The organism is Paenibacillus terreus (assembly GCF_042138595.1).
GTDB lineage: Bacteria > Bacillota > Bacilli > Paenibacillales > Paenibacillaceae > Paenibacillus > Paenibacillus terreus.
This window is the reverse complement of sequence record NZ_JBHIRX010000009.1, coordinates 1-57671: the sequence shown is the minus strand read 5'-3', so window position 1 is coordinate 57671 and position 57671 is coordinate 1. Positions and strand designations below refer to the sequence as shown.

Annotated in this window: 56 protein-coding genes and 1 pseudogene; 13 read left to right on the top strand and 44 right to left on the bottom strand. The window is 52.3% G+C overall.

All coding sequences use genetic code 11. The features are described 5' to 3' along the window. Positions 1-80 precede the first annotated feature (80 nt). The 10 genes and pseudogenes from ACE5KN_RS16830 to ACE5KN_RS16785 form a co-directional block, all read right to left on the bottom strand. Positions 81-699: pseudogene (locus tag ACE5KN_RS16830) on the bottom strand (LysE family translocator). A gap of 22 nt (positions 700-721) precedes the next feature. Continuing rightward, entirely contained in the window at positions 722-1324 is a 603-nt protein-coding gene (locus ACE5KN_RS16825; RefSeq protein ID WP_375526158.1) for a hypothetical protein, read from the bottom strand. Positions 1325-1583: 259 nt separating this feature from the next. Further along, entirely contained in the window at positions 1584-2111 is a 528-nt protein-coding gene (locus ACE5KN_RS16820; RefSeq protein WP_375526157.1) for an IS630 family transposase, read from the bottom strand. Next, positions 2108-2623: a helix-turn-helix domain-containing protein gene (locus tag ACE5KN_RS16815; RefSeq protein ID WP_375526156.1), complete on the bottom strand. Its 516-nt coding sequence runs from the start codon at positions 2621-2623 to the stop codon at positions 2108-2110. The genes ACE5KN_RS16820 and ACE5KN_RS16815 overlap by 4 nt, the downstream gene beginning before the upstream one ends. A 551-nt stretch (positions 2624-3174) precedes the next feature. Further along, positions 3175-4482, bottom strand: a complete 1308-nt coding sequence (locus ACE5KN_RS16810) for an ABC transporter permease (protein ID WP_375526155.1) — start codon at positions 4480-4482, stop codon at positions 3175-3177. After that, positions 4475-5377, bottom strand: a complete 903-nt coding sequence (locus tag ACE5KN_RS16805) for an ABC transporter ATP-binding protein (protein ID WP_375526154.1) — start codon at positions 5375-5377, stop codon at positions 4475-4477. Before ACE5KN_RS16805 ends, ACE5KN_RS16810 begins: the two co-directional genes overlap by 8 nt. After that, a complete protein-coding gene (locus tag ACE5KN_RS16800; RefSeq protein WP_375526153.1) occupies positions 5374-6303 on the bottom strand; it encodes an ABC transporter ATP-binding protein in 930 nt (309 codons plus the stop codon). Before ACE5KN_RS16800 ends, ACE5KN_RS16805 begins: the two co-directional genes overlap by 4 nt. A 3-nt stretch (positions 6304-6306) precedes the next feature. After that, positions 6307-6711 (bottom strand): GntR family transcriptional regulator, encoded by a 405-nt coding sequence (locus tag ACE5KN_RS16795; protein WP_375526152.1) that lies wholly within the window; start codon positions 6709-6711, stop codon positions 6307-6309. Positions 6712-6764: 53 nt separating this feature from the next. Continuing rightward, complete coding sequence (locus tag ACE5KN_RS16790) at positions 6765-7484, bottom strand: hypothetical protein (RefSeq protein ID WP_375526151.1); 720 nt, start codon at positions 7482-7484, stop codon at positions 6765-6767. A 217-nt stretch (positions 7485-7701) separates the two neighbouring features. After that, positions 7702-7890 (bottom strand): hypothetical protein, encoded by a 189-nt coding sequence (locus ACE5KN_RS16785; RefSeq protein ID WP_355319050.1) that lies wholly within the window; start codon positions 7888-7890, stop codon positions 7702-7704. 741 nt (positions 7891-8631) lie between these two features. Here ACE5KN_RS16785 and ACE5KN_RS16780 point away from each other — a divergent pair. Then, positions 8632-9771 (top strand): MGDG synthase family glycosyltransferase, encoded by a 1140-nt coding sequence (locus ACE5KN_RS16780; RefSeq protein WP_375526238.1) that lies wholly within the window; start codon positions 8632-8634, stop codon positions 9769-9771. A 66-nt stretch (positions 9772-9837) separates the two neighbouring features. Next, positions 9838-10128, top strand: coding sequence for a transposase (locus ACE5KN_RS16775; protein ID WP_375526150.1), 291 nt, complete (start codon positions 9838-9840; stop codon positions 10126-10128). A 206-nt stretch (positions 10129-10334) separates the two neighbouring features. On the opposite strand, the gene ACE5KN_RS16770 is transcribed toward ACE5KN_RS16775, so the two are convergent. From ACE5KN_RS16770 to ACE5KN_RS16760, 3 genes are all read right to left on the bottom strand, one after another. Next, positions 10335-10430 (bottom strand): putative holin-like toxin, encoded by a 96-nt coding sequence (locus ACE5KN_RS16770; protein ID WP_375526149.1) that lies wholly within the window; start codon positions 10428-10430, stop codon positions 10335-10337. Positions 10431-10588: 158 nt separating this feature from the next. Then, the gene (locus ACE5KN_RS16765; RefSeq protein WP_375526148.1) at positions 10589-11845 is read right to left on the bottom strand and encodes a hypothetical protein; all 1257 of its coding nucleotides are present in this window, start codon (positions 11843-11845) and stop codon (positions 10589-10591) included. Positions 11846-11965: 120 nt separating this feature from the next. Then, positions 11966-12091: a hypothetical protein gene (locus ACE5KN_RS16760; protein WP_375533118.1), complete on the bottom strand. Its 126-nt coding sequence runs from the start codon at positions 12089-12091 to the stop codon at positions 11966-11968. Positions 12092-12234: 143 nt separating this feature from the next. Between ACE5KN_RS16760 and mscL the strand changes: the two genes are divergently transcribed. Beyond that, complete coding sequence (gene mscL / locus ACE5KN_RS16755; protein ID WP_375526147.1) at positions 12235-12735, top strand: large conductance mechanosensitive channel protein MscL; 501 nt, start codon at positions 12235-12237, stop codon at positions 12733-12735. A 93-nt stretch (positions 12736-12828) separates the two neighbouring features. On the opposite strand, the gene ACE5KN_RS16750 is transcribed toward mscL, so the two are convergent. The 3 genes from ACE5KN_RS16750 to ACE5KN_RS16740 form a co-directional block, all read right to left on the bottom strand. Then, on the bottom strand, positions 12829-13122 hold the full coding sequence (locus ACE5KN_RS16750; protein ID WP_375526146.1) for a hypothetical protein: 294 nt from the start codon (positions 13120-13122) through the stop codon (positions 12829-12831). Between the two features lie 82 nt (positions 13123-13204). Further along, positions 13205-14002, bottom strand: a complete 798-nt coding sequence (locus ACE5KN_RS16745) for a TrmB family transcriptional regulator (RefSeq protein ID WP_375526145.1) — start codon at positions 14000-14002, stop codon at positions 13205-13207. 65 nt (positions 14003-14067) lie between these two features. Further along, positions 14068-14823 carry a zinc-ribbon domain-containing protein gene (locus tag ACE5KN_RS16740; RefSeq protein WP_375526144.1) on the bottom strand — a complete coding sequence of 252 codons (756 nt, stop codon included), beginning with the start codon at positions 14821-14823 and terminating at the stop codon, positions 14068-14070. Between the two features lie 332 nt (positions 14824-15155). On the opposite strand from ACE5KN_RS16740, the gene ACE5KN_RS16735 reads away from it, so the two are divergent. Together ACE5KN_RS16735 and ACE5KN_RS16730 are read left to right on the top strand one after the other, a co-directional pair. Next, the gene (locus tag ACE5KN_RS16735) at positions 15156-17513 is read left to right on the top strand and encodes a UvrD-helicase domain-containing protein (RefSeq protein WP_375526143.1); all 2358 of its coding nucleotides are present in this window, start codon (positions 15156-15158) and stop codon (positions 17511-17513) included. A 141-nt stretch (positions 17514-17654) separates the two neighbouring features. Continuing rightward, on the top strand, positions 17655-18452 hold the full coding sequence (locus ACE5KN_RS16730) for a GTP pyrophosphokinase (protein WP_375526237.1): 798 nt from the start codon (positions 17655-17657) through the stop codon (positions 18450-18452). A 235-nt stretch (positions 18453-18687) separates the two neighbouring features. Here the strand turns inward: ACE5KN_RS16730 and ACE5KN_RS16725 are convergent, their stop codons facing one another. From ACE5KN_RS16725 to ACE5KN_RS16680, 10 genes are all read right to left on the bottom strand, one after another. Beyond that, the gene (locus tag ACE5KN_RS16725; RefSeq protein WP_375526236.1) at positions 18688-19071 is read right to left on the bottom strand and encodes a DUF350 domain-containing protein; all 384 of its coding nucleotides are present in this window, start codon (positions 19069-19071) and stop codon (positions 18688-18690) included. A 119-nt stretch (positions 19072-19190) separates the two neighbouring features. Next, positions 19191-20546 (bottom strand): glutathionylspermidine synthase family protein, encoded by a 1356-nt coding sequence (locus ACE5KN_RS16720; protein WP_375526142.1) that lies wholly within the window; start codon positions 20544-20546, stop codon positions 19191-19193. A 3-nt stretch (positions 20547-20549) separates the two neighbouring features. After that, positions 20550-20933 carry a hypothetical protein gene (locus ACE5KN_RS16715; protein ID WP_375526141.1) on the bottom strand — a complete coding sequence of 128 codons (384 nt, stop codon included), beginning with the start codon at positions 20931-20933 and terminating at the stop codon, positions 20550-20552. After that, positions 20930-21457, bottom strand: coding sequence for a hypothetical protein (locus tag ACE5KN_RS16710; RefSeq protein ID WP_375526140.1), 528 nt, complete (start codon positions 21455-21457; stop codon positions 20930-20932). The genes ACE5KN_RS16715 and ACE5KN_RS16710 overlap by 4 nt, the downstream gene beginning before the upstream one ends. Before the next feature lie 169 nt (positions 21458-21626). Beyond that, on the bottom strand, positions 21627-22745 hold the full coding sequence (locus ACE5KN_RS16705; RefSeq protein WP_375526139.1) for a M15 family metallopeptidase: 1119 nt from the start codon (positions 22743-22745) through the stop codon (positions 21627-21629). Positions 22746-22884: 139 nt separating this feature from the next. Beyond that, the gene (locus tag ACE5KN_RS16700) at positions 22885-23589 is read right to left on the bottom strand and encodes a phosphoribosylglycinamide synthetase (RefSeq protein WP_375526138.1); all 705 of its coding nucleotides are present in this window, start codon (positions 23587-23589) and stop codon (positions 22885-22887) included. An 11-nt stretch (positions 23590-23600) separates the two neighbouring features. Continuing rightward, positions 23601-26702 (bottom strand): DEAD/DEAH box helicase, encoded by a 3102-nt coding sequence (locus ACE5KN_RS16695; RefSeq protein WP_375526137.1) that lies wholly within the window; start codon positions 26700-26702, stop codon positions 23601-23603. 888 nt (positions 26703-27590) lie between these two features. Continuing rightward, positions 27591-28886, bottom strand: a complete 1296-nt coding sequence (locus ACE5KN_RS16690) for an ABC transporter substrate-binding protein (protein WP_375526136.1) — start codon at positions 28884-28886, stop codon at positions 27591-27593. A gap of 408 nt (positions 28887-29294) precedes the next feature. Next, complete coding sequence (locus ACE5KN_RS16685) at positions 29295-30131, bottom strand: carbohydrate ABC transporter permease (RefSeq protein ID WP_375526135.1); 837 nt, start codon at positions 30129-30131, stop codon at positions 29295-29297. Next, on the bottom strand, positions 30131-31012 hold the full coding sequence (locus ACE5KN_RS16680) for a carbohydrate ABC transporter permease (RefSeq protein ID WP_375526134.1): 882 nt from the start codon (positions 31010-31012) through the stop codon (positions 30131-30133). Before ACE5KN_RS16680 ends, ACE5KN_RS16685 begins: the two co-directional genes overlap by 1 nt. Before the next feature lie 163 nt (positions 31013-31175). Between ACE5KN_RS16680 and ACE5KN_RS16675 the strand changes: the two genes are divergently transcribed. Next, positions 31176-32966: a cache domain-containing sensor histidine kinase gene (locus ACE5KN_RS16675; protein WP_375526133.1), complete on the top strand. Its 1791-nt coding sequence runs from the start codon at positions 31176-31178 to the stop codon at positions 32964-32966. Between the two features lies 1 nt (position 32967). Then, a complete protein-coding gene (locus ACE5KN_RS16670; RefSeq protein ID WP_375526132.1) occupies positions 32968-34644 on the top strand; it encodes a response regulator in 1677 nt (558 codons plus the stop codon). Between the two features lie 196 nt (positions 34645-34840). On the opposite strand, the gene ACE5KN_RS16665 is transcribed toward ACE5KN_RS16670, so the two are convergent. The 6 genes from ACE5KN_RS16665 to ACE5KN_RS16640 all read right to left on the bottom strand — a co-directional run bounded on the left by ACE5KN_RS16665 (position 34841) and on the right by ACE5KN_RS16640 (position 40229). Beyond that, complete coding sequence (locus tag ACE5KN_RS16665; protein WP_375526131.1) at positions 34841-35782, bottom strand: bile acid:sodium symporter family protein; 942 nt, start codon at positions 35780-35782, stop codon at positions 34841-34843. A gap of 253 nt (positions 35783-36035) precedes the next feature. After that, positions 36036-36818, bottom strand: coding sequence for a Cof-type HAD-IIB family hydrolase (locus ACE5KN_RS16660; protein ID WP_375526130.1), 783 nt, complete (start codon positions 36816-36818; stop codon positions 36036-36038). A 540-nt stretch (positions 36819-37358) separates the two neighbouring features. Beyond that, positions 37359-37538 (bottom strand): hypothetical protein, encoded by a 180-nt coding sequence (locus ACE5KN_RS16655; RefSeq protein ID WP_375526129.1) that lies wholly within the window; start codon positions 37536-37538, stop codon positions 37359-37361. Beyond that, the gene (locus ACE5KN_RS16650; RefSeq protein ID WP_375533117.1) at positions 37535-38572 is read right to left on the bottom strand and encodes a hypothetical protein; all 1038 of its coding nucleotides are present in this window, start codon (positions 38570-38572) and stop codon (positions 37535-37537) included. Before ACE5KN_RS16650 ends, ACE5KN_RS16655 begins: the two co-directional genes overlap by 4 nt. Positions 38573-38818: 246 nt before the next feature. Then, positions 38819-39484, bottom strand: a complete 666-nt coding sequence (gene rnhA / locus ACE5KN_RS16645) for a ribonuclease H (RefSeq protein ID WP_375526127.1) — start codon at positions 39482-39484, stop codon at positions 38819-38821. A 157-nt stretch (positions 39485-39641) separates the two neighbouring features. Then, entirely contained in the window at positions 39642-40229 is a 588-nt protein-coding gene (locus tag ACE5KN_RS16640; RefSeq protein WP_375526126.1) for a TetR/AcrR family transcriptional regulator, read from the bottom strand. A gap of 259 nt (positions 40230-40488) precedes the next feature. On the opposite strand from ACE5KN_RS16640, the gene ACE5KN_RS16635 reads away from it, so the two are divergent. The 5 genes from ACE5KN_RS16635 (at position 40489) to ACE5KN_RS16615 (ending at position 44917) form a co-directional block, all read left to right on the top strand. Beyond that, entirely contained in the window at positions 40489-41247 is a 759-nt protein-coding gene (locus tag ACE5KN_RS16635; RefSeq protein ID WP_375526125.1) for an SDR family oxidoreductase, read from the top strand. Between the two features lie 159 nt (positions 41248-41406). Then, positions 41407-42318: an oxidoreductase gene (locus tag ACE5KN_RS16630; protein ID WP_375526124.1), complete on the top strand. Its 912-nt coding sequence runs from the start codon at positions 41407-41409 to the stop codon at positions 42316-42318. Positions 42319-42366: 48 nt separating this feature from the next. Next, positions 42367-43359, top strand: a complete 993-nt coding sequence (locus ACE5KN_RS16625; RefSeq protein ID WP_375526123.1) for an NADP-dependent oxidoreductase — start codon at positions 42367-42369, stop codon at positions 43357-43359. Positions 43360-43460: 101 nt separating this feature from the next. Next, on the top strand, positions 43461-43913 hold the full coding sequence (locus ACE5KN_RS16620; RefSeq protein ID WP_375526122.1) for a carboxymuconolactone decarboxylase family protein: 453 nt from the start codon (positions 43461-43463) through the stop codon (positions 43911-43913). A gap of 89 nt (positions 43914-44002) precedes the next feature. Continuing rightward, entirely contained in the window at positions 44003-44917 is a 915-nt protein-coding gene (locus ACE5KN_RS16615; protein ID WP_375526235.1) for a sigma-70 family RNA polymerase sigma factor, read from the top strand. 21 nt (positions 44918-44938) lie between these two features. Here ACE5KN_RS16615 and ACE5KN_RS16610 read toward each other — a convergent pair whose 3' ends face one another. The 5 genes from ACE5KN_RS16610 to ACE5KN_RS16590 form a co-directional block, all read right to left on the bottom strand. Beyond that, positions 44939-45745 carry a hypothetical protein gene (locus ACE5KN_RS16610; RefSeq protein ID WP_375526121.1) on the bottom strand — a complete coding sequence of 269 codons (807 nt, stop codon included), beginning with the start codon at positions 45743-45745 and terminating at the stop codon, positions 44939-44941. Positions 45746-45957: 212 nt separating this feature from the next. Then, on the bottom strand, positions 45958-46335 hold the full coding sequence (locus ACE5KN_RS16605) for a RidA family protein (protein ID WP_375526120.1): 378 nt from the start codon (positions 46333-46335) through the stop codon (positions 45958-45960). A gap of 208 nt (positions 46336-46543) precedes the next feature. Further along, complete coding sequence (locus ACE5KN_RS16600; RefSeq protein WP_375526119.1) at positions 46544-47950, bottom strand: helix-turn-helix domain-containing protein; 1407 nt, start codon at positions 47948-47950, stop codon at positions 46544-46546. Positions 47951-48212: 262 nt separating this feature from the next. Beyond that, a complete protein-coding gene (locus tag ACE5KN_RS16595; RefSeq protein ID WP_375526118.1) occupies positions 48213-48383 on the bottom strand; it encodes a Spo0E family sporulation regulatory protein-aspartic acid phosphatase in 171 nt (56 codons plus the stop codon). A 545-nt stretch (positions 48384-48928) separates the two neighbouring features. Then, a complete protein-coding gene (locus tag ACE5KN_RS16590) occupies positions 48929-49495 on the bottom strand; it encodes a CGNR zinc finger domain-containing protein (RefSeq protein ID WP_375526117.1) in 567 nt (188 codons plus the stop codon). A gap of 188 nt (positions 49496-49683) precedes the next feature. On the opposite strand from ACE5KN_RS16590, the gene ACE5KN_RS16585 reads away from it, so the two are divergent. After that, positions 49684-50166 (top strand): DinB family protein, encoded by a 483-nt coding sequence (locus tag ACE5KN_RS16585; RefSeq protein WP_375526116.1) that lies wholly within the window; start codon positions 49684-49686, stop codon positions 50164-50166. A 151-nt stretch (positions 50167-50317) separates the two neighbouring features. On the opposite strand, the gene ACE5KN_RS16580 is transcribed toward ACE5KN_RS16585, so the two are convergent. The 7 genes from ACE5KN_RS16580 to ACE5KN_RS16550 form a co-directional block, all read right to left on the bottom strand. After that, positions 50318-51712 carry an MFS transporter gene (locus ACE5KN_RS16580; RefSeq protein WP_375526115.1) on the bottom strand — a complete coding sequence of 465 codons (1395 nt, stop codon included), beginning with the start codon at positions 51710-51712 and terminating at the stop codon, positions 50318-50320. Between the two features lie 56 nt (positions 51713-51768). After that, positions 51769-52212, bottom strand: coding sequence for a MarR family winged helix-turn-helix transcriptional regulator (locus ACE5KN_RS16575; protein ID WP_375526114.1), 444 nt, complete (start codon positions 52210-52212; stop codon positions 51769-51771). Positions 52213-52288: 76 nt separating this feature from the next. Beyond that, positions 52289-53719 carry an ATP-binding protein gene (locus ACE5KN_RS16570; RefSeq protein ID WP_375526113.1) on the bottom strand — a complete coding sequence of 477 codons (1431 nt, stop codon included), beginning with the start codon at positions 53717-53719 and terminating at the stop codon, positions 52289-52291. 669 nt (positions 53720-54388) lie between these two features. Then, on the bottom strand, positions 54389-54700 hold the full coding sequence (locus ACE5KN_RS16565) for a hypothetical protein (RefSeq protein ID WP_375526112.1): 312 nt from the start codon (positions 54698-54700) through the stop codon (positions 54389-54391). A gap of 144 nt (positions 54701-54844) precedes the next feature. Then, positions 54845-54967 carry a hypothetical protein gene (locus ACE5KN_RS16560; RefSeq protein ID WP_375526111.1) on the bottom strand — a complete coding sequence of 41 codons (123 nt, stop codon included), beginning with the start codon at positions 54965-54967 and terminating at the stop codon, positions 54845-54847. 166 nt (positions 54968-55133) lie between these two features. After that, on the bottom strand, positions 55134-55409 hold the full coding sequence (locus ACE5KN_RS16555) for a hypothetical protein (RefSeq protein ID WP_375526110.1): 276 nt from the start codon (positions 55407-55409) through the stop codon (positions 55134-55136). Between the two features lie 842 nt (positions 55410-56251). Continuing rightward, complete coding sequence (locus ACE5KN_RS16550) at positions 56252-57154, bottom strand: transposase (RefSeq protein WP_375533116.1); 903 nt, start codon at positions 57152-57154, stop codon at positions 56252-56254. Positions 57155-57671: the final 517 nt, after the last annotated feature.

The window sequence follows — 57671 nt, the reverse complement described above, 5'->3', positions numbered from 1 at the left end:
ATTCCACCGTCTACTTGACGATATCACTAAAGGGCGGCCATCAATCTTGATGTTACCAAAAGTCATACCCCAAACCATCATTACTGTCTTTGGAATGCAACCTTTAGGCCTAGTCCGATATAAATTGCTCCGACGAATTTGCCACTTAGGCAGCTTAACCGGCTTATCCATGTCCTCCCTTTAACCAGTTTTCCAAGCGCAGAGATACCTATTACAATTGAGGTTGTATACAATGCACTTAAAATCACAAAGATGATACCAAGGATCAAAAACTGCGTGGTGACTTGACCTCGTTCGTGATGAACAAATTGAGGCAAAAACGCCAGAAAAAACAATGCTGTCTTTGGATTAAGAACTTCTGCAACAGTTGCCGAAAAGACCCGATTTAACCTTTGGAAGTTGTGGTTCTGATGACTTACTCATCATTTCACGAATTCCTAAATATAGTAAGTATACCGCTCCTGCATATTTAACAATATTGAAAGCTTGAGCAGAGGTCATCAGTATAGTGGAAAGCCCGACAGTAGTAAATATCGTGTGAAGAAAATCTCCGATTGCGATGCCAAGCCCTGCCATAATGCCTCCTTTTCGCCCGTTTTGAACGGTACGAGTAATGGTAAGAAGAACGGCCGGTCCTGGAATTAAAAATAGAAGAATGACAACGATAACATACGCCAGTAAAGTTGAAAAATCCGGCATCAGGCTTCCCCCTTCAAAAGACTCAAGGTGATATATTGTTGTTGCGGTTTTGCAGCCATTGTTCAAATTCAGCGGGTGTGCTCACTTTATGATCTAATACAGCCGTATAGATATCAAAGCTTTTCACCTGTTTACCATACTCGGCTCTCGATGCCCAGACGGTTTTGATCCGTAGGATAGAGAGAACCGCCTCTTCATGAAGACGACCGGGCAACGTACGAATATGCCGCAGATCAGGTTGTTTCTCAGGATCATCAACAAACCAAATATCCAGTGACCATTGGTTCTCGCTTTTGGATATGTAATCCAATCCAATAAAATACCCGTCCGGGTAAGCCGGATCAGTGTTCCAGCTACCGGTATCGTTCATAAATTTCATCTGCCGAATCTTGGGATTCAATATCAATTGCGAAGCAATTCCGGAAATTACAGTAACGTCCAACTTGGAACAAATGACCGTCAAATCAAGGTCTCTCCAAGTCATTAAACCAAGTGCCGCACTTCCAACTTTAACGGGCACACCGGCCGCTTTTAGCATTTGAATAAGGTTCAATTCTTCCACCACTACAGCGGCCTCAGCTTGCAGCTGATTTTGACGAGCAAGTAAATCTTCAAACTCTTGCATTTGTTCGCTCCCCTCCTGACGCTCTTATGTCAATTCGCCATTGTTTCTATAGTTTTTTGTTATAGTGGTCGACCAAAAATCCGAATATTACCTTCGGCATAAATAAAAGACAAGTGATCAAAATATAAGGTGGGATATGAGGCAGCAAGGGAGTACAGCCTTGGCCGATCGACAGAAGTAAGCCTGCAACAAACAGCTGCAACTGCTTTCCTTTAAGCGAGTTCACGATATAAGCCGCTATATAGACTGAACTTTTGACTTATATCCTTATACAAAGCCGATCAATTACATTCATGGGTTCAGCGTTTACGCGTTTCATGAAAGCAGCTACGTTGATTCGGATGTGATAGAACTTTTTGTAGAACACATTATGAACCACATCACTCTTCAGCCATTTCCAAAGTCCTTCTATCGGATTTAAATCCGGAGAGTACTTAGGAAGAAAGACAAATTGCAACCGGGGGTGCTTCTGTAAAAAGGTCTGTATCTGCGCTGCATTGTGGATTCTACCGTTATCCAACATCATCACGATGTTGCCGGTTGGATATTCCTGCAAAATAAACTCAAGAAACCGGATAAACGCAGGAGCATCATACGCTTCACCATCCCGGTAGTGCACCTGTCCCGTTCGTAGTTTAATGCTCCGAACAGTTTGGCGCCCTGATGCTGCCCGTACGTAGGGATTTTGCGTTGATGAGCGACCGGAAACCAGTTGTATTGCAAAGATTGGTAGGCTCGAATCATACCACTCATCTTCGAAGAGGATATGGTCGATTTCTCCGTTCAAAAGCTTTTTTTTAACGCGGGAAAAGTTTCTTGCTTGAAGGCAGCCTGTTCTTCAGGATCTGCCAATTCTAAGGTATACGTTGCCTTCGTGCGGCTGAAGCCCAGACGGTGAAGAAGCTTGGACATTCCTCGTTCAGTGAAAGTTTTTCCAAACTCGCGCTCGACAAAGAGAATGGCGAGCTTCAGGGTCCAGGTGTATTTGGCTTCGATTCCGACGTCAACAGGCCGTTTCGTAGCGATGGTATCGGCGAGTTGTTTCTCTTGTTCATCGCTGAGCCGATGCGGTTTTCCGGGTGAGTGGCCAAGCGCCAGCGCCTCTAAACCGCCTTCGTGATAACTGTGAATATAGCCGCCAGCCGTCTTTTCTGTTCGTTTGATGATTTTAGCAATCTCTCGAATGGTACGCCCCTCCAAATGTTGAAGGACGGCGAGGTAACGCTCATACATCCGTTTGTCAGAGGTTTCACGCAAAGCCATCTCTAATTTATGTTTTTCATCTATTGTGGTTTGCATCGGGATCACATCCTCATTGGGTTTGTTTCCCTTTATTACCCGTTTTAGGAGCAACCGATTTTAAGAAAGGCATTTCTAATGTTCAGTCTATATAATTATAGTGAATGCATTAAGGTTTTGAATAGAACTGTCTTTACGATTTTGTTTAGCTTTCCTTACCTGGAATAGCTTAGTCGCTCCTTGAAAATCTAATAACCCATTAATAGTCCTATTTTAAGAATGTGTCTTTTTAATAAAGCATATTAAATCCACACAATGTATTCAGCTCATTTATATTTGAGAGCCAAAATTCCTCCTCTAAGTCGATAAATTCCCCATAAAATTAAAATAACCTTGATTCACCAATGTTCCCGACAAATCAAGGTATATCGTGCTAACATGTACTGCCAAAAACTCATTTTTTATCTACATATGTCTCGATTAAAATAGATTACTTACAAATAGCATAAATATACGTAATAATGTATACTATTTCGTTTTCTCATTAACATTTATTTTGAATATTTTCTCAACAATTATGACACCACACATCACTTATCTAAATATCCAACTTATATCTTATAAGCCTTCATCGCCTTGCGCAGCTCCTTGATTGTCGGACGCTTGCCGTACATCAGCACGCCGGTCCGGTAAATCTTCGCCGCGACCCAGCCGAAGACAAGGATCGCCACGACCAGCAGCGCGAGCGAAATCCAGATTTCCCAGGCGGCGGCGCGGTCAAGCCCGATGCGCAGCAGCATGACGGTCGGTGACGTGAACGGGATGTAGCTCGCCACTTTCACCAGCATGTTATCTGATGCGCTGATATTGAAGATGCCGATATAAAACGCGACCAGCGACAGCATCGTGATCGGCATGACCGCCTGGCCCAGGTCTTCCGTACGGCTAACAATCGAGCCCACTGCGGCAAACAGCACACCATATAAGAAGTAGCCCAAAATGTAGAAAATCAGTCCGTAAATCAGCACTTCATAATTCAGCTCGTTAAGTCTCATATTAAATCCGCTCAGTACAGCCTCGTTATGCGGCAGCATGAGATTCCCACCTACCACTAGGGCAAACACGAAGATCTGCAGCAGACCGACAAAAAAGATACCGATGATTTTGCCGAACATCTGTGTCAGAGGTGCTACGCTCGTAATGAGAATTTCCATTACACGGGAGCTCTTCTCGGCCGTGACTTCGGCAGCGATCATATTGCCGGTCATCATCGCCGACGTGAAAAACAGAATCATCAGCACATAGATCACGGCATAGTTGATGCCCCCGACTTCCGCTTCCGCCGCCGCGCCATCCGTACCGCCTGCTTCGGCGCTGCTGATTTCCTTGCTGTCGATAGCCACCGGCTCGGTGATCTGCGCAAGCTGCTCCGCTGACAGCGTATCTCCTGCCACAGCTTTGGCCTTGGCTTTCTGCAGTCCCGACTGCAGGAGGGAAATCACATCCTGTGACGGTTCATCGTCCACGGAAGTATAACGGACCAGAGGGAACATTCCTCCGCCTTCAGGCTTTACCAATTCCACATACCCTTTTACCTTCTCATCCGCAATAGCGGTTTTTAATCCATGGTCATCGGTGCCTGGATATAGGGTCCATTTAACAGGAGTGACAGACTGGGTCGAACTGTACTGCTCCAGCTCCTCAGCAGCTGTCGTGTACTCATTTGCAATCAGTCCGATTTGCACCGGTTCCTTTCCGTCCGTTGTTCCCGACTCATCCCCTTTGAAGATAGAAATCAGATAAGGAATATTCATGGCAATCGTAAGCAGCAGCGCCAATATAATAGTGGTCCATATAAAAGATTTGGTCCGGGCCTTTTGCCGGAATGTAAAGCCGATCACTGTTCCCATTTTATTCATGAGCTTCTCCAACCTCCTTGATGAAAATTTCATTCAATGTAGGCTCCATAATCTCGAAGCGGAGAACATCCCCCTGGGCCATGGCCGTTTGTAAAATACGCTGTGCTGCCGTTTCTTTATCGATATACAGCATCCAGCCGCTCTCAAGCTTCTCCACCCTGCGCACGCCGGGAATCGAGTCAAGCCCCCTGATCTCCCCGGAGGTGACAAGACGGACTTTCTCGCGTGGATAACGGTTCTTGATTTCCTTGATATCGCCTTGCACCACCGTATTGGATCGATGCAGGATGGTAATGTTGCGGCACAGTTCCTCCACATGCTCCATCCGGTGGGTGGAGAACAGAATGGCCGTGCCCTGATCGCGCAGCTCTTTGACCGTATCCTTCAGCAGCTCGACATTGACAGGGTCCAGGCCGCTGAATGCCTCATCCAGCACAAGGATCGGCGGACGGTGAACGGCCGCGGCGATAAAGCCCATTTTTTGCTGGTTGCCTTTGGATAGCTCCTCGATCCTCTTGTCGTAATATTCCGGCACACCGAAGCGGTCCAGCCAGTAACGCAGGCTTTGGTCCGCTTCCTTGGCAGACATGCCGCGCAGCCTGGCAAGGTACATGATCTGCTCGCTCACCTTCACCTTCGGATACAGCCCCCGCTCTTCCGGCAGATACCCCATTCTGTGCTGAAGCTCTGCGTTGTACGGCTTGCCGTCATACAGAATACGCCCGCCGTCCGGGTAGATCAGGCCCAGCACCATGCGCATCGTGGTCGTCTTGCCCGCGCCGTTGCCCCCCAATAGACCATAGATTTCACCGCTGTTTACCTCAAGGGACACCCCATTCACTGCTGTCTTGTCCCCATACTGCTTCACAACCTGTTCCAGATGCAGCATACTCATGCCTCATTCCCCTTTCTCTCAGATGTCATCTCCTGCGGCAGCCGTCCAGCTGCCCAGTGCATCATGATTTCATCCAGCTCCAGCGCCCGGGTGCGCAGAATGCGGATGCCTGCCTCCTCCAGCGCTTCCACCGCCGCGGCCGCTTCCATCGTCACAACCCGCTGCAGCAGCCCTTCCCGGCTTCGCTCCAGAACACACGGCAGGTCTGACGCATCCTCCTCTGTGCCCTCAAACCATAGCTCCTTGCCGCTTTCCAGCAGCCGGTCCTTCTCGGCACAACCCAGATGTCTGCCCTCATGCAGGAGCACGATATAATCAGCCAGCCTCTTGATCTCGTCTATGATATGAGTAGCCATAATAATCGTGGTCTTCTCGTTCCTCATGCAGTCCCGCAGTTCCTCAAGCATCATTTTCCAGGCGAACGGGTCCAGCCCGGATGATGGCTCATCCAGCAGCAGGAGACGGGGATGGGGGGCCAGCGCTGCGGCCAGCTCGAACCTCCTCCGCTCGCCCTTCGACAGCTTGGAGAGCTTAGTATGCTCCGGCACCTCAAATTTCTCCATCAATTCCCGAAACCGGATCTCATCCCAGCCGGAATACCAATGTGCCCGGAAAGCAGCCGCCTGCTCTGCGGTCATCCTGTTTTCTTCACTGTAGAAATGCTCGGGCATGTACCCGATCCACTGCCGGATTTCGGAGGGCAGCTCCCCGTCATATTCGCGGCCAAACCAGCGAATATGCCCCGCATCCGGAAGCGAAAGCCTGGTCAGCATGTTCAGCAGCGTGCTTTTCCCCGAGCCGTTATGGCCGACCAGCGCAACCACATAACCGGCCGGCACCGTCAGTGTAATCGGACCGATTTGGCGCCTTCCTCTTGTCTTGGTCACATCCTGCATCTCGATCACGTTATTCTCCGCGTTCCCCATGCCTTATCCCTTCTCCTTCGCCGTCCCGTATTTTTGGGCAACCGCCTTTTCAAACAGAGCCCTCAGCTCCTCCTCGCTGCACTGCACCGCCGCACCCGTGTTGACCGCCTGTTCTATCGCCTCTTTAACCGCCTTTAGGCGGAAGTTCTCCTTCAGATCCGAACCAATGCTCGCCACAAAGGTGCCTGTTCCCTGCCGGGTACGAAGCAGTTCCTCATTCTCCAGGTCATGATACACCCGGCGGACGGTGATGACGCTGCAGTTCAGCGATCCCGCAAACTCCCTGATGGAAGGCAGCAGCGTACCTTCAGGAATCTGGCCTGAGATGATCAGTGACCTCAGCTGCTTCTTGATCTGTGCGTACAGCGGTTCGGCGCTGTTTTCATCTATTTGCACCGGTATGTTCATCCTTTTCCTTTCACCCCCGCCCTTCTGGACCAACGCCCACCCGGCCTTGCCTTTTAAGCCAGATCACGCACAATAAGCTTGCGCAGCATCAGCCGCGAAGACAGCAGCATCATTGCCGCTCCCGCCGCCAGTGACAGCCACATGGCCGGGGAAGCCGCACCCCATGCAAGACTCATATCTCTTGTCCATAAAATCATATTTCCTCCGCATATTCTGATGATCGCTGCAATGATGATGGATGAGCCCATAATTGCGAGCGACAGCCAAAAATACGTTTTCCCTTTAACCAGAAACTCCACATACATGTACAAGCTGCTCATAATCATTCCGTAACCAATCCAGGTGAGTGCAAAAGCTACATAAAAACCAGGGGATCGAATCATGCGAAAAGGCTCTACAAACAGAAACATCAGCACAAAGTAAATGGCGCCGTTCATCAAAAACGCAATGATGGCCTGCTGAATCCGGCTCGCGACCACGGTTTTGGCACCTACCGGCAAAAGCCTGAGGTATGCCAGCATCTGCGTGTATGAATCCTCCTGCAGATACTTGAAAGACCGGCGGTTAAACACAAATCCGAGAAATGGAATCAGGGCAAGAAGCATACAATCAGCAACCGGATTTTTAAAGCTCTCCCTATCCAGCTGCGCATCTACTAAAAAAGAAGTCGTTATTGCAAGATAAGCCAAAAATATTAACGTCCACACCGCCATTAACCGGTCTGCACAAAGCTCGCGCGAGGTGATTTTCCATGCCTGTTTAAAAGCTGTCATCCCGTCAACCCCTTCATCCGTATCTATTCTATTAGTGTGATCACTGTGTATATCTTTATGCACAGTATACAAACTTCAATTTTCTCCGTCAACCTCCCCCTCCAATTTCCACTCCATATCCAATCCGCAGAAAGCACAAAAAAGCCGTCCCTTATCACGCTAACGTGAAAAGGACGGCGTTGCCGATACGCTGAAATATTTATCAGTGAATTAAGGCTTAAGAGACAGAAGAATTCAACTTGCCGAGTTCATTCTCCACCACTAGGGTAAGTTCCTCCTCATACCCTCCGGTAATACGGTACTTGCGCACGTATTCTTTCACAAATTTTTTGGGATCCTTTGGCCGAAAAATTCGAGTCATCTCCCGCAGGCTTTCTTTTACTTCATTATGACCTTTCGTTGCCATGTTAACTCCCTCCCAAAACGTTGGAAATAAATGCTTCGTTGAAGAGAATGCTGCAAAGTCATTACGTCATATACATTGAAGTAGCAAGTAGAACACAGCTTAGGTCGGGAACGATCCAAATGGCCGTATACCTGACACTGGACTTACCCGAATCGCTTCTGCCTGAATCACAACCACATTATATCATATTCAGGAGTCAGATTCACTTTCCGGGTAAAGTCACATTTTTTCTGTCTATTTTTTCTTAGTACTGTACTACAGGTGAATATAATATACATCGGACTTACGGCGGTAAATTGTTTGGGTAAATTGTTTCGGTAAACTTATTGCAGTATACCTTACAAACATCAGCAGAATATTAAAGAAAGCGGCTGTTTCACAAACGTTACAGAAATAATACTTTTATCCTGGTTCAACAGGCTATACTACATCCATCCGCAAAACTGGCGGAAAAAGGGGAACCGCGCTGTGGACAAGCAAATTCCCACGCCCAATGTACCAACCGCCGTATTGTCGCGTGTGCCCTCGGCACTGCATGACAAACCATGCGCAGAAGAGCAGCAGCTTGTTCGCGCAGACGAAACCATCCTGGCCAAGTATCCCGGAATGCGGAGCTTCCACTTCGGACATGTTGGCTTGTACCTGACTTCCCGTGATATGCTTAACTTCGGAATCTGCTGCCGGGACCTGAACCGTAAGAATATAATGAAAAGACAGATGGCTGATAATGGGGGCATCAACATGGGGAAAGCAAAGCCTAAAATTCTGATTTTATACGCCAGCTATGGCAACGGGCATTATCAGGCCTCACGCGCAATTGAAGCTGCACTCCGCAAGCGGGGCAGCTGCGAGGTTGTTCTGCTGGACCTGATGGCCGAGGCCCATCCGATGCTGAATGAGTTGACCAAATTCGTATATATGCAGAGCTTTAAGACGATTCCGCAAATTTACGGCTGGGTGTATAACCTGACGAAGGATATGCAGGCCAGGTCCGCGTTCGGCAGCGTGCTGCATTCCTTCGGCATGCGCAAGCTGCAGGAGACGCTGGCGCATGTGCAGCCGGATCTGGTCATTCATACCTTCCCGCAGCTGGCCCTGCCCGCACTTCGGCGCCGGACCGGCATGAATCTGCCGATCGTCAATGTGCTTACAGACTTTGATCTGCACGGACGCTGGCTGCATCCCGATATCGACCGCTACTATGTCCCGACCGAAGATATGAAACGCGAAGCAGAAGCGCGGGGCGTGCATCCGGACCGGGTCGTTGCCAGCGGCATACCCATTCATCCTGCATTTTGCGGGGCTGCGGATGGGCTGCTGCCGCCGGACAATGACGAATGGGCGGCACCGGACAAGCGGACCGTGCTTCTGATGGCCGGAGCCTTCGGTGTATTGTCGGGCATTCGCGACATCTGCCGCGGTCTCATCCGCCTGCCGGATGTGCGCGTGCTGATCGTGTGCGGCCGCAACGAAGCGCTGAAGTCCGAGCTGGACCAGGAATTTGCCGGCCAGCCGGACATCCAGACCTTCGGGTATGTGGATCATATTCCGTCTCTGATGAAGGCAAGCGATATGGTCATCACCAAACCCGGCGGTATCACTCTGGCCGAAAGCATTGCCTCCGGACTGCCCATCCTGATCTACCGCCCCGTTCCGGGCCAGGAGCTGAATAACGCCCTCTATCTGCAAGGAAAAGGTGCAGCCCTGCTGTCCCGCCATGCGGAGGAGCTGATCAGACAGGCCAGTGAACTGCTAACAGATCCAGTGCAGGCAGAACGGATGAAGCAGGCGGTCAGCCGTCTCCGCAAGCCCTTTGCTGCCGAAACCATCGCCGATGATATCATGAGCAAATGGTTTGCTCCCGCCACCGCCTCCGTCTGAGTTTTGCATAATTTATTTTTCCGGCGGGTATTTTAACCAGGAGAACGCGTGACGGAAGGAGACCTTATGAGTTCTGATGATAAAGATATGCTCCCGCTTTCGGGAGAAAATGTGGAAATTGACGGCGTGTATGAGGATGAAGACGGCCACGAACAGCATCTGAAGCGGGGACAGCATTTTCCTGCGGATCTGGTGCTCGGAAAAAGCGAATGGAAGCTGACCGAGTATTCCTTCGACAACCACCATGAAGGGAAAACGGATGAGCGGCTCGTTCCCAAAGAAGACGACACGGATAAGCTGGGGAAAATTACGCACCCGCGGAAAGAAAAAAAGAGCGGGCATCCTGGACACCCTTGATTTCTCCCCATATCATCGCGTCCGAATTTTATTCTTATCCCTGAAATTCGGAAGGCTCATTTATTGCTTAGACTAAATTCGATGTGGTAACATAAGAATAGAAAAAGGACCGGTTGCAGCCGGTCCCCGTACAACACCGCTAAAAGAGCGGTCGGCTTTAGGGTTTTTTGATCAAGAAATAGACCGTTTTCCCTTGCCAGGGCGGTCTATTTCTTATTGCTTTGGTTCAGAGCAATCACGATTGTTACGATCACACCGATCAGCGTTATAATGAACGCTCCAAATGCAATCATCAATGACATTGCTTAGTAAACCTCCACAGGCATCCCTCCCTTCCGGGAGAATTAGCCGACCGCCCTTGTTAGCCGTTAAGTTATACTAGCTGATTATACCAAAAAAGCCCCGATGCCGGGGCTTTTTTTTCTTGAAAATGTAGTGCTAATTTACTACAACCTGCCGCTTAACGGACCAAACCTTTCACAAGCTGGTTGTTCACGACCGAGAATACAGCTTTACCTGTCGTATCATAAGTGCTGTTCTGATAATCCAGCTTATATAATTTGCCGGTTTTCAGAGTCTGCGGGTCCAATACATATACATCAGAGCCAAGAACCAGCCGAAGCTTGCCTTCTTCAGTCTGCTCCATGCTCACTGCATTAGAAGGATCATAGGTAAACGTGCGTTCCGCCATCTTGTTGAATGCATTGTAAAGTTCGATTTTACCATCAGCATAGACTGCATAGCTTCCAGCACCAACCTGTTCAATCAAGGCGCCTTCAGGAATAAGGCGTTCCCACTTTTTCTCCCCATCCTTATTGAATCCGAGCAGGATGTTTCCTTGTGAGTCGCTTACAGCCCGAATGAGCAGCGTATCGTCACCCAGCATAATCACCGGATTTCCGGCTCCGTAAATTTTGGTGGTGGTGGGGAAAGTATAAGAATCCAATAAGTTCAGGGAATCATCCAATATTTTAATATCCGGATGAGGGTCATCCTGCCACTGTTCATCAACCTTAATCTTACGGTCCGCATTCATCACGACCCTGCCGTCCCCGGCGAAAATCACTGTACCGCCAAGCATACTCTGGGTAATAAACTTGCCTGTATCAGAATATTGGGTAAATTTGGTGGATACCGATCCGTCCCAGGAAGGCTCGCTTTCCTTATAAACAAGCAGCTTGCTGCTGTTCAGAAAACTTACTTTACTGCCGCTTTCGACGTCCTGACCCCACAGATCTTTCCCTTTCGACGATACGGCGTGGATGCGGGCCGTTCCATCCGTGTATTGAGCGTAAATATAGATTTCCCCGGACTCTGTATACATCAGTTGGGTACTTGCAGCGTAGGGCTTGCCTTCCTTGTGCAGCTCATACTGCCATTTCAGTTCACCCGTCTGATCATTATAAGCCTGCAAAATGTCCAAATAACCAGTCTTGTCCTGCCCCGCATTCACAGCCTGGCGGGTATGGACATAGACGAGCCCCTGATCAGGCACGGCGTGTACGCTCCGTTCCACTCCCTGCTCGGTGCCATTCTGTTCGGTGTTATTCTGTTCGCCGGCTGCCGGAAGAGTAGGAGCAGCCCAAAAGGCCGGCTGTGTCAGCTTCACAGCCGTTTCTTCCGCTTGCGCCGCGGAGCTTACTCCAGGCTGAGCACCCGTCAGCAACGCCGCTGTCAATGCGGCACTGGTCCATAGTTTCCAATTTTTTATAATCATCGTACTCTTACCCCCTGCTTTCATTAAACCTGCCCAACACACAGAACCGCCAGAATTCATATCCAGGCGGTACGTGCGCAACATAGTTATGATTCTATATCTATTTTAACAGCTGGGATATTATTCTGCAAAAGTCACCTCCCCATTTTCCAGATATTCGACAATAATGGGCAATCGGCCACCAGGCTGGATAAATTTACGCGCAACCATGAGCTGCTGAACGAGAATGCTTTTCCACTTTCCCAAATTCAATTTCACGAATATCGCGGAGGCTCAGCGGAAAATAAAGACTGAGACCTGACGCATATTTTGCAAACGCCGTGATTTTTGTACAATAAGTGCAGTACGCTGATGAGAATCAGCTGCAGGAGAGGAGACAACTGTATATTATGAGTGGCAAAGGTTTTATACAGGAATTCAAAGAGTTTGCAATGCGCGGCAATGTGATTGATTTGGCGGTCGGCGTTATCATCGGGGCCGCGTTCAATAAAATTGTAACCTCTGTCGTTAATGACATCATTATGCCGCCAGTCGGAAAAATCCTCGGAGGCGCGGATTTCTCCGATCTTTACTTTTCGCTGGACCCGGACAAGACCGCCGATGCGGCGGGCAACCGGCTCCCCCTTGCTCAAGCCCAGGAGGCGGGCGCGGCCGTCATAGCCTACGGACAGTTCATTAATGTGCTGCTTGACTTCTTGATTGTGACGTTCTGCGTATTTTTGCTGGTGAAAGGGATCAACATGCTGAGACGCAAGCAGGAAAAGGCAGAGAAAGCGGAAGAAGCGAGAACGACAAAGGAATGCCCTTTCTGCCTGTCAGAGGTGCCTTTGAAGGCTGTCCGCTGCTCACACTGCACCTCCATGCTGGAGGAAGCGGGCCAGAAAGCTTGATGGACTGTTACAAAACGGACTCTTACCCAAAAAAGGAAACATCCGCCGGAGATTGCACCGGCGGATGTTTTATTTAGTGAATAATTAAGGTTATTAATGCCGTGGCAGCAGATTTTCCAGCAGCATGCGTAAATGGCGGTCCTCTCGGTATACCTCTTCCCCCGTATCCAGCTCCGTAATCCGGATATACCGATAGTCGGCTCCGGCATCCACCGGCCTGAACACAAGCTCATCCGCGGAGTCCTGGCGAACCTCAAAGCCCATATTGCCGAGCATGGCAATAATCTGCTCTATGCTTGGTCTGCCTCCCTGCTCCACCAGAATCAAACCGCGCAGCTCCTTGGTCTCCTGCTCATGCACGACACGAAAATGAACGATACACTCCATTTCTGCCCAGCCCCTTTATCCACGTTATTACCCTATTGTACCAGCCTTCCCTAATCCGTCTCATCTCATAGCAGCCGGAATTTCAGACACTGCGCGGCCCGCCGGAAACATATTTGCCGATGATGGCCTCGTACCGCCACCCGTAACGGGCAGACAGTTCAGCGCCTATGTCGTTTTCCATCTCGTAGAGAACGACATCCTGGGCAAATTGATTCAGCAGCAGCTCTGTCATGACCGGATGCTCCGTGACAACAGCCTGCGCAGCCCCGCTGTCTTCCCTCATGCCAAGCATGCACCAGCGGCGGTCAACGACAAACGAAAATTTGCGTCCAGCCGGTACCGGATCAGCTTCGAAAGCGCCGCGCGGCAGCCACTGACCGAGCGCCGCTTCGCCGTTGTCGCAGGCCCAGAGCACCCTGACTCCCCGCTGCTCCGCCTGCTCCAGCTGATCGAGCACCAGCGCCACTTCTTCGCGCCTTACATCCACGACAATTTCATGCTTCGCCCGGCTGAGCTCGCGCGCAAGAGTCTCCATCACATCCCTGTCTCCTTCCACGTTGTGGAAGGGAGCCTGCTCCTGTCCCTGCCGCGGCATCTTTCGTTCCACGGTCTCCAGCGATTCCTGCAGCCGGCTGGAAATGATACGCGTCAGCTCTTCCACCGGCAGCACACTGTAACGTACAGGCTCCCCTTCGCCTGTACGCAGGAAGCCCTGGCCCGCCAGTCTCTGCAGCGCCGCGTATACATTGGAGCGGGAGGCTCCTGTCCGTTTGGACACCTCGTAGCCTGAAGCCGCTCCGCCCTGCGCCAGCTCAACCATTACCTTGGCTTCCAGATCCGTAAAACCGAGATTTTTCAAATGATGCAGCAATTGTTCCATACTTTCCGTCCTTCCATGCTGTCGAAAACCGGCCAGCTAGCATAGGACTGCCGGCGCGGCTTGCTTCAAATCTGTTCCGCCCCGCATCGCGGACACCATTTGGAGCCTTTGGGCAGCTCGGCTGTACAGATTTGGCATTTCACCAGTCCCCTGGCCGAGTGGGTCTCCACTGGCTCCGCCTCCTCATTCTGATTATTGGATTTCCAGTAGCGGACACGCTCATCCAGTTCCTGCTGACGTTCACGCTCCAGCTCCTCGCTGCGGCGGCGCTCCCATTCCGCATCAAATTCCGCCTTTTCCTCAGGGATAAAGTCCGACGGTGTTAAAACATCCTCATCCAGTTCAGGCGTATCGAACGGCTTTTTCTCCAATGGATGCTCCGCCTCATGATCCGCATAACCGAAAAGAGCGCTGTCCTTGAACTGCGGAGCCTGCTCACGCGCGGCCGCCGCTTGATGCGACGCGGTCTCGTCCACAAGCTTGCGCCCGCATTTCGGACAGAAATTGGCATCCCGCGGCACAGAAGCGCCGCACTCGCACAGGCGTTCATTTTTAAGCTCAGCAATGCGGCTGCGAATGCTGTCGATTTCCTCCTGCAGCTCGTCACAGGCCTTCGAAAGCCGGGTCATTTCGGTTTCAGCAACCGACATATCCCGAAGGCGGTAGCCTTCGTAGAAGACCTGCCCCATTTTCAAAAAATGTACATCCATTTCCTGCTGTATCGTGGCGATCTGCGAATTCATTTTTTGGATTTCCACAGCATGCTGGGCTTTCTCAGTGGCTTTGTTGGCGCCGTCTTTAATCTTTTGCAACAGATTCATACAAATCCTCCTGTCAGCTCATGGGTAGTCGAAAGGCAGCTTCCGCAGCCTGATCTTAATTCCCATAAACAGCTAAATTTCCTTAATTAAGATTACAGATTTTATAAATTTCTCTAATCTACTATAATAGATAACTTTGCTGCTGGAAACTTCTTTGTGTCCAACATTGTCTCCCCCATGTCGGAAAAGAATGGAGAAACCTGTCGGGACAAGACGATCTCCGGTATAATAGAATTCTAAAAATATTGCTTCAAGGTAGTCAGATCTATCATACCAAAAACTACCCCTTCTTGGGAAAATGGAAGATATTAGGACGAGTGAGGTTTCACCGTATGGATTCAAACATCAGTTTTTACCCCCGCCCTCTCGGGGTTTCATATCAACTGCCCCTCCCGGTGGCGGGGCTTGCTTCGACGGATACAAGCGTTCAGCTTGTCGGGGAGAATGAGCCGGACGCCTTCTATTTCCGCGCCCTTGAACAGGCCGGCATTCTGCTGAACAAGCCGCAGCTTGAAGCGGTACGTTACGGCCCTGGCCCGCTGCTGACCCTGGCCGGGGCCGGCTGCGGAAAGACGACGGTGCTGGCCGCACGCGCCGGTTATCTGATGGCGGTGCGCAGCGTATCCCCTTCGTCCATTCTGCTGGTGACCTTCACCAGCAAGGCTGCTGCCGAGATGAAGGAACGAATCGCGCTTCTTCCCGGCATACGGCCGGCTGCGGCACGGGCTGTGCAGGCGCGCACCTTCCATTCCTTTGCCCTCGCCCTGCTCCGTCATCAGGGAGTGACGGAGGATATCTTCGGGGATACCCAGGCCCAGCACACGGTTATGAAAATGCTGCTGCGCCAGCTTCGCCTTAGCGAAGCTTATCAGCCGGAAACGCTGCTGTCCGCATTATCGGCGTGGAAAGCGGAAGGGCGCTCCGCACACGAGCTGCCGGAGACAAGCCAGGAGGAAAGAGACGCAAAACAGGCTCTGCTCGCTTACGAGGACTGGAAGAAGGAACGTCAGAAGATGGATTTTGACGACATTTTGCTGCGGGCAGCAAGGCTGCTGCACGATCCTGCAGTGCTTCTTCCGCTGCAGAAGCGTTTTGCCTATATTATGGTCGATGAGTTTCAGGACACCAATACGCTGCAATATGAGATGGTGCGCAGGCTGGCCGCCAAGCACCGCAATCTGATGGTGGTGGGCGACGACGACCAGACCATCTACACGTTTAACGGGGCCCGTCAGGAATCCATACTGCAGTTCGACAAGGTCTATAAGGACGCCAAAGTCATTACACTGAACATCAACTACCGCAGTGATTCGAGAATTCTGGGTCTCGGCTCCAGCATCGTGGCCAAAAACCGCAAGCGCCGCGCCAAGAGACTTGTCTCCGCCGGCAGGGAAGGACTGGAGCCGCAGTTTCTCACTCCGTCCAATCCGGAGGAGGAAGCCATCCATGTCGTGACCCATTTGCTCCGCCAGGTGGAGGAAGGAGCATTGCGCTACAGCGACATTGCCATTCTGCACCGCACAGCCAGCGGCAGCCGCTCCATCTTCGAGCAGCTGGTGATGCGGGATGTTCCGTTCATCCAATACGGGGCGGGCACTGTTTTCTATGATCAGTCCCTGATCCGGCCTCTGATGGATCATCTGCGGCTGGCGCTTAACCCCCGCCGCATGGAATGCATCCCGAGCGCGCTTGGACCGCTGTATGTTCCGCGCGAGGCCGGCATGGAGCATATCCAGAAGGAAGAGAAGAAGCAGGCCAAGAAATACCCGCTGATTCATCTCACCCGCTGGGAACGGCTGCGCGACTTCCAGCAGGAGCAGGTCAAGGAACGCATCCGGCTGATCAAAAGCCTGGCAGCAATGAAGCCGCTGCTGGCCGTTCAGGAGATGCGCAGGGTATTTTATGATAAATATTTGGAAAGCGGGGACCCCGGGACCTGGACACACTATAAAGAAACGCTGCAGGAAAGTCTGGAGGAATTGGAGACGGCCGCACGCCGCTTTGACACGGTGGAGGAATTTGTGGCCTTTGCGGATGAGCTGTCCGAGCGGCATCGGGAAATGGAATCGCTGCGCAACGCGGCCGATGGCGACGCTGTCAGCCTGATGACCATTCACCGGGCCAAAGGGCTGGAGTTCCCCTGCGTCTACCTGATTGGCGCCAGCGAGGGGATTCTTCCCCACAGCACCTCACTCGGCAAGGAGTCTCCGGAGGATCTGCTGACCTCTGTGACGTCCGGCGCTCAGGCTGATCCGGAACAGCTTCTGGAAGAAGAGCGGCGGCTGGCGTATGTGGCAGTTACAAGAGCGAAGCAAATGCTGTATATCACATCGCCTGCAGCCAATCACGGCAAGCCTGCCGCGGTGTCGCGCTTTTTGCTCGAAGCTTATGGCGTCAAACCGTCCGTTCCCTCAGGGCGTCCGAACCCGCATGCCCAGCACCCCGGTGCTCAAGCCAGACCCGGCACCCAAGCCAAACCCGGTGCCCAGACCCGGGACAGCAAAGCGCGAATGATCACCGTTCCCGTGTGGAACTGCTCCTCTTCCGCCTGCAGCGCGTGGATCAGAAAGGACATCAAGCACAGCGGTTATGCACGGAATGAAATAGCGGCTGCCGCCGAGTCTGCTCCTTTATGCCCGTTATGTTCTTCACCCATGCAGGAGGGCACACGCAGCGTGCCGGCTCGCTGACCGTTTTTGCTCACAGGTTTTGTTATGGTGTACAATTAAAGCGATTACTTCATGAATAAATAACGGCCTCACAGCAGTATGATCGTTGATGATACACTGATGAAATCAGGCTGCCGTGCGGCCTGCCGGGAGAAATGCCTTGTGAATGAATCAGAGAAGCTGTTAAACAACGTGCCTCTGCCGCTGCAGGAATTTCAACATCATTTTGAGTTGAATGAGGACCTGAGCAAGCAAATTGACGAGTGGAAGAAAATTCCCGTCCTTTACCAGCTCGCCCTGGAGGAATTGAAGAACAAGATCAAGCTGATCCAGACAGAATGGAAAATTCAGGACGGCTACAGCCCGATTGAGCATATCAAGACACGGATCAAGGAGCCGCAAAGCATGATCCAAAAGGTCCGGCGCAAAGGCTATGAGGTGACTATCCACAATATTTTGACTCAGATTCATGATATTGCGGGAATGCGCATCGTATGCGCTTTTGTGAAGGACATCTACAGACTGTATGATCATCTGTGCACACGCGAGGACATCCGAATTAAAGAGGTCAAGGATTACATTGCACAGCCCAAGCCCAACGGTTACCAAAGCCTGCATCTGATCGTGGAAGTGCCGCTTATTCTGTTTGAGGGCAAGCGCTGGATGAAGGTGGAGATTCAGATCAGGACGCTGGCAATGGACTTCTGGGCAAGCCTTGAGCACATTCTGTACTATAAATTCGATAAGCAGGTGCCGGAGCATGTCGTCGCCGAATTGGCCGAAGCCGCCAAAGCGGCAGATGACCTGGACCGGAAAATGCTGAATCTGCGCAGGCAGATCCTCTCTTTGACGGAGGAAGCCGCCGCAGCGGAGGATTCTGAGGGGAGTAATTTCAATGATGATAAATTTTCCGCCAAAACTCAGGTTTACAAGCCGATATTACACCCGCCGGAAATCTAACGGTTGCAGCCGCTGCTATTTTACGAAAAAAGACCTTTTCTGAATTCTAACGGTCGTGATCGACGTTATTTGCCTTAATCCAGGCGGAAATGCTCCGTTCAAGCGAAATAAGCGACATGGCAACCGCTATAATTTGAAATCAACATTCTTGGAGCCAGTAACGGCTGTGATCACCGTAAAAGAGCGAGTATTGATGGCAATCAGCCACCGATACTCGCTCTTCTAATCAGAATGATTACATTAAAAATGTGCCGATAACCAGCGAGACGCCGATAATAATCGAGCGAAGCAGCTGGGCCAGGGCCACATTGCCTTTTGCGATTTCCTCGCAAATTTTCGTACGCGGCGTCACCCAGTCGAAAACAACATAGACCAGGGACAGAATCACGATGCCTATCACCGACCAGACCAGCATATCCACCCAGGAATGGGTGCTGAAGGACACCATGCCAACAATGATGCACAGGCCCAGCATTTTGCTGCCCATGTAGATGCCCGCCGCTTCGTTGCCGCGCGCCATCTCCTCGCTGTCATCATAACGGGTGATTTTACTGAATACAAAGTAACCGGCAACCAGCACAATAAATAACAGGACGATGCCGATCCCCAAATTAGCCATGGATAATCCGAATTGACTCAATGATTCTCCTCCTCCTGAACTCAAAACTGAATCTCTATAGCCTGCTGCTTGAACAGCACTAAATATGACTAAAGTCGCAAGTTTGCGAAAACTCGTTATCAACGAGTTTCTTCATCCGGCTCAACCGCAGCCGCGCAGTAATAGGCCATGTCCCCGGTGACCTTCTCCCCGATCCTTGGCAGCACACCGGCAAATCTGCCTCCCACGACAAAGATGCCTGTCAGAAGATGCCCCTTGTAAAGCCCTTCTTCCGTAACAGCTGCGGCTTCCTGCATCGGCCAAAAGCGCTGATAAATCTTAGGCTGTTCGTTGTAATAAGCCGCCGTTGCAGCCGCTTCAGCCGCCTCCTCAGCGGTTAATTCCTTCTCCTCAACCGGAGAGCGCTCCTCCGCAGCCGCTTCGCCAGAGGCATTCATCAGCTGTGTTCCCTTGCCTTCCCGCCCCCACATTCCTTTGGCCGCATAGGCGGTTCCTGTCTGCTCAAAAGGTGTGGCAGCAAAATAGGTTGGCAGCAGGTACGTCCGGATGATTTCCAGCTCCCTGTCATCGAATAACCGGAAGCCGCAAAACTCCGGAGTCTGCTCATTCCGTTCGTACAGCGACCAGACCGTGGCCATAAAGCCTTTACTCTGGCTGATTATGTGCTGCGGCGGGTTAATCAGGCCAAGCTTGCCCTGCTCCACCAAACGAATGAGCTCATCCCCCACCTCAAGACCGCTATTCTCTTCCCGGTCATGAATTAAATACTCCAACGGATACAGACGGTACAAGATACGGATCGGTTCCCCCCGGTGAAACAACCCTTCCTCCGGGATGATCTCCAGCTCCTCAAGCGGCGCATAAGCAGTATCGATGCCCGCCTCCGCGCACAACCGCATCAGATAGCGGGTGTTCGTACGGTCCTCAGTGTGCCAGCCATAACATGTAAAGAAGACCTTTCCATCCAGCCCTTGCTGCCTGTAAAACCCGATCAGCGCCGACAATGTCTCATACAGCAGACTATTCATTCCTTGTGAAGGCGCCATCAGTCCAGGGACCCCGGCCAATCGCACCAGCTCGCCTTCCAGATAAGCCGCCTCCGGAATGCCTGTCGGCGTGTCCGTATTGTTCTCGATGCACTTCATGCCCTGCTCGCCGATGATCCAATCCTGGCGGGTAACGCCGCCGCAGGGGATAGGCATTCGCGCCGCGCGCAGCAGGCCGGGATGGATGCCCAGAGGACCGGTCAGATAGCTGTCAGGCATATACTCCTGCACAAATGCCAGCGTTTTGCGGTAGATGGCGTCAACCGCCTCCGCCGCATAGATCAGCTCATCCATTTCCTTCTGTCGGTATAAGGTTAACGAGGGCAGACAGTACTGCTTGCCGTACATCCGGTGATAAGGGATTTGTTCAGCAATCCTGCCTGTAAACAAATCGTCGTGCCGGACAGGCAGCTGCAAAACCCGTCGCATAACTTAACCCCCCGAGAAAAAGCCGCTGGAAGAGCCGCCGCTGCCGAAGCCGCTATGTGATGAGCCTGATTTATAGGAGGAGCCGCTTTTTTTGGAGCCGCCGTAGTATGATCCCCCGTAGTACGAACCGCCATTTGAATCATAGTCACAGGCGTTCGGATTATAATAATCGGGGTCATCGCAGTCATCATTATTACCGCAGCCTGTCAGTGTGGCCGGAACGGCCAGCATCAGGGCGAAGGCCGCCATTTTCACCCTGGAGCCCGGCTTGGCCGCCAGGCCTTCGCTCCGGTCGGCTACCAGGCTTTCAGCCCGGACGGAAGGCAGCCTGTTCACACCAGTGATGGCATCTAAGCGCATTCCCGTCTTGAACTCCTCACGCATCATAAATCGACCTCCTCCAGGAAGAAATGCACGATGTTGCGCCCGGTATCCAGCACGGAATATAAATATTGATAAGTCCTGCCGTCCAGCACGGTATAGTGGTCCAGCAGCCGCCGCGCCAGCTCCAGTGTGAATACCGAAGCTTCATCGCGCTCCATGGGATGAAAGCCGTGTCCGTTCCATAACCAGTACGCGGGCTTTAGTATCGACGGTATGGATCGCTCTCCGGACAAGACTGCTGTAATCGCCGAAGCATATGGCTCCGACACCTGTTCCTTAAATGGAGCTACATAGATGGAATGCGCCTGATTGTCTTCATTTTCATGAGAGGTATGCCCCCACAACCGCCCGTTCAGGTAAGTCGCATCCACAAGTTTTCTTAAAAAAAGCTCATCGCCTGAAACGGATTCATGCGCCAGACTGCGGACCTCCCTTTGCTTTTCCTCGGACCATTCCCGGTACATAAGCGAATAGTAAATAACTGTTCCCTTCCTTTCTTCGTTTGCAGTATCTGTTTGCTTCATCATAGACCGACACGGACGCGGCATCAGCATCCGTTGATTATGGCACTATTTACAACTATACGTGATTTGCTGCCCCGCAGGTTCATTTTGGAAAAAAAACTGCCCAAAAAACCGCCTTCAGCCGAAGACGGTTCTTGAAACGGGTGAACAGGCACTATTCATATCGGTACCGTTACAGCTTAATATTGACCTCATCAAAGTACTCTTCCAGAGTCAGTCCCTTGCTTGCTGCATCCTCCGCCAGGTCAACTCCGATGTAACGGATATGCCACGGTTCGTATACATAACCGGTGATGTCATCTTTTCCTTTCGGATAACGAATGACAAAGCCATATTCAGGAGCATGCTTTGCCAGCCATTTGCCTTCCTTGGTGCTGCCAAAGGACTGCTCCAGCGCGTTGCCCACGCTTGGACTGGATACGTCGATGGCAAGGCCGGTCTGGTGCTCACTCATTCCGGGAACGGCACTGACCTTGGACGCATACTCCAGCCCCTTGGTTTTTACGTTGTTATTGTAGATCGTTTTCTGCCGTGAATAGGAGCGGTAGCCGGACACTGCGCGCAGCTTAATGCCGTCCTTTTTCGCAGCTGCGAACAGCTTTTCCAGCGCTCCTGCGGCTTCCTTGCGCATATGCCGCTTCTCATGCGGGCCATCAAAGGAAAACGGCACACTCGGCACTACCAGATCGGAGGGCTCATAACCTTTGGGCAGGCTGCGCTGTTTATTGACAATCACCGTCTGGGCGGTGGCATTCGTTACAACGGCGACTCCGCCGGCCTTCTTGATGGTTGTCTGCAACGAGCTTGCAGCCCGGGCAGCCATAACCGGATCGGCAGCCTCCGCACCCTTACTGCTGTCATCAGCATCCTTACTGCTGTCAGCGGCATCGGCCTTTCCTCCACCATCATTGTTCCCGGCCTGTTGTTCTGTTTCTGCTTCTTTCTCCCCGGAAGATGTCTCCGGCTTGGCCGGCTTCACGGTCTGGCCGTCAGCACTCGGCGCATCAGACTCAGGAGTCTGAGCGCCAGCTGTCGGAACATCAGCTTCCGGGGTTGGTGCATCAGTTGTCGGATCGCCAGCTTGCGGCGCTTGTGCGTCAGCTGTTGGAGCATCGGATTGCGGCGTTTGGGCGCCAGCAGCAGGCGCATTGGCCTGCGGATTTCCCTGGGCGCCCACGCCGTTCGTCCCGCAGCCTGTCAGCAGCAGGCCCGGCAGCAGCAGTGCCGGGAACAGCAGCTTTGTACCAGATAACAACTTTGTTCCATATATGATTTCTTTATTTCGTTTCATGTCGCTTCTCCGTTTCTCTTCATGTAAATAAGGCAATCGATCTCCATTTTACATGAAAACGCAGGCGGCACGAAACACGCCTATAGGCTCTCCGCACACCTCTATGCTCCAATGCTCCGGTATGCGGCACTATGCGTCGTTATCCGCCGTTTTTGGGCAGAGACGTCTCCCGGGCACGGGCGGCAGCCTTCTTCCGGATCAGCTCCAGCGCCTGTGCCGCACGCGGCAGACCAGGCAGCAGCTTCGCTGCATCCGGCAGTCCGCCGTCCGCCGCAAGCTCCTGCGGCAGCTTAACCTCGAACGAATGGAAGCCCGGCCCTGGCCGATGCAGCGTGCCCTCCACGGCCGCCTCGGCAATCCATTCGTTGATGGCCGCGCCGCCGCGTGAGCTGCCGCTGCGCGCGCCAGCTCCAGCCGTGGCCGCAGTAGAGGAGGCAGCCTCCGCCTCCTGCGGCCATGCGGCAAAGACGCCGCGCAGCAGCTCTTCCCGCGGCAGACCCGCCAGCGCCAGCCGCTGCAGCGGCGAAGCGGCCAGCGCTTGCGCCGCGGCGGCCGCATGACGGCAGCCCGCGTCACCGCAGGAGCACGACTCCGCCTGCACAGGCGGCAGACCGCACGCGGCCAGCAAGGGACTGTCCTGGCCCTGGAGCAGCTTGTACAGCTCCAGCGGACAGTCCCCAAGCTGCGCCAGCAGCTGCTCCTTCTGCTCCGCTGTGAGCAGCGGGGCTGTGCCGGAGACGCGGCACCAGGCCGATTCGGCCTGGTCCGGACCACTCTCCGGACCAGCCGCGGGCGTAACCTCCGCTTCCCAGTGCCCTGCGGAAATGTGCAGCTTGACTTGCATAACGCTCCCCCTTATACCCAGATGTCGTTTTGCAGAGAAATCAGCCCGCGCAGCTCTTCGTCCGACATTTCCGTCAGCCAGTTCTCGCCGGAGCCGACAACCTGCTCGGAGAGCGCCTTTTTGCTCTCTATCAATTCATCAATCCGCTCTTCCAGCGTCCCTTGGCAAATCAGCTTGTGCACCTGCACGTTCCTGCTCTGCCCGATGCGGAAGACACGGTCCGTAGCCTGGTTTTCCACCGCCGGATTCCACCAGCGGTCATAATGCACCACATGGCTGGCCCGGGTCAGGTTCAGGCCCACACCGCCGGCGCGCAGGGACAGCACGAACAAATCGGGACCGTCGCCCTGCTGAAAGCGCTGAACCATGTCGTCCCGCTGCGATTTGGCGAGCCCGCCGTACAGGAAAAACGGCTTCTGTCCATAAACGCGCTCCAGCCGGGATACAAGCAGCTCGCCCATCCCCACATACTGGGTGAAGATGAGCGCGGCTTCTCCGTTCTCCCGGATCGCCTCCACCAGCTCCAGCAGCCGCTGCATTTTGCCGGAGGCCTCCGGCTTCGCCAGATCGCTTCGCCCAGGGGCAAGCAGCGCAGGATGGTCGCAAATCTGCTTCAGCTTGGTCAGCGACGACAGTACCAGACCCTTGCGGGCAATACCCGTCTGTCCGTCAATGCGGCCCATCAGCTGATCTACTACGCCCCGGTACATGCCAGCCTGCTCAGGCGTCAAGGCGCAGTATGACTTGAGCTCAAGCTTCTCCGGCAAATCCTTGCGGATGTCGGGATCGCTCTTAAGCCTGCGCAGCATAAAGGGCGACACCAGCCGGTGCAGCTCGCGCAGCGCCACTCCCCGCTCATCCCCCGACGTCGTATAACGATGCCGGAAGGATGAAGCGGTCCCGAGATAGCCGGGATTCAGAAACTGGAATATCGACCACAGCTCGCTCAGCCGGTTCTCGACAGGCGTGCCTGTCATGGCAATGCGGTGCGGGGCGGACAGCTTCATGACGCTCTGCGACTGCTTGGTGCGGGCGTTTTTAATATACTGCGCCTCATCAAGGACAATGGACGACCAGGTGAGCGACGACAGATCCGGCCCGTCCCTGCCTGCCAGATGATAGGTCGTCAGCACGATATCATGCATGCGCGCCTGCTCCTGAAAATCCGTCCCATGCACGCGCTGTACTCCATGGTGGATGTACAGCGACAGGTCGGGAGCAAAGCGCTGCAGCTCGCGGTGCCAGTTGCCCAGCAGGGAAGTGGGGCAGATAATCAGGGCGGGGCCGTTCTCCGTGCGGGTTTTCCTGTAATCCAGCAGACAGGTAATCACCTGCACGGTTTTGCCAAGCCCCATATCATCCGCAAGACATACTCCGAAGCCCAGATCACACATCGCCGCCAGCCACTGATATCCCCGTTCCTGATAAGGACGGAGCTGGCCGTGCAGCTCGGCAGGCACAGGACGCGGCTTGACGGAACGCAGGCCGCCGCCTTCGGCAAGGGAAGCCAGCAGGCCGAACGATTGCGCTCCGTAAATGGACAGTCCCTTCCATACGGCTTCGCCCGCAGCATCCTGTTCCGCTGCCAGGTGCATCCACTCGGAGAAGGACATCTCGCCCTCCTCCTGTTTCTTCATAAAGCGGAGCACCTGCCGGATCTCCTTCGGGTCCACCTCGATCCATTCACCCCGCAGCCTGACATAAGGCAGATTGGCAGCCGCGATGGCCTCCAGCTCCTCCACGGACAGCTTCTCTCCGCCAAGCACCGCCTCCGCATCAAAAGCCACGACTTGGCTCATTCCAAGCGGTGTGGAAGGCCCCTCCGCCTGCCCGGCATCCCTCATCCGCAGCCTGAGTCCCGCCCGGCGCCGTCCTTCACGGCTCCAGCGGGAAGGCATCTGAACGGTAACCCCGTTCTTTTGCAGCAGCGGGACCGCCTCGGCAAGGAAATGGAAGAAGTCCTCCGCCGCAAGCAGGAAGCTTTCCGGCCGGGGATGCCGCAGCGTCTCACGGATATCCGCCGACAGCTCGGATGCCCGGCCCAGCACTGTGAGAAGCTGTACGTGGACATCGCGGTATACGATATCCCCGCGCATCAGATCCGGCTCCGCGTAGGACCAAATGGCCCCTGCCGGCAGCCGCATGCCCGGCTCTACATCGCTTTCGGCCCAGAAGGACACCCGCCACTCCTTCAACTCCTCCAGCGGGGGCTCGAGCCGCAGACATAAACGCAGGCTGCCTTCCTCCGGCTCCTTCTCCTCCCGTTCAATATATGGAATCGCTGCGCCCGGCAGCGAGGATACCTGTTCCGAAAGTTCTTCCAGCTCCGCCGCAGTGCCCTGCACTGTCAGCGGGCGCGAGCCTGTGAGCAGGCTGTTCAACCACAGCTCGCTCAGCGGGGACCGGCCGCGTCGGTAATCCGCCCGGTATTTGGCGATCTCCCGCTCCGCCTGAGCGACGGCTGCTGCCGTCTCCGAATGAATCATCGCGGACATAAAGGAATGCAGCACCGTACAGGCCGCTTCCTCACGCGAGACCGGCTCGCTCCCGGCAAAGGCGGCGGGCGCCGCCAGCCCGATGGCCGGCATCGCCGCGGCCAGCTCGCGGAACCGGGCGATGTTCTCCTCCCCGCTCAGCCGCGGAAGCCACACCCCCACCGCGGTCTCCTGCCCGCCGCGCCGTCTTGCACCGCTCTGCTGCAGCTCCTTCAATCCGGGCACGATCTCTCCCCGCTGCAGCAGCTCCAGCGCAAACAGCGCCGCTTTCTGCCAGTATCCGATCTCTTCCCCAAGACGGACGCCGGCAGCCGCGCAATCCCGCTCATTCAGCCGCAGAAGCAGGGCGGCCGTCTCCTTCGCATCAATTGCAAGCCCCTCCAGCATCCGTCCCAGCATGGCGCGCCGCTTGCCTCCCTTGGCCGGCTCCTGCCGCGCCGGACCCGCCAGGCGCAGCTCCGCCAGTCGGAGGGCAGCCTGACGGAACGGCTGTGAGCCGTCCTTCAGCTTCATTTTGCGTACGATACTGCTCCATGCGTCTACTCGCGGTTCCGACGTTTCACCGGAAAAACAAAAAAATACATCTCCAAGCCAAATTCCATACAGCGGTTGATCCATATCTGTCTCCCGTCCAGCCTTTCGAATTGTTACACTCCATCATATACGAAAACCCAATCTTTTCAAAAACCTTTTGCACAAAAGTTTGCGTGAATGGGCAGTTCACAGCCGCAGGCCCAATTTTGTCCCAATTAGGCAACGGAAGCGGTTCAACAAATCCCCTATACGAACCGAACCATAGTGCCGTTAATCGTCGTAAATAAGCCCATTTGCTAATAACATTGCGTCAACAATTACACTAGACAACTTGTAGCCCTGATCCTCTCCTGATTTTCCACAAAAGCTCCGGTTTTCAAGCCGATACTGTGCCCGCCGGAAATCTAACGGTTGCAGCTGCTGCTATTTTACGAAAAAAGAGCTTTTCTAAATTCTAACGGTCGTGACCGCCGTTATTTGCCTGAATCTAAGCAAAAATATGCTGTGTTAAGTGAAATAAGCGCCATCGCAACCGTTATCATTTGAAATCAACGTTCTTAGTACCAATAGCGGTTGTAGCAACCGCTAGAATAGCTTGTGGTTAGAGATGCAGCTTTGTCAGATTTATTGCGGACCATAGTGCCGTTAATCCGCGTGTATAAGCACATTTGCTCTAACTCCAGGACCACACAGCACTTACTCCTCTGAATCCGCGTGTAAACAGTCGATAACGGAATAAATAGCTGCACTTCTATCCGTCTAATGGCATGAAAAACCTGGTTTGGCAACAATAAGGCCACCGCTCAGATCCGCTGTGCAACACTGTCTAAAAAGGAGGTGCCCATCGTCCTAAGGCCTTCTCGCTCACCTACGAAAAAGAAACCGCGGCCCAACAGCCGCGGCATTCTTTATGCTGTGCACCCGACCATTCGGCCTTCATGCACATTATTTTTTCCATTTATATTCCAATCATTACTTTGCTTTCAGATTATTCCACGTATTCTGGAATTCTTCAAGCAGCTGCTCTTTATTCAGCTTGCCCGCCGCATACGCCTGCATGGAGCTTCCGAATTCCTGAGCCGCTCCTTCAGGGTAGTTGCTGAAGTTCCAGTTCATCACTTTGTTTTGCTTGCTGTAGTTCACTACCTCTGTTCCCAAATCACCCAGATCCTCAGGTGATGCTTCAATGCTCTTCAGGGCAGGAATAAACTTGAACTCCTTGGTGATATAACGCTTGCCCTCTTCGGACGAGACCAGCCAGTTCAGGAATTCCTTCGCCTCATCCTTCACCTGCGAATTTTTATTCACGACCCAGTTGTTGGCGACACCGACAAACAATTTATCATTGCGCTCCGGATCATCATTAATCGGCATCGGCAGAATGCCCAGGTTCAGGTCGGGATTGATGCCGTCAATCTGCACCTGTGTCCAGTTGCCCTGCTGCATCATGGCCGCCTGGCCTGTGGCGAAGGCCGTTACCTGTGTGTTGTAATCTGTCGTCAGCGGATTTTCGTTGCCATATTTCAACGTCAGGTCAAACAGATTGAACCACTGTTCAAAGATGGGATTGCCCGCAAATTGCTGCGAACCGTCATTCAGACCGGCAACGAAAGCCGCCGGATCGTCCTGGTTGGCAAAGGCTACATTCAGCAAATGGTTGCCGAACACCCACCACTCCTGATACCCGTTGGAGAATGGGGTAATTCCGGCTGCCTGCAGCTTCTTCGCCGCAGCCTCCAGCTCCGTCAGTGTCGTTGGAATCTCCGTAATGCCTGCCTTGGCGAATAAATCCTTGTTATAAATAAACCCGTAGCCCTCCAGATTCAACGGCTGTCCATACAGCTTGCCGTCCTTGGTCATCGGTTCTTTGGCGACATCCACGACGTCAGCAACCCACGGCTGGTCGGACAAGTCCTCCAAATACTCAAGCCAGGTATCCAGCTCACGATATCCCCCTACGTTGAAAATATCCGGCTGCTCGCCAGCCGCAAACTTCGCCTTCAGGGCCGCGCCGTAATCGCTTCCCCCGCCGACAGTCTGAATGTCCAGCTTGATGCCGGGATGCGAGGCCTCATATTCCTCCTTCAGCCGGTTCATTGCTTCCGCAATTTCCACCTTGTACTGGAAAATATGAATCGTTTTTTCGCCGTTCCCGCCGCTTCCGCCTTCTGCCGCGCTGCCCCCGCCCTGCTGGCCTCCACCGCAGCCTGTCAAAATCAATGCCATTGCCATAACGAGCATGAACGATAATTTAAAGAGTTTTTTCATATGCCGAATCCTCCTTGAATAAGGTATGCCGCCTGTTGCTGGCGTACGATTTTTTCACTTGATGAAAACGCTTGCTTTTTTTAAGATAACAGAAAGAATTACCTTCGTAGCAGGAGCTTCCTGTTATCGCAAGAAAAACTACTACTAATCGCGGTCTGGCTTCTTGGAATTGCTTCGATAAAGTTCTTCTTATGATATCAGGAAGAGTTGACTTCAGAGCATCTGCATCCTGATATCGCAAGAAAAATTACTATTATTCGCGGTCTGGCTTCTTGGAATTTGCATCGATAGAGTTTTTCTTTAGATAGAAGAAAGATTGCTTCAATGCATACGGCTTCCTGTTATCGCAAGAAAAACTACTACTAATCGCGGTCTGGCTTCCTGGAATTTGCATCGATAGCGTTTTTCTCAGCCCTTCACCGAGCCCGCGGTAATGCCATGGATAATGTATTTTTGCATGAGCAGGAAAAATACGATCACCGGCAAAATGCCAAGCACGAGGGCAGGCAAGGCCAGATCCCACTGCTTCGTGTATTGACCGAAAAACGCATAGGTTGCGATCGGAATGGTACGCAGATCCGCGCTCTGCAGCACCAGTGAAGGCAGAAGGTAATCGTTCCAGATCCAGAGCGTGTTCAGGATGATGACCGTGACCAGCATCGGCTTCATAAGCGGGTACACGATGCGGAAGAACACCCCGTAAGGGTTGCAGCCGTCAACCCGAGCCGCCTCCTCAATCTCCACGGGAACGGACTTAACAAAGCCGTGAAAGAGGAAGATGGACATCGGAGCGCCAAAGCCGAGATAACAGACCACCAATCCCCATATGCTGTTCATCATGCCGAGACTGCTTGCCACCTTGACGAGCGGAATCATGACGGATTGGAACGGAATCACCATCGCCGCCACGAAGAGGGCGAACAGAATCCGGTTGTACCGCGAGTTGTGCCGCACCATCCGGTAAGCGGCCATGGAGCTGATCAGGACAAGCAGCAGATTGCTGAACACGGTAACCAGCAGCGAATTCCAGAACACCTCTGGAAAGCGGGTAATGCTCCAGGCCCGGGCATAGTTATTCCATTCAAATGCCTTCGGCCACGCCGCCGAGTCCATCAGCAGATCCCCGAACGTTTTGACAGAGTTTACAGCGAGAAAATAAAAGGGGACCAGGAACAGCAGGCCAACCGCGATCATGACCAATTCAGCGGCAAAGGTGCCGAGCCGGTAGCTCTTTCCGGTATGCATCAGGCCTCCACCTCCCTGCTTTTGGTAAGACGGACCTGCAGGCTTGTGACCAGGGCGACAATAATGAAAAAGATGAACGCCTTGGCCGTGCCCAGCCCGTAACGGTTGTTCACGAACGCTTCATTGTAAATGTTCAACGCGACGGATTCTGTCGATCCGAACGGTCCGCCCTTGGTCAGGGACAGATTAAGATCGAACATTTTGAAGGACCAGGATATGGCGAGGAAAAGACACACCGTCACCGCAGGCATGATGAGCGGTATAATAATTTGCCGCAGCACCTGCATCCTGCTCGCCCCATCAATGGAGGCCGCCTCCAGAATATCCTGCGGCACATTGGTCAGGGATGAGATGTAAATAACCATCAAATAACCCGCCGTCTGCCATATAAATACAATAATAATTCCCCAGAAGGCGGTGATCTCATCTCCGAGCCACGGCAGCTTGAAGAAGGCAAGACCCGTTGCGGCACCTATAGATGAAAACCCTTTCACAAATATAAACTGCCAAATAAAACCGAGTAAAAGACCACCGATGACGTTAGGCATAAAAAAGACCGTACGCAGCACATTGCGCGATTTCAGCGGTTTGGTCAGGAAATAAGCCAGGATAAAACCCAGCACATTGCTCAACACAACCGATGCCACGGTAAAGCGCACGGTGAACCAGAAGGCGGTCCGAAATTTGGCGTCCTCCAGCAGAATCTGCCGAAAGTTGTCCAGCCCGACCCAGCCCGCCTGGTTGGAGACACCGTTCCAGTCCGTGAACGAATAGTACATCCCCAGCAGAAAAGGGACGACAATGATGATGGCAAAAAACAATGTGGATGGACCCACAAATACAAGCTGCTGCAGCAGCTGCGATGTTTTGGCCCGGTGCATTTGCATCTCCCCTTTTGTATTTGGCTTGCCGCTTCCTTATTATGAACGACCGCTGTAGGGATGAATATGGAGAATTCTGCGCCTTTAGGAGGAAAATATTGACCACTCCGCGCCCCTCCGGAGATAAAAGCATAATTACTACTGCTGAAAGGGGGATACAACCGTGAAGTTCCGCAGCATCCGCTTCCGGCTCAGTGCCTTCATGCTTGCAGCAGTCGCCATTCCGCTGCTGCTGTCGATGACCATCACCTTCTTGGTGACCAAGCAATCCTTGCGGGAGCAGACGACCGGGGAGAATGAACGGCTTATTTTTCAGGGAGCCGTAAACCTTGAACATTACCTGCAGAGCGTGAACCAGGCTTCCATTGCCGTGTACAAGGATCCGCATTTTCTCACGAATCTCACCCGGATTCCGAACGATTACCGGGCGGCCGCTGAAATCTACACGACGCTGGAGACGATCCGCAACACCGTGCCGGGAATCGTCAGCGTATATATGCATTCTTATGACGCGGGACAGTCCACACTTGTTACAGGCAGTGCGCCCAAGCGGGGGCAGCGGGAGCATTCTTATACTGAAGGTGTACCGTACCGCAGCAACAGCCTGTATATTGAAGCATCCCACCCCACCCATCTGTATGGATTCTCTTCCCCGGGACCCGCTTATGGTAAGGATGCGAAGGTGTTTACCCTTCACCGCTCGATTCAAAGTATCCCCTCCCCGCGGAGGCTGGCCGATCTCGCCATTGACATCAGCCTGGATACCGTTCGCAGCATCTGCAGGGAACTGTACCAGGAAGGAAGCGAGCAGCTGTATTTGCTGGATTCTGCGGGTGTTGTGATTTACAGTGGAAATGAAACCTTGATCGGACAGAAGCTGGAAAACCCTGAGCTTATCCGCGGCATCAGCGGCGAGCAGAATCAGGGGGCTTTTGAAGAAGGTGAAGCCCTTCATGTATACCAGAAGCTGAATGCGGACCTGTCCGGCTGGACGCTGGTCAAGCGGATTCCGTATGAAACGCTGTATGCGCGTGCGACCCGCCTGACCGAGATCAATGCGGGCATTACCGGCGCTGCACTCTCCGTTGCCATCATCGGCACGCTGCTGATCTCCATCCGGATTACACAGCCGATCAAGCAACTGGTGCGGTACATGGAGAAAATTCAGGCAGGACAGCTGGATGTTGACATCCGGGTGACAAGCCGGGATGAAATCGGGGTCGTCTTCCGCCGCTTCCGCCGCATGATGGATACGGTCAACAACCTGATCCTGCGGGAATACCGCCTGGAACTGGCCAATAAGACCAATCAGCTAAAGGCGCTGCAGGCGCAGATCAATCCCCATTTTCTGTACAACACCCTGCAGTCCATCGGCACACTGGCCTTGCAGCATGAAGTGCCGCGCATCTACTCCCTGCTCTCCTCCCTCTCCAGAATCATGCGCTACAGCATGAAGGAGAGCACGGTTGTTCATCTGAAGGACGAGGCGGAGCATATACGAATGTATCTTGATTTGCAAAAAGAACGATTCGGCGACCAGTTTGACGTGAGCTTCGATTGGGAGCCGGGGGTGCTGGAGGAGCAGGTGCCCAAAATGATTCTGCAGCCGATTGTTGAAAATTATTTTAAGCACGGGATGGATGTCCGCCTTGGCAAGACACTGCTGCGGATTGCCGGCACACGAATGGCTCCGGACATGCTGCGCCTGACGATTGAAAACACGGGCCTGTCCATACCGCAGGACAGACTGAATCAGCTGCGCGGCCTGCTGTTCCGCAAGCCTGACGCGGCTGTGCCGGAGGAGCAGGCCGCCGAGGATGAGCCTATCGGGCTGCGCAATGTCCTGCTGCGGGTCCGCCTGCATTCAGGAGAAGCGGGCCGCCTGGACATCACGAATATCGAGCCACATGGCGTTCGGGTTATTCTGGACATCAGAACAGAGGAGCGTGAGTAACATGAAAGCCTTGATCGTGGATGACGAACAACACGGAAGAGCCGCCATCCGGCTACTGGTCAACTGGCAGGAGCACGGCATCACCGAGGTGCTCGAAGCAGAGGATGGCGGGCGGGCTATTCAGCTGGTGACAGAGGAAGCGCCGCAGATTGTGATTACAGATATGAGAATGCCCGGATATGACGGTACCAGGCTGATGGATTGGCTGCAGGCCCATGCGCCGCATACGAAGGTGCTGGTCGTCAGCGGACACGATGATTTCGGGCTCGTCCGCCATGCCATCCGCTGCGGCGGCACCGACTACATCCTCAAGCCTGTCGAACAGGATGAGATTAACGAAGCCTTGTCCAAAGCGGTGGCGGCCTGGGAGGCGGAGGAACAGCAGCGGAGCCGCCTGACCCTGCAGGCCATTGAGGTCAATCAAATGCGGCCGCACTATGCCGACAAGCTGCTGACCGAGCTCGTTCAATCCCCCGCAGGCTCTATCAGCGCCCTGCCCCGTCTGGCCGAGGAGCTGCGGCTGCCGCCGCAGGGCGCCGCAGTATGCTGTGCCGCCGTCCTCAGTCTGGCCCATCTGGATGAGGCTGTTCTGGCTAAATACCGGGCAAAGCGGCAGCTCCTGTCGTTCACCATCCTGAATATCTGCAGTGAAATTCTGGAACGGTCCGGGGCAGGCATTGCCTTCAGACATCTGGAAAATACGGATGAAGTCGTCATCCTGTATTGGGGTGGACTTGATATGCTCCAAGAGAGGCTGAATGCCATGAATACGGGCTTTTGTATGGCGCTTGGCAGGCGCATGCATTTCGGTATCGGACCTGCCGGCCCTTTCCCGCAGGGTGTGTCCGCCTCGTATCAGGCGGCCCGCCAGGCCTTATGGCGGCGCAGTCTTGTTCATACGGCGGACGCTCTTCATACGACAGACGGCCTTTATGTGGCGGTCGGTCTACACTATGCGGAGAGAAGCGCCGAGGCTCAGTCCAGAGCCCTCCGCCTGACGGATGCGGAGGAAAAGCTGCGGCTGGTCGTGCTCAGCGGCCAGCCTGACAGAATGGCCGCGGCCGCGGCGGAGTGGATCGAAGAAGCCGTCTCCCGGCTGCCGGATCTGACCGCCGAGCAGATGCGGAGCTGGAGCCGGGAGCTGGACTGGATGCTGGGCCGCTGGCTGGACGACCGTCCGGAGGATACGGCCGGGGAAGATCCGGTACAGCCGGATGCAGCGGCGGCCGTCCTGCCTGTCGACGAGGAGGGCATGCTCTCCCTCCCCGTCTGGAAAAGCAGCTTCGCCAAGCGACTGCAGGCCGCAGGCCGGGCACTGGCGCTCGCGCGGGCTCACGCGCCGGAAAATCATATCATCCGCGACATCGCCGCATATCTGGATGCCCATTACGCCGATGAAATCACCCTGCAGGATATTTCAAACAGGTTCTACCTCAGTCGGGAATACATTTCCCGCAAGTTCAAGCAGGAGTTCGGCGTGAATCTGTCGGAATACCTGAGCCGGCTCCGCATCCGTCAGGCCAAGCTGCTGCTGCTCAATCCCCGTCTGCGCCTGCAGCAGATCTCGGAGATGGTCGGCTATCAGGACGAGAAATATTTCGGCAAAGTGTTCAAAAAGCTGGAGGGCATAACCCCGGGAGAGTACCGGAAGGCCGGGGCGGAATCGATTCAGACATAGGGGCAGCAAAACGGCGGCTCCTCATATCACCGAAGTGATTTGGGAACCGCCGCTTATGGCATACATATTCAAGCTGCATATTAAGCTAAATATTCAAGAAGCCCGGCAGAGCATCAGCCATTCAATATGCAGACTGCTTTCATTATGCAGGCTGCTTTCGCTATGCAGGCTGCTTTCGCTATGCAGGCTGCTTTCGCTATGCAGACGGCTTGCGCTCCTCCCGGCGTGCGAACCAGGTGGCCAGCAGAGAGCCGGAGATATTGTGCCATACGCTGAAGATTGCGCTTGGTACGGCGGCAACCGGGTTAAAGTGCGCGGCAGCCAGCGCTGCACCGAGACCGGAGTTCTGCATGCCTGTCTCCAGGGTAACGGCCTTGCGCTTCGCCAGATTCATGCCAAACAGCTTGGCGAACCAGAAGCCGAGCAAATAGCCGAGCCCGTTGTGTAAAATAACAACCGCGAAGATGAGCGGGCCAGTCTCAATAATTTTACCCTTGCTGCCTGCCACTACAATGGCCACAATCAGCACGATGGCAATCGTGGATACGAGAGGCAAAGCCTTAACGCTCGCTTCAGCCTGTCTGCGGAACAGCGCCTTCACAATAACGCCGAGAACAATCGGAATGATGACCACCATCAGGATATCCTTGATGAGCGATGCGGCGTCAATATTCATCCAGCGACCAGCCAGCAGGCTGATCATGAATGGTGTTGCCAGCGGAGCAATCAGGGTCGATACGGACGCGATGGATACGCCAAGCGCCACATCTCCTTTGGCCAGCAGGGTCATTACGTTGGAGGCGGTGCCGCTTGGACAGCAGCCCACGAGAATGACGCCAACGGCGATATCCGGCGGCAGCTGCAGCAGCAGAGCCAATCCGAATGCCAGCAGAGGCATGATCAGGTAGTGCCCCACAACACCGATCGCCACATCCAGCGGTCTGCGGAACACCTCGCGGAAGTCGGCCGAAGACAGTGTCAATCCCATACCGAACATGACGATGCCGAGGAAAATCTGTATATACCCCTTTAACCCCGTAAAGGCATCAGGGACAAAAAAACCGAGCAAAGCAAACAGGATCACCCAGACGGAAAATGTGCCCCCCACAAACTTGCTTATCTTTTCTACTGTGTTCACTTCCTTACATCCCCTCTACACATCATGTTATTTAAATTTTTTAGTATGTATTGTACTACATATTCATACGGCATGACCATATATTTTTTTAGCAAAGTGAAGCGTTGATGCAAAAAAAAGACCCGCGCGCGGGCATTCCCGGCTGCAGGCCATATTATGCTTATCCAAGATTCCCACCTGTAAAAAAGCTTGCGGCTTTAGCCGTGGGAGTATCAAAGGGTACTTATAACAATTCGGCTTATAACCATTCAGTTTATAGCAATTCAGCGTATTGCAATCCGTGGCGGATTCCGCCTTCATCCACCGATTTGGTCACGTATTTGGCAAAAGGCTTCACTTCCTCATGCGCATTGCCCATTGCGATGCCCAGTCCTACATAAGACAGCATTTCCCTGTCGTTCAAACCATCTCCGAACGCAACGGCCTCCTCCCTGCTGATGCCCAGATGCTTCAGTACCGCCTCGATTCCTTTGGCTTTGGAGCCGCCCGCCGGAATAACGTCCATCGCCACCCGATGCCAGCGTACAAATTGCAGATCCTTGAAGGGTGAATCCGGCCCGGTGTAAATGTGCTCTTCATGCTCCTGACAGTACAGCAGCGCCTGATACACCGCTTCTTCCTTCCAATACTGCGTCCGGTAGCCCGGAACCTCCACCCTTAAGGAGTGAAAAGATTCCGCCACAGCCTCATGCGCTTCAAAATTGGCATACCCGGCTGTGCCTCCCTGCATCACGATCGGATGATTATGCGACAAAGCCAGCGTCTCCAGCCGCTCCAGCGTTTCCTTGGAAATGGGATGCTCGTAGACCGGTTTGCCCTTATACACGACATAAGAACCGTTAAAGCTCACAAAAGAGTCAATATCCAGCTGCTGAGCATAATGTGTGAAGTAGTATGGCGCTCTTCCCGTAGCGATAAACACTGGAATGTCCTTTTCCTTAAGCTCCCGGATGGCGTCAATCGTATCCTGCGGGATTTGCTTTTCTTCATTGACCAAAGTGCCATCGATATCAAAAAAGACTGCCTTATATTTCATTACTGGGACCCCCGATTTTCAGTTATGTAATCTCATTATGGTTTGTCTCACTCATCTTATCACAAAAAAGCAAGGACGGACGGTGTCCTTCCAGTGATTGTCCATATGCGCCTGTCGTCCCCCTACTTGTCAAGGAGATAAAGACGCAAACCCGCGGCAAGACTTTGAATATGATGTGTAAAAAGGTCTTTTTTCGTAAAATAGCTGCTGCTGCAACCGTTAGCTCTCCGGCAGGCGCAATAACAGCTCGGAAACCAGAGCTTTTGCGGAAATCTGAAAAAGATCAGGACCACAGGTTGTCTTGTGCAAAGTTAATGCAGCGCTAATTAATAGTATATCGAAAAGAGGGATTTGCATGAGGCGCCTTGTAAAATTGAACCCTGAACATAAGACAACCGGACAAATGATTACGGAGCATCTGGAAAGAATAAATCAGCGGATTAATCATCTGATTCAAGAGACAGAGAGAGCTTTAAATCACACAAAAACGGACAACGGGAACTGACCCGCTGTCCGATTCGCTTATTATGATATGTAGGATTACACCCTGGGAGTTTGTTTTTTCAAATCGTTTAAATACGATTGGGTTCTGCGAATGACTTCATTGGTACGGTCGTTGGATTTTTTAACCTGTTCACGAATGAGCTGCGAAGTAGCAGTTACCTTTTTGGCGGATAATGCTTTCATTACAGGCACACCTCTCATCATTATTAAGATCATTCATTCTCATCCTGACCGCAGATCCCTGAAGTCTCAGTTCTCATGCTTTCAAACCTGACAACCAAATCCAGACTTAACCAGATGTGTTCAAATATTAAAGACAGTTCGATCTTGGCATACTCCTGACTGCCCATTAACGCTTCCTGGCGAGTATCATCGAGAATAATACGAATTCCCCACGTACTGCCATCATGCAGAGTCACACACTGACTGGCTTCTCCTCTCTCCAAATCTATGTAAATTTCACCGTCTTCCATCGATTTGACCATCCCGTCTTGGTGATGATCTATCGGTATTGCTTTAATTTTGCGGGAGTTTAAACCTTGAGAATGTTTATCCACGAACTCGTTATCGTCCAATTTATAAATGATATAACAACAATCAAACGACAATGAATCCAGAAATTGAAGGTTCGGATAGCGGACAAAAGAGGATAAGTTGTTTCTGATTTTATCCAGGAATGCACTGGTTTCCTCCACCCTGTTCGCATAATAACTTATATCATCCTGGGTATGTTTAAGCTCTTCTATGTGAAGCTTCAGAAGTTGGCTCAGCTCCATGATTTTCTCTTCGTTTTTGTTCTTCACCTCTAACAGCTCATCGATTCTGTCCTGATAACTCTTTATCACTTTTTCGTCCAGGGAGGACTTCTTAAGGCTTTCCTTTAGCTTTGAAAATTTAAAATATTCATCCCGGATAAATGGAGATAATGCATCATACATAACTTTATGATTTTGCGCAAAAGCCTGGATGTGAAAAAATTCATTTTGCGGGGTAGCCATATACCGAATCGTTTCCCGCCGCACAAACATATAGATAACTGCTGCTGCGATGGCAATTCCCAGCGTCTTCTGCCCCCATCCCAGGCTTTGCCATACGGTGTACCCAAAAACACCGGTTAAAACAACACCAATCATTGGGGTAATAATAGCCTTCCAGTTCTTAAATGCCCTGAATCCAACCTTGAGCATATTTTTATGAAGCAGCCATTCATTGTATTCCTCATTCCGATGTGTGTCCTCAGCAGTATTCAAATAACCAAGCAGCTTATCCCATCTTTCGGATAGTAAATCCAGCTGCTCTTCCGGCGTTTTTCCCGAGTTATTCGTCATCGGCATCTCTATCCTTTTCAGAATTGGGAATCAATTCCTTTTCCCTTAGAATATGAGTATGCTTGGTATGGTGAAAAAATCAGCAAAAAAGCGTGCCGAATACAAAGTATTTCAGCACGCTTAAACATCTTTCTTTGTTGACCCATTAGGCTCCCTGCCGGCTATCCCCTACTTCCTGCCGTAATCCGCCTTGATTTCGCCCCATTCCCTGGTCTGCCACTTCAGAATCCGGTTCTGGTATGTATTCGTCCGCAGCCAATGCTCCGCCCGGTCTACAAGCTCCCAGATCTCCTTCGTCGATTCGTCACGCTTCAGTGTGGAGACCACTTGTTTTTGCCTTACCCACTTGAGTGCGTTAACCGAGTCGCTGTAAATGGTCTTGTTGCTTCCTTGCTTCTTAAGATAAGCCAAAGCATGTACAATAGCCAAAAACTCGCCGAGGTTATTGGTTCCCTTAGCTATAGGGCCGCAGGAAAAAAGCACTTCACCGGTTCGCGTGTCCACTCCCTTGTACTCCACCGGCCCCGGGTTGCCCCTCGTTCCGACATCCACGGAAATGCTGTCATAATCGATCTCTTCCCGCGTACCGGCGGCTGCCTGTGCAGAACGTGCGGCTGATGCGCCAGCGGTTCTGCCCGAGCCGCTCTTGGCGGACTGGCTTCCCCAATATCCCTGCCAGCCCTTCGCATACGCCTTCTCCGCCTCCGCCCTGGATTCGAACGCTTTATATTTGGCGCCGGCGACGCCGTTCACCTGGGACTGGCACTCCCCCCAGCTTCCGTAAATGCCCGTTTTTTTACCGACCCATACCACATAATATTTTTGCTTTGCCATATGTCCTCCATTCTCCGGCAATTGCTTGCCTGAACAACATTTGCAGTTCGTATTTTACCGTTATGAATAAAAACTTCAAACTCTATCATATCCCGTTTTGTGATCCGGCTCCAAATGGGGTTAATTCTTCGCAGATCTTACCTGTACGAGCCACTAACTATTGCCCTATTACGGGTGCCAGACCAGCAGCAACGACTGCCAATACATCTTGCACCATGTCTTCCGCCGATCTATATTGCGGATGTCTGCTCCACTCGACGGCTGATCCAAATATGCCCCAGCTTGCGATCAGAGCGGCTGTCTCCACCATCTCCCGGGAAACAGATGGTTCCGATTGTTCGCTTAACCAGGTAAATAGCAGGTTATATAGTTCCTTTTGCATCGCGGCCTCAAACAGCGTTTCATACTGATTATCAGTTGAAGTCATGTATGGACGAGTACAGAAAAGAAAATCGAAAACGATTAAAATAAGCGTTCGCAGACTCCCTATATCGGATAAAGCAACATTAGGCAGCTCATCCTTTAGCTTCTTTTGAAATTTATCTCTCATCCAGCTCTCAAGAAATGCGAATTTGTCTTCAAAATGCGCATAGAACGTGGAGCGGTTAACGGTCGCGTAGGCGGTAATATCTTGTACGGTAATGGAAGAGACATTATTCTTCCTCTCTTCAAGCAATTCCATAAAAGCTTGCATCAACAGTTGACGTGTCCGTTTCACACGTGGATCGTTTGTATTCGTGGGCATGTTACGCTTCTCCCTCTCTCTCAGGTTATATTGGTTAGCTCGCGTTTTACGTTTCAGGAAAGCTAAATGACAACAAATAAGCACGTATGTTGCATAAGCCACAAATGCGCTTGTTTACTGGTTGTGCAGCCCAAGCCGCTTAGTTAAGATTAACACAGACAGTGTGGATTATACTACACTGTCGGGTCAATCATTGCTCCAAATTGATCGTTAGTTTAGCGAGATCATATATCAAATAAACTAAGGGAGGAAGATTAAAATGGAAAACAGTCCAGTAAGCAAATACGCAGGCAAGAAAGTAGTAATCACAGGGGGGAGCAGCGGGCTCGGCCTCGCGACAGCGAAGCTGCTGACGGATGAAGGAGCACACGTTCTGATCACAGGTCGTACCCAGGCTAAGCTTGAGTCAGCTCTTGAACAACTTGGCAGCAACGCGGTTGCGGTACTGAGCGATGCCGCGTCGTTAACGGATATCGATGAGTTGGCCGGTCGGGTAAAGGCTGAGTTTGGCACGATCGACGCTCTGTTCGTGAACGCCGGCATCACAAGCTTTGTCTCCTTTGAGTCGATGACCGAGGAAATATACGACGAGTTGTTTACAGTCAACACCAAAGGTCCGTACTTCACCGTGCAGAAGCTGGCTCCGTTGCTAAACTCAGGAAGCGGCGTGGTGCTCACCACCTCTATCACGAACGTATTGGGAGTGCCAATGATTAGTGCATACGCGGCTAGTAAAGCAGCGCTGCGCTCCATGACCCGCAGTCTTGCCCGCGAGCTGCTGCCGCGGCAAATTCGCGTCAACGCGGTCAGCCCCGGTCCCATCGACACCGGCATCATGGAGAAGTCGATGCCGAAGGAAGCTGCGGAACAGGCCATGGAGCAGATGAGACAGCAGATCCCGATGCTGCGTTTCGGTGACCCCATCGAGGTTGCCAAATCCGTCGCATTCCTTGCGTTCGATGCAACTTTCACAACCGGAGCCGAGTTCCCCGTGGACGGCGGCGGCTCTCAGATCTAAGTTCGTGTCTTGGATCGCAGCCGCATAATCCGGTAACAACGGGATAAAGCAATTGAATCGTCCAGTAAACCGTGAAATAAAGGTTAACGGTTTGCTGGACGAACACCGGAATTCTTGTACAGCTAGTTTTCGGATTGAACAGAGGAAGGACGAGTGCTTATGACAACACCATGGACAGAAGACCACATACCAGATCAGACCGGACGAGTGGCTATTGTAACCGGATCAAACAGCGGGATTGGTTGGGAAGCGGCGCGGGCGCTAGCCAACAAAGGGGCGACGGTCATTATGGCCTGCCGCAGTATCGACAAAGCCACCCCCGCCGCTGACCAGATTAACGCTCTTAAGCCGGCGGGCAAGGTCGTAGTCATGGCGCTCGATCTGGGCGATCTGGCATCCGTCCGCGCTTTTGCGACGGACTTTCGCCAGAACTACCAGCGGCTTGATCTCCTGATCAACAACGCCGGCGTGGCACATCCACCTTACGGAAAGACAGCACAGGGCTTCGAGCAGCAATTTGGAATCAATCACCTGGGGCACTTTGCGCTGACCGGTTTACTGCTGGATCGGCTGGGCGCGACACCGGGCGCACGCATTGTGACCGTAAGCAGCATTTCACATCGGTCGGGTATCATCCACTTTGATGACCTGAACTTGGAACGGAATTACAAGCCATCGCGTGGCTATGCTCAGAGCAAGCTCGCCAATCTGCTGTTCACCTATGAGCTGCAGCGTCGGCTTGTTACCGCAGGCCAATCAACGCTGGCAGTAGCCGCGCATCCAGGCTGGTCTGCGACCAATGCGCTGCGGCATTCCAGCTTCATGCGACGTCTGAATCCAATGTTTGCGCAGCCCCCGAAAATGGGTGTCTTGCCGACCCTTTATGCGGCCACCGCGCCAGACGTCCGGGGTGGAGATTTCTTTGGTCCAAGCATTCTCGAATTGCGCGGCTACCCCAAGAAGGTTGATGCGAGTGCGAGCTCGCATGACGAAGCAGTTGCTCGGCGGTTGTGGGCGATTTCAGAGGAGCTGACACAAGTGAAGTATGCACTCGCCGGCTCCGGTATTTGAAGAAGATTTACCGTGATTATTTACCAAAACAAAATGGAGGGTATCGAAATGGAGAATTTAGATACGTCGAGCAAAGGTGTGAACAATCAGGCATCCAACCCTGCTACTATGCGGACGATCCGTTTCCACGAATACGGCGAACCGGCCGAAGTCCTGCGCATGGAACAGGTTGCGGTCCCTGACCCAGGCCCAGGACGCATTCGCGTGACAGTACGCGCTTGCGGGCTGAATCCGGTCGACTGGTCCTTGTGCAGAGGGCTGTTTCCCGGCAATCTGCCCCGCGGTATCGGGCTGGAACTGTCCGGAATTGTGGACGCGGTCGGTGAAGGCGTCACCGATGTCGTCATCGGCGACGCCGTCCTGGGCACCGTCGATTTTGCCGGCGCTCGGGGCGCCGGAGCGTCGGAGCGGGCGATTGTGGACCATTGGGTCCGCATCCCTGCAGGACTCGAGTTCGTACAAGCCGCGGCGCTTCCCATGGCGGTCACAATTGCATACAACCACCTTAATTCACTTGGCGTTAAGTCGGGCCACACCCTGCTGGTGCATGGAGCAGGCACCATGATGGGCTTCGCTGCCGTCCAGATCGCCCTCATGCGCGGCGCCAGTGTGATCGCTACCGCCGGTAATACTTACGCCGACCGGCTCCGTTCGATGGGAGCGGCAGTGACTTCGTACGGTGACGGAATGGTCGAGCGGGTAACCGGGCTCGCCAGACAGCCGGTAGACCTGGTGCTGGACACTGCACCGGTCAGCGGCATACTACCCGATCTTATCCGGATCGCCGGTGGTGATCCCCGACGTGTTCTAACCATCAGCGACTTCGCCGCAGCCGCCAAGCTCGGCGTCCGCGCCAGCAGCGGAGAAGACCAGACCTTTCGCTATGATGTTCTCAGCGAGTTCGCCCAGTACGCCGCAGACGGCAAGTTCACCGTTCCGGTCGCCCAGACCTTCGCCTTTGAGGACTGGCGTAGAGCACTTGACATCAGCCAGAGCGGACACGCCCATGGCAAACTGATCCTCCTGCCTGCCGGCGACTGATGCAGAGACTTGTTTGTCACACATCGGCCTCCTGTTTTGTCTTTATTTTTAGAGCCTGAATTCAGCAGGCCAGAATCAACAAAACACGGAGGCGAATAATCATGACCCAATTAAGAGTAAATCACTACAAGGTCCGGCCGGGCACTTATAAAGCCATGAGTGCAATGGAAGAGTATACAAGCAGCCTTTTTGAAGACAAGGTGCTGTATGAGCTGCTCAAAATCCGTGTGTCCCAGATCAACGGCTGTGCCTTCTGTCTGGATATGCATGCAAAAGACCTGATGAAGCTCGGGGACTATGCAGACCATATTCTGCTGCTGTCGGTGTGGCGGGAGGTTCCTTTGTTTACGGAAAAAGAGCGTGTTATGCTCGAACTGGCCGAAGCGGTAACCCGAATCTCCGAGCAAGGGGTGCCGCAAGAACTGTATAATAGGGTCAGAGGGCATTTTGACGAAGGGGAATATGTCGACCTGATTGCAGCGATCAATACAATTAACAGCTGGAACCGGCTTGCGATTTCCACAGGCATGTATCCAGGCTGCTTCAATTCCTAACATATTTCCGCAAGGGGGCGCGCAGGTTGAAGGGCGGCAAACATCCAAACCAACAAAATACAGAAGCTTCAGCAGAGAAAGCGGCAGAGGTGGAGGAATGGTATCGTGAATACCGGGACTACGCCTTCGCCATCGCTTACCGCATGCTGGGAACAGCGGCGGATGCCGAGGATGTGGTGCAGGACTGTTTCGCTGCGCTTCAGCAGACGCCGCCGGAAGAGGTGCACAACTCCAAGGCTTACATTACGCGCATCACGGTCAACCGCTGCCTGAACCTGCTTCATTCCGCACGCAAGCAGCGGGAGACGTATGTCGGGGAGTGGCTTCCCGAACCGGTCGGCAGCACTGCACCGACAGATCAGCCTGAAGAATGGGCGGAACGCAAAAGCATGGTCTCCTACGCCTTCCTGGTGCTGCTGGAACGCTTGAAGCCACTGGAGCGTGCGGTGTTTGTGCTGCGGGAGGCTTTCCAGTATGAATATAAGGAAATCGCCGAATTGCTCGGGCTGACGGACAGCAACTGCCGCCAGCTGTACAGCCGTTCCCGCAAGCGCCTGGCGCAGGCCGCGCCCTCAGATGGTGACAACCGCAGCGCTGATGATGATGTGCAGCTGCCCCCGATGACACCCGCAGACACTCCTGCCCGCAAGCGGATGCTGGAACGATTCACTGCCGCTTTTATGAGCCATGACGTGCCCTCCATGCTGGAGCTGCTGGCCGAGCAGCCTGTCTTTGTCTCGGATGGCGGCGGCATCGTGCATACGGTGATGCGTCCGATGACCGTGCGCAAGGGTGTACTGGCCCTGCTCACCTCCCGCCGTGTATTGAACAGGCTGCGTGAGGCGGAGATATCCACCGCTATGCTGAACGGCGAAGAACAGCTGGTGTTCAGGCATGAGGGGCAGGTGGCTGCCGCGCTCTGCCTCGAATTTACGGCGGAAGGCAAGCATATTCAAGGCGTGTATCTGATGGTCAACCCGCAGAAGCTCGGTTATATCCGTTAAGTTCTGCCCTGCTGCTTTGCTTTACATCCCTGCAGCTGCCTTAATGCGCGCCCTTTCGGTCATGATCAGTTCCTGTAATGATTCCGTACCAAAGGCGCCTGGCGTGAATCCGTTGCCTTTCGGATAGAACACTAACCTCAGAGAAGTTCCATCCTGCAGATGCACCCGCAGAAACACGCCGCTCTCATGCCTTGTTTTATTGTACACGGCGTCCCATCCAACGTAAGGCAGCGCAAGCAGCTGCCTTACGAATTGCTCAGAAGCCTCCACGCTGAAGTCCCCGATGGCGCTGCCATCCCGGCCGCTTTCCAGGCTAACCTTCGCCGTCCTGCCCTCGATGTCCAGCAAGTCCCCCAGCGTGGCGGCATTTACATTTTCGGAAGCCTGGTAAAGCTTGTTGTCCGCTATGACGCGAAACTCCGGCTTGTAACCCTTCATAGCGTAAATAGTTGTGCCTGCCGGAACGTATGCCGCGTCTCCGTTTCGGGACACATGATCCGAGCATGCATTTTCGTTTAATGTATAACCGACTCGTCCAACTTCATCCCCCAGTTGCTTCTCATTTACATCCGGGCCATCTTCAGGACTGTGAACATACTTAATGTCATTAATCATTAGAAAATCGACCCATTCGGCTATACCACACGGTTTGGATTCCCTCACGGATGTCGTCTGTGACTGCCTTTCAGCAGCCGTCTCAGGAGCAGCCTCAGGAGCAGCCTGCTGCTGCAGCGCTTCCCCCTTCTTGTCCCCTGCTTCACACCCCATGCCTGTCAGCAAGGGGACAAATGCGACCAAAGTCAGCGCAGCCTCCCTGATAGCTCTCATGATTCATCACCTCAACCTCATGACGAAGCATCCACGCCAAATGTTTCCACCCATCTGGACAAAGTAGTAAGGAAGGTGTCCAAAAGATACTTATAGGATGGACTGCACAGATCAATTCATAAATGCAAAAAGAGGAGCCAGTCCATAGACCTTTCTGGCTCCTCCTTCGACAAGTTACTGCATTTTGCAAAACTGCTTACTGCGGATCAGTTCTACTCGCTCTTCAGCGCGACCGCTTCAATCTCCACAAGCGCATCCTTGGGCAGACGGGCCACTTCTACCGCGCTGCGGGCCGGATAAGGCTGTTCAAAGAAAGAGCTGTATACCTCGTTCACACGGGCAAAATCGTTCATATCCTTCAGAAAGACCGTTGTTTTGACAATTTGGCCCATGCTGCTGCCTGCCTCTTCCAGAATGGCTTTGACATTGCTCAGCGACAAACGCGCCTGTTCTTCGACATCCTTGCCGAATTCCCCTGTAGCAGGGTCCAGACCAAGCTGCCCTGAAGTAAAAATAAAGCCGCCTGCCTGCATGGCCTGGCTGTACGGTCCGATGGCGCCCGGCGCCTTGTCGGTTGAGACTGGTTTCATATGAACATTCTCCCTTCGCGGTGATAGTACCGCTACATTATATCACAACAACAAAAAGCACCGGAATTCCGGTGCTTTCTGCAAAATTCACATTCCTGCCTGGCTTGTCCGACAGGCTTCCTCTTAATAACCGCCTGCGCCGTGTGTCAATGTGGAGATTCCTCCCACCACCGAGAATACAAGAGGTGTCAAAGAGAGAAGGCCAACACTAAGCGTAAGTAACAAACAGGTTTTCGTTTTCCGCATTTTTACGCACTCCTTTGATCATATTTTCATATTCCCGCTGGTCTTCGACACGTATGCAGTCTCTATATTCCTCGAATAATGTCACGCATTTAATAAAACCAGCTTTGTTATTCATTCTAATCGCTGATGACAAACTTTGCAGGATAAATTTTACACCATTTTCAAAATTCGATCTTTGGAAGTAGTATATCGACGTTTCATAACAAAAATTCACAAAACGTTCCATGCTGAACTGTTTGTGATAGTAGCTGTTTGTAACATTTTGGCTGTCGGTATATGACTCAATTTGTCCTTTGAAGTAATGAAGAATCAGGTCGACATCCAGGTTAAATTCATTGGCGGCGCCCATGATTTTTTCCAGCGCAGGCAGGATTTCATCCGGATCGTGCTCGATATGCCTGATATAATCCCACATGATATCCGCTTTGCCAAGCATCAGCTCATATGCCAGCATATTCGCCTTGGCCCATGTCTTAAAACGGTCCACCTCCTGCCAGCCCGCAGGGCCAAGCCCCTTGAACCAGCTCAAATCCGCATACTTCTCCGTGTGCCGCTTGGCCTCGGCATATTTTTTCTGTTTGTCGCATACAGCGGCCTTCATCAGATACGCATATCCGTAGTATACGACCAGCGGATACTTTGTTCTGCGCTCATTCTCATCATAAGCCTGTCTATCATAGTCGTATGTATAGATACTTGTTGTAAAAGAGCTTAGCTCATCTGTCAGCTCAAGCACCCGCTCCCACTGGTTCAACGAGTAATACACGTTAATCAGCTGCAGCAGTGCATCCAGCTGGTCATCCTCCGGCAGCCTTTTGCGGAAAGGCTCGAAACGGATGGCCGCTCTAAGACTCTCCTCCTGGTCCGTCTCGGTATGAATTTGAAACAGCCGATAATGGCTGATCGCCAGCCTTTCCGAATGCTGGAACTGCTCGCTTTCCGCCACAGCCTCATAGAACAGGGCCGCCTGCTCCATCTCTCCTTCCCGATACAGCTCCTCCCCTGCCGCAAAAATGACGGGGATGCTGCTCAGATCATCCAGGATAAGTGGAAGCGCAGCCATAATACAGTCGGTTCGCCCCAAACGGGCGCACCGAAGCAAATAAGCTTTAACACGGGACAGTTTCCACTTCTGATCGATCAGACATTCGTCCAAATATAACGGATACAGCCATCCGGCTGGATGGCCCATAGCTTCCGTAATGGCATCCAGCGCCTTGAGTGAAAGAGGCTTCGGGTCGCGGTATCTCAAAATAGCGCTGAGTGTCCCTTTATTCAGTCCTGTCAGCTTGCTGAATTCTTGAAGCGAACAGTTGGAGCGTTCCAAATATGACGTGATTTCTGAACGCAGCATATTCATCTGTTCCAATAAAGTTCCCTCCCCGCTCAAAATCGCCTAGGATACTTTGCCTCATCTATAGTAGGAAGTTGAATGCTCGAATATTGGATTGTTGAATGCTTGAATTTATTGAAATTATATGTAAAATTTATCCATGGGTCAATGCTCTATTAGGCCATTTTTCTAGGTATTAAGTCTCCCGGGACAAAATTTTAGCGCAGATGCTGCAAAAAACATGAAAAAAAGAGCGGGGGAATGCTGTAGATTCCCTGCTCTTCTCGTCGTTTTCCGCTCATACGGTTTTTTTCAATTTGGTTTTGGCATACCAGTAAATGTTGAGAAGATGATCCAGCTGCTGCGAGGTTTTCAGCACCCGTTCATCATTCCGTCCGAAGGCCGCTGCTGATTTCACCAGGCTCTCGCGCAAGCCCTCGATCCTGTTCTCCATCTCACGCAAATTCATTATTATACACCCCATTTCAAAATTTGTATAAGTAGAAGTTCTGTACTTACTGATATCCCCAGTATGGCATCGGTTTATTTTTCACAGGGGCTCCCAAAAAAATTTTTTTTATAATTTTAGCTGGTGGGTTGGCCGGCAGATCAACATTCGCTGTCCGGACGCTTTGCACGATTATCCCGTTTGATCCGGAAGCAGAGAGGAAGATAAATTCAGGAGAAGAAAATACGTTTGGGAGAAGCATACATGTTCGAAATCGTTAGACAGGTTTGGGTGAAGAAGGTTTAGGAGAAGTAAGTTTAAGAGAGTGAAGCAGACCTGATGGGAGGAAGGGGGCAAGACACCGGGGAAAAATGAAAGGACCGCGATTAGCCCCCACCCTCTCCCCCCTGAACAAATGGGATAATCGTGCAAAGCAAAGCAGCATGCAAGGATATCAAGACACGAACGCTATAGACAGCCACCTCAGAGCCAAAGTCATAATTTATTTTGTCAAGCACTGATCTCGGTGTTTGAGCTAATTTTAGACACCAGCTCTGCAGTTCAACTCAGTTATTTTCTTCCTTATGCGCTTGTGCTTTACGCCGTGCCCTGTGCCTGCGCACCTTCATCAGATTGCCGCACAGCTTGTCGTCACAGTACCGTTTCGTCCGGCTGCGGGTATCGTCATAAAAGACCCAGCGGCAGTCCGGATTGTCGCAGCAGCGGATGCGGGATATGTCCTGTTCCGAGAGCATGCGGGCAAAGTCTGCCGCGACGTCCGCAAGCACCTGCCCCCAACCGCTGCCTGCCGGCTCCAGCTCCATCCGCAATGCCGAGCCGGCAGCCATCAGCCGGCGTGTCACTGTCCCTCCGGCCATCACTTCATTTAAGTATTCGATGTCCGAGTCCTTCAACAGCACGCCCGCCGCCAGATTCTCGGCATATCGGAGCAGCCGGTCGCGCAGCAGCCGCGCCCTTTCCAACTCCGTCCGGTCCGGCTGGTTCACTGCATATTTCATTTTGGCTGTAAAAGACTGCTGCCATTCCTGCTGCTCAAGACGGTCCACAGAAGGGCCTCCGCCCTTCCAGTCCCGCCACATGCTGTTGGCGAAGTCCATCCACAGTGACTCCATCATATATCGCCCCTCAATTATACATTCAAATAATTTGTAACAATCAAAATATAAAATAGATAGTTACAAATAGCTCTGCATCGTTTATATTATGAGTGTAACCATTATCGATAATGTTTGCTAGTTACTACATCAAGATGACCAGTCAGGAAAATAATTGTTATGAACCAGAAGGAGGCGTTCGCGCAATGAGTCAAAAGCAGATCGACACATTTCTCAGACAGCTGGACCAAAATTGGGATCAGGAGGATTGGATTGTTCCTTTATCCGTCGCCCTTAAAGGGTTAACCCCCGAGCAGGCGGCCTGGAAACCCGCAGAGGGCTGCAGCACCATCTGGCAGCTGGTGAATCATATCAACTATTACAACACTCGTACCCTGAACAGGCTGCGCGGAGAAGCTCCTGCAGGCAATGCCGCCACCAACGATGAGACCTTCGGTGATGGGGGCGACCCGGGGGATCGCGAAGGTTGGGAACGCACCGTACGCGAGACGGAGAGCATCTATCATTCCATTCGTGCAGAGCTGGCCGGAATGCAGGACGAAGCGCTGGATGTAAAAGGCCAAAACGGCATGACACTCGGCGAAAATCTCGCGATCTGGATCGCGCATGACGGGTACCATACCGGACAAATCGTGCTGCTTCGCAAACTGCAGGGCTGCTGGAGGTAGCGCAGCACGCCTCCACAGTGAATTCTCATGTCGAGAAATCGTCCCATTTCCTTATTCACAAACAAAAAGGTCAGGAATAGGAGAAAATACACTCCTGTTCTTGACCTTTTTCCAAAAAAAGAAATAACGGAAAGGCCAAATGAACCTCCCGTTATTTCCCGCTCACCTTCAGCTGCTTATTCAACCCTCCGGGAGAGGAAATCCGCGACTGCAGCGTATACAGCACCATAATTATCACGGCCACAACGGCCAGTGCACTGAAAATATTGCTGTACACATAAGCGTTATCCTTAAGCGCGAACGGATTCAAATGGAAGGATGAAGTGCCAACATCGAGCATTTTGCCAATCACACTGGTCGTCACCGCACCCGCAATGAAGTTGAGCAGGGAGAAGAGGCCCATGCCCACCCCTACCTGATCCTTCGCCAGGGTCTGTGAAATGGTATTCGACATGGCGATTTGCAGGAAGGTCTGCCCCAAATTGCCGAAGATCAGCAGGAACATGATCAGATACGGGGACAAGCCCACGAATATGGACAGCGTGATGAAGCAGATCATAATCAGTCCCACTGCCGTATACACAAGAAATGAATTCCCTTTCTCGTCAGCCAGCTTGCCTCCCTGCCGTCCCATGAAGGCAGAGCTTATGGCGGCAGGGAACATAATCAATCCGATCATGGCCGGTGAAAGCTGATTCACCCCGTTCAGAAACTGCGGAGCCAGGAACGGGAGACTAAAGTTCATTCCGGTTGCCAGGAAAGCGATGAACAAACCATAGGAGTACTGCTTGTTTTTTAACAAGGCCGGCTGTATAAAAGGCTCCTCAGCAGTGCGTACGCGAATGATAAATAGAATCAGCACTACCAGTCCAAGCAGGGCCATCAGCCAGCTTCCCATGGAAATCGACATAAGCAGCAAAGCTACCGTGCCCCCCAGAAGCAGCCCTCCGATAAAATCGATCTTCTTGGCTGCGCCAGTCTGATCATCAAGGTATTTTCGGAAGAACGGCAGAACCAGCAGCGGCAGGACCGACAGCAAAAACAAAAACCGCCAGCTGGCAAACCCGGTAATCAACCCGGCCACAATTGGCGCCAGCGCCGTTCCGAGAGCCAAGCCGGTGGCAGCCGTGCCAAGCGCTCTTCCTCTCTTCTCAGGCGGGAAGTAGCGTACCGGAACAATCATGGCTGTAGCCGGAATAACCGACGCTCCCGCAGCCTGAAGCACACGGGCTAAAATTATCATCCAGTAATGTGTGGCAACAAGCCCCACAACCGATCCCAAAGCAAAAAAGACCAGGCCAAAGGTCAACAGGTCCTTCAGGCGGTACTTATCAGCCAGTTTGCCGAATGCCACCGAGCCGATGGCGTACACGATCATGTATGCCGTCAGCAGCCAGCTTACCTGTGACGCGCTTACCCCGAATTCCTCCCGGATGATCGGCATCACCACATTAAACATGGTGGCGTTCATGACAGAGAATACGAGCGTGAACGCCAGGACAAGCATAAGCTTGTCAGCATTCGACCGTGCTTGCACATTATCCATTTTTCATATCCTTTCTTAGCAGTGTTGTTCATATTTTATTCGTACTTCAAAAAAGGCTATGCTTCGTGAGCTTCCCGGATTCTTCGCAGCAGTTGATGCAGCACAGCCGCTTCTTCCCTGGAAATGGCCTTTTCCGTACGTTTCTTTACCTCTGCAACAAGCTTATGCGCTGCTGTGTGCAGCTCCCTCCCCTGCTCCGTAATATAAATCTCCCGCACCCGCGCATCATCACAATGCGGACGACGAACGACAAGTCCCCGTTTTTCAAGGCCATTGATCAGACTGGTTACACTTGGCTTTTCAATACAAAGCAGCTTCTCCAGATCAGCGTTGGTGGCTCCGGGAGCTGTGGCAAGAATATGCAGCGTCTGCGCCTGCTGGGAAGTCAGGCCAAGCGGCCGCAGCGCGGCTCCGATTTCCCGGCGGATGGCTATAAACGTCATTTTAATCTGAAGCGCCGTGCTTTCTTCCTGTCCCCACAATTTCCCCTCTGATTCCATATCGCTGTTCGCCCCCAAAAAACTTAGAACTCTAAGTAATATTAAAATTTTAAACAAGCATATGTCAATGGTTATATTAGCTTCGGTCTTCATCTTTCTCCGCAGCTTCCTCCAACGGCAAAAACAGAGAAAATACACTGCCCGAGCCCTCCACGCTTTCCAGACGGATAAACCCGCCCAGTAAGTGCGCCAGATCCCGGCTGATGGACAGCCCCAGGCCAGTTCCGCCATATTTGCGGCTTATGGAGCCGTCCGCCTGCTGGAAAGCTTCAAATATGGAATGCTGTTTGCCCTTCGAGACACCAATGCCCGTATCGATCACCGACAACACCAGCCATTCCCCTTCTCTTCCGGGCTCCTCCAGCCGCTCAGAGCGTGCTTCCAGCGTAACGCTTCCCGAATGGGTAAATTTGAACGCATTGGACAGCAGATTCCGCAGAATCTGCTGCACCCGCTGCGAATCCGAATACAGCTGTTGCGGCGCACCTTCTCCAAACTGCAGCTTGAACTCCAGCTTTTTATTACGGGCCGCCATCTCAAACTGCATGAACATGATCTGCAGCAGCTCTTCGACGCTTATATCATCCTTCGTAATTTCCATTTTGCCCGCCTCAACCTTGGACAGGTCCAAAATGTCGTTAATCAGCTGCAGCAGATCCTGACCGGAGGCATAAATAATGCTGCTGTACTGCTTCAGATCCTCCTCGTCCATTTCCTTCCCCTGCTCAGCGATCATCTGCGCCAGGTTAATCACGCTGTTGAGCGGTGTGCGCAGCTCATGGGACATCGTCGCCATGAACTCCGATTTATACTGTGACGCCCTCATCAGCTGCTGTGCCCGTTCCTCCAGTGCCTGCTTTGCTTTCTGCAGCTGCTCTTTCTGCTTCGACAGTCTGCGGTTAGCCTGAACGATCTGGTATTTCCGCCGCTGCTCAAGCTGGAAATCGCGCAGAATGAACGCGGTCAGATAGCTGAGCGCAATACCCAGAGGCAGCGTGAACGGCACAACCTTAGTAAGATAGTGATAAAAAGAAATGACACCAAAAATAGCAAGGTTAAGCTCATGAACCAGATTGATGACCAGTATGCTGACCGATGCCTTGATGATCAAACGGTAATCCGTCTTTCTCATCCAATAGTTGAGCCCGGCCGCCAGCATACCGAGGATGGACAAGTTAACAAATCCCGCGACAGAAGCCTCGTTGACGCCGAAGATAAAGAGGGCAAGGCCGGTTGCTACACCGATGATGACAAGCGAGGAAGCGCGGGGATAGACCAGTGAAGCGATAATTAAAGGAACGAATGTTAATTCGAACACCACCTGGCCATTCATGCTGAAGCCGAATACCGAGCAAATCCAGCCACAAAATACGACGAGCAGCATTGACGAAATATATTTTACTCCAGCTGATGCCCTGCTCAGCACATATTTAAAAGTAACATTGGCCAAATAGGCAACAGCGATCAGCATACCGAGATTGATGAGGAACATTTTTGTAAACTCCATAACTTCACTCCCGCTGTACCATATTCCGTTGTTAACCAGGACTCACTGCTTGATATATCATAAACGAATTTTCCATCTTTCGACAACAAAAATACCAATTTTTCCAATAAAGTGCTAAGTGATTTGCTATGAAGAGATAATAGCTATTTACTTTATGTAAAAAACTTGCTATAATAACAAAGTGTTTTTTAACCCCATATGATTCCACGCAACAAGTAACTCCTAACACCGCGAGGAGCATCTTCAAATTTTATCGATAACCCTAAGAGTAGAATTTTGAGCTTTTGCAGTATGTTTTGCATTCACACTGGCGCGGTCATCGGAGCCGCAAGGATGGAAGAGAGGCAGGGCTTTCGTCGTTTGGAAAATCATTTATGGAATCAGCATCCCTTATTGCAGGGGTTAACTATACGGCAGCGCCGCACAATGGTGTGTACGTACTGAGCGTTGTCAGCCAGCCTCCGGAGTAAAACTCCGGGGGCTTTTCTATTATATACAAAAGAATGGCCCTGCCAAACTGCGGCAGGGCCCAAGAGCACTTGATGAAAAAGGGGTTAATACGGTCATTATAGAGCCCCAACCTTAAATTTATATGATATGAATCTTAAGATTACATTAATTTCTGGGAATCTTTCGACATTCGACATTAGATTCTCGACATAGGCTGTACTAGTATTCCGTCCAATACCTTGTGCCGTCCTCGACGACAGCAGTCCCGCGGCTGCTTCTCTCCATTCGTACAGGTGAAGACTGGTGCGGCTCCGGGCGTTCCCATCCTTCCAGTATGACCACATGCCGGGTCGAAGACCGGTCATCCCATTGAATATATCTCTCCTGCTCCAGATGAAGCAGACCTGCTGTGATATCACGCGGCTGCCGGCCCGTTCTGACCGATAGCTCCGCCGCCGTTGGCATCCGCCTGTGCATGGCAAAGAAGTTATACAGAATACGCAGCAGCTTGCGCTCAAAGTCAGGCAGCATACCAAACTCCTCCCTTGCTGTCCATTACCGATAATAAGAACACTTGTTCTTATTATATACAAAACCATGCGTTCTATTCAAGTCCCCGGACAGAAAAATAGCAGCCCCCGGGATGGAAGCTGCATCTGTGCTCTGTGTGGTTAGTCAGCCTCTGTCTTTCTCCTTGCGGCCGATGGAAATCATCCACCAGCCAATCAAACCGATGCCGCCCAGCGCAAGCGCTGATAATAAGATAATGTACAGCAAATGGGACATTTGTTCTGTCATCACACTCGCCTCCTTACCACTTTTATACCCACAGCGAACCCTGCATTAAACACCGAGCGTGAAAAAAATCATAGCCAGCTTATTATTATTCTCATTCCGTATCTTTTATGTAAAAAAAGGACTTGTCCCGCAGCAGAAACAAACACTGCTCAGAACAGCCCTTCTCTTAAGAACTTTTATTCCTGCGCTTTAACAACCACATCACTGCGGCCAGGATAAATAGTATCGCTGTAATCGCCCATACCAGGAACACTGTAAGGCCCAGGCCGATATTCGCATCCTGCCCCTTATAGCTGGCGGTTTGCATCAATAACAGAGTGCAGAATAAAACGATCGGGGCAAGAATAATCAGACTGGCAATCCTTTTTCTGCCCGATACAGCAACCACGCAGGCCGCCGCTACAAGTAACAAGAGCCAGTACAGCAAGATTTCCAACAACATGTTATACCTCCTAATGGCAAAACCCTTAAATATGCGTCCGTCAATCAGCCTAATTGTACCAAATCGGTCGACAGGACACCATCAAACGCTGAGTGGTGTCACCAAAAAGTCAAACATGCGTCACAAATTATCCTTTTACTTGTACTAAATTATAACTCAACTTTCGCAGAGCACAAATCCAATTAAACCTTTGTAGCCGCTGGCTGGGTTCTGAATTCGAATCTCCTCCTTGCAAGTTTGCCGATTTCATGCTTCAAAAATTAGGTGAACTCACTTTATGGACTCCACCTAATCATCCGTGCTTGACAGTCAAGCCGCCCGTCGACCATGGCAAGGCATGTGAACTCGCTGCCCGGAAGCCTTGCACGATTATCCCATTGGATCAGGTAAAGAAAAACAGAAAACCGGGAACCGAAAATATACTTTAGGCGCGTTAAAGAAAATAACGGATCAAATGAGGAGCGAAAATGCCTGTTGTTACGCTATTCAGGACAATCGAATGGGTCTATTATTTTGGGATCGTGCCTTATGGAGAAGCAGATCGGTTCGAGATTATGAGGTGATCTTAGCAGAAAGCAGATCGGTTCGAGATCATGGGGCGATCTTAGGAGAAAGCAGATCGGTTCGAGATCATAGGGCAATCTTAGGAGAAAGCAGAGCGTTTAGGTGATGTGAAACCGACCGAGAGAGAAGGAGGGAGCGGATCAGAGCCCTGAATAAATATGAGACCCCGGCCCTCGTTTCTGCTTGAATCTGAATTTTTCCGATGTCCTCGTTCATGCTAACCCACACTGTTCAAGCCACGCCCATCATACTCGCCTTTCCTCGTTCAAGCCCTGTGATCAGGACGCTGCCGCAAGAAGCTGAACCGGTTGGCGCGCAATCAATCGGCGGTAAGGGATCGCCGGAATCGCCACGCTCATGGACAACAACTTCTGCCACATCGATTCTTCCCCTCCGGGCAGGCGCAGTCGGCGGCGTACGGTGTACTCATTGAGGTACGCCTGCAGATGTTTGGTGCCCAAGGCAATATATGTACGCTTCAGCGATGTCCACGCCTCGCTCACGACTTTCCGCAAGGGTCTATACAGCCGAAAGGCTTGAGGGAACGACTGTACCGCCGATGCACGGACATCTACCTGTTCATGGATAAACGCAGCGAGTTCGAGTCGATTCGCTCCGTTCCCATCTCCCCTCATCTGCGGGACCAGACGGATTTTGACCTGCTCCGGCTCGCCCGACTCCGTGACCGTGCATCCCGCTACGACTGCCGAAGCATGCGGATGAGGAAACTGTGGCCGGCCCGGATTACGCCCATACAGGTCGCTGTTCACCTTTACGTCTCCGCAGAGCAGTTTCCGGGCATCGAACTCCCCGATGGCATGGCGGATGCGGTGCAGCATCAACCAGGCGGTCTTGTAGGTGACCTGGATTACCTGGCTCAGTCGCATCGCCGAGATGCCGTCGGGCAGCAGGAACAACTCCAGCGCCTGGAACCACTTGGTCAGGGGGAGATGAGTTCGTTCAAAAATCGTACCGACCAAAGCCGACGTTTGATGCGCACACCTGGCGCACTCGAACAAGGGAATGCGCCGGGAAGTCAGACGACTGCAGCGGGTGTGAGCGCAACGCGGGCAGACGAAGCCGTTCGGCCACTTCATCGCGATCAATGCCTCCATGCAGTCCTGCTCGTTGTGATAACGACTGCTAAAGGATTGAAGTTCCGTTTCCGCTTGGACTTCCATGTCTGCTCGCCCCCGAATCAATGATATACGAACGTAAGTTCCTTTTCTCAGTATACCAAACATATGTTCCTATTTCAAGCCGAACATCCCACTTAAGCTGCCTCTTTTTTTCGTATCTCTTTTCTCTTTATTCCTTCCCCTAGGCTCACCTCAACCCCATTCTGATTAAAAGGGATAATCATGCAAAGCTGTATGAAGAGGCAACAGGTAACGGACATCAGACACCAGACACCAAACACCAGATACCAAACACCAAACTCTATAGACACCCGTCTCACTCTGGATACTGGACTCTGAGCGGGGCGAATCCCCTTCTTCCTATCGACATACATTCACAGAAGACAGATCGCGTTTAGCGGTGGTTTTTCTTGCAATGTTAGGGGGGTTATTCCAGAAAGTTTATACTTTCTAATATCTTAAAAATAGCCCGGCCTTCGCGCTGAAGTGCACCCCTTAGAATAGACATTGGAAAAACCCCCGGGTTTAGCCGATGAAATTCTAGGGGGTGTTATTTTTA

Bases quoted from the DNA above. Each gene is read 5' to 3' on its own strand.
- ACE5KN_RS16610 (WP_375526121.1), bottom strand. From the start codon at position 45,745: ATGAGAGCTATCAGGGAGGCTGCGCTGACTTTGGTCGCATTTGTCCCC.
- ACE5KN_RS16565 (WP_375526112.1), bottom strand. From the start codon at position 54,700: ATGCTGCCTGACTTTGAGCGCAAGCTGCTGCGTATTCTGTATAACTTC.
- ACE5KN_RS16640 (WP_375526126.1), bottom strand. From the start codon at position 40,229: ATGCCCACGAATACAAACGATCCACGTGTGAAACGGACACGTCAACTG.
- ACE5KN_RS16790 (WP_375526151.1), bottom strand. From the start codon at position 7,484: ATGACAGCTTTTAAACAGGCATGGAAAATCACCTCGCGCGAGCTTTGT.
- ACE5KN_RS16695 (WP_375526137.1), bottom strand. From the start codon at position 26,702: ATGGATCAACCGCTGTATGGAATTTGGCTTGGAGATGTATTTTTTTGT.
- ACE5KN_RS16705 (WP_375526139.1), bottom strand. From the start codon at position 22,745: ATGAAACGAAATAAAGAAATCATATATGGAACAAAGTTGTTATCTGGT.
- ACE5KN_RS16765 (WP_375526148.1), bottom strand. From the start codon at position 11,845: ATGATTATAAAAAATTGGAAACTATGGACCAGTGCCGCATTGACAGCG.
- ACE5KN_RS16735 (WP_375526143.1), top strand. From the start codon at position 15,156: ATGGATTCAAACATCAGTTTTTACCCCCGCCCTCTCGGGGTTTCATAT.
- ACE5KN_RS16700 (WP_375526138.1), bottom strand. From the start codon at position 23,589: ATGCAAGTCAAGCTGCACATTTCCGCAGGGCACTGGGAAGCGGAGGTT.
- ACE5KN_RS16785 (WP_355319050.1), bottom strand. From the start codon at position 7,890: ATGGCAACGAAAGGTCATAATGAAGTAAAAGAAAGCCTGCGGGAGATG.
- ACE5KN_RS16750 (WP_375526146.1), bottom strand. From the start codon at position 13,122: ATGGAGTGTATCGTTCATTTTCGTGTCGTGCATGAGCAGGAGACCAAG.
- ACE5KN_RS16580 (WP_375526115.1), bottom strand. From the start codon at position 51,712: ATGGATAATGTGCAAGCACGGTCGAATGCTGACAAGCTTATGCTTGTC.
- ACE5KN_RS16780 (WP_375526238.1), top strand. From the start codon at position 8,632: ATGGGGAAAGCAAAGCCTAAAATTCTGATTTTATACGCCAGCTATGGC.
- ACE5KN_RS16555 (WP_375526110.1), bottom strand. From the start codon at position 55,409: ATGTTGTTGGAAATCTTGCTGTACTGGCTCTTGTTACTTGTAGCGGCG.
- rnhA (WP_375526127.1), bottom strand. From the start codon at position 39,484: ATGGCAAAGCAAAAATATTATGTGGTATGGGTCGGTAAAAAAACGGGC.
- ACE5KN_RS16685 (WP_375526135.1), bottom strand. From the start codon at position 30,131: ATGCATACCGGAAAGAGCTACCGGCTCGGCACCTTTGCCGCTGAATTG.
- ACE5KN_RS16720 (WP_375526142.1), bottom strand. From the start codon at position 20,546: ATGCGACGGGTTTTGCAGCTGCCTGTCCGGCACGACGATTTGTTTACA.
- ACE5KN_RS16690 (WP_375526136.1), bottom strand. From the start codon at position 28,886: ATGAAAAAACTCTTTAAATTATCGTTCATGCTCGTTATGGCAATGGCA.
- ACE5KN_RS16560 (WP_375526111.1), bottom strand. From the start codon at position 54,967: ATGACAGAACAAATGTCCCATTTGCTGTACATTATCTTATTATCAGCG.
- ACE5KN_RS16585 (WP_375526116.1), top strand. From the start codon at position 49,684: ATGAGTCAAAAGCAGATCGACACATTTCTCAGACAGCTGGACCAAAAT.
- ACE5KN_RS16590 (WP_375526117.1), bottom strand. From the start codon at position 49,495: ATGGAGTCACTGTGGATGGACTTCGCCAACAGCATGTGGCGGGACTGG.
- ACE5KN_RS16635 (WP_375526125.1), top strand. From the start codon at position 40,489: ATGGAAAACAGTCCAGTAAGCAAATACGCAGGCAAGAAAGTAGTAATC.
- ACE5KN_RS16805 (WP_375526154.1), bottom strand. From the start codon at position 5,377: ATGAGTATGCTGCATCTGGAACAGGTTGTGAAGCAGTATGGGGACAAG.
- ACE5KN_RS16660 (WP_375526130.1), bottom strand. From the start codon at position 36,818: ATGAAATATAAGGCAGTCTTTTTTGATATCGATGGCACTTTGGTCAAT.
- ACE5KN_RS16655 (WP_375526129.1), bottom strand. From the start codon at position 37,538: ATGATCTTAATAATGATGAGAGGTGTGCCTGTAATGAAAGCATTATCC.
- ACE5KN_RS16715 (WP_375526141.1), bottom strand. From the start codon at position 20,933: ATGATGCGTGAGGAGTTCAAGACGGGAATGCGCTTAGATGCCATCACT.
- ACE5KN_RS16570 (WP_375526113.1), bottom strand. From the start codon at position 53,719: ATGGAGTTTACAAAAATGTTCCTCATCAATCTCGGTATGCTGATCGCT.
- mscL (WP_375526147.1), top strand. From the start codon at position 12,235: ATGAGTGGCAAAGGTTTTATACAGGAATTCAAAGAGTTTGCAATGCGC.
- ACE5KN_RS16800 (WP_375526153.1), bottom strand. From the start codon at position 6,303: ATGGGGAACGCGGAGAATAACGTGATCGAGATGCAGGATGTGACCAAG.
- ACE5KN_RS16775 (WP_375526150.1), top strand. From the start codon at position 9,838: ATGAGTTCTGATGATAAAGATATGCTCCCGCTTTCGGGAGAAAATGTG.
- ACE5KN_RS16575 (WP_375526114.1), bottom strand. From the start codon at position 52,212: ATGGAATCAGAGGGGAAATTGTGGGGACAGGAAGAAAGCACGGCGCTT.
- ACE5KN_RS16625 (WP_375526123.1), top strand. From the start codon at position 42,367: ATGGAGAATTTAGATACGTCGAGCAAAGGTGTGAACAATCAGGCATCC.
- ACE5KN_RS16605 (WP_375526120.1), bottom strand. From the start codon at position 46,335: ATGAAACCAGTCTCAACCGACAAGGCGCCGGGCGCCATCGGACCGTAC.
- ACE5KN_RS16770 (WP_375526149.1), bottom strand. From the start codon at position 10,430: ATGTCATTGATGATTGCATTTGGAGCGTTCATTATAACGCTGATCGGT.
- ACE5KN_RS16740 (WP_375526144.1), bottom strand. From the start codon at position 14,823: ATGAATCTGTTGCAAAAGATTAAAGACGGCGCCAACAAAGCCACTGAG.
- ACE5KN_RS16670 (WP_375526132.1), top strand. From the start codon at position 32,968: ATGAAAGCCTTGATCGTGGATGACGAACAACACGGAAGAGCCGCCATC.
- ACE5KN_RS16825 (WP_375526158.1), bottom strand. From the start codon at position 1,324: ATGCAAGAGTTTGAAGATTTACTTGCTCGTCAAAATCAGCTGCAAGCT.
- ACE5KN_RS16795 (WP_375526152.1), bottom strand. From the start codon at position 6,711: ATGAACATACCGGTGCAAATAGATGAAAACAGCGCCGAACCGCTGTAC.
- ACE5KN_RS16630 (WP_375526124.1), top strand. From the start codon at position 41,407: ATGACAACACCATGGACAGAAGACCACATACCAGATCAGACCGGACGA.
- ACE5KN_RS16745 (WP_375526145.1), bottom strand. From the start codon at position 14,002: ATGGAACAATTGCTGCATCATTTGAAAAATCTCGGTTTTACGGATCTG.
- ACE5KN_RS16680 (WP_375526134.1), bottom strand. From the start codon at position 31,012: ATGCACCGGGCCAAAACATCGCAGCTGCTGCAGCAGCTTGTATTTGTG.
- ACE5KN_RS16725 (WP_375526236.1), bottom strand. From the start codon at position 19,071: ATGGCTAATTTGGGGATCGGCATCGTCCTGTTATTTATTGTGCTGGTT.
- ACE5KN_RS16550 (WP_375533116.1), bottom strand. From the start codon at position 57,154: ATGGAAGTCCAAGCGGAAACGGAACTTCAATCCTTTAGCAGTCGTTAT.
- ACE5KN_RS16815 (WP_375526156.1), bottom strand. From the start codon at position 2,623: ATGCAAACCACAATAGATGAAAAACATAAATTAGAGATGGCTTTGCGT.
- ACE5KN_RS16620 (WP_375526122.1), top strand. From the start codon at position 43,461: ATGACCCAATTAAGAGTAAATCACTACAAGGTCCGGCCGGGCACTTAT.
- ACE5KN_RS16710 (WP_375526140.1), bottom strand. From the start codon at position 21,457: ATGATGAAGCAAACAGATACTGCAAACGAAGAAAGGAAGGGAACAGTT.
- ACE5KN_RS16810 (WP_375526155.1), bottom strand. From the start codon at position 4,482: ATGAATAAAATGGGAACAGTGATCGGCTTTACATTCCGGCAAAAGGCC.
- ACE5KN_RS16595 (WP_375526118.1), bottom strand. From the start codon at position 48,383: ATGAATTTGCGTGAGATGGAGAACAGGATCGAGGGCTTGCGCGAGAGC.